Origin of the sequence: Paraburkholderia terricola, assembly GCF_900142195.1 — a bacterium.
Classification (GTDB): Bacteria; Pseudomonadota; Gammaproteobacteria; order Burkholderiales; family Burkholderiaceae; genus Paraburkholderia; species Paraburkholderia terricola.
This window is the reverse complement of record NZ_FRAB01000004.1, coordinates 173,015-230,048: the sequence shown is the minus strand read 5'-3', so window position 1 is coordinate 230,048 and position 57,034 is coordinate 173,015. Positions and strand designations below refer to the sequence as shown.

At 63.4% G+C, this 57,034-nt stretch carries 55 protein-coding genes and 2 tRNA genes (2 of these 57 cut by a window edge); 24 read left to right on the top strand and 33 right to left on the bottom strand.

What is annotated here, in order from left to right; translation table 11 throughout:
* From BUE39_RS05635 to BUE39_RS05620, 4 genes are all read left to right on the top strand, one after another.
* Positions 1-665 carry the 3' portion of a LysR substrate-binding domain-containing protein gene (locus tag BUE39_RS05635; protein WP_073427651.1) on the top strand. 295 nt of this gene lie to the left of the window's left edge, so the window shows 665 of its 960 coding nt (coding positions 296-960); its start codon lies beyond the left edge, outside the window; the stop codon is at positions 663-665.
* Positions 666-773: 108 nt separating this feature from the next.
* Entirely contained in the window at positions 774-2,030 is a 1,257-nt protein-coding gene (locus BUE39_RS05630) for an aromatic ring-hydroxylating oxygenase subunit alpha (RefSeq protein ID WP_073427650.1), read from the top strand.
* 14 nt (positions 2,031-2,044) lie between these two features.
* The gene (locus tag BUE39_RS05625) at positions 2,045-3,199 is read left to right on the top strand and encodes an FAD-binding oxidoreductase (protein WP_073427649.1); all 1,155 of its coding nucleotides are present in this window, start codon (positions 2,045-2,047) and stop codon (positions 3,197-3,199) included.
* A 95-nt stretch (positions 3,200-3,294) separates the two neighbouring features.
* Positions 3,295-4,509 carry a M24 family metallopeptidase gene (locus BUE39_RS05620; RefSeq protein ID WP_374710265.1) on the top strand — a complete coding sequence of 405 codons (1,215 nt, stop codon included), beginning with the start codon at positions 3,295-3,297 and terminating at the stop codon, positions 4,507-4,509.
* Between the two features lie 303 nt (positions 4,510-4,812).
* Here the strand turns inward: BUE39_RS05620 and BUE39_RS05615 are convergent.
* Positions 4,813-4,888, bottom strand: a tRNA-Ala gene (locus BUE39_RS05615).
* A 123-nt stretch (positions 4,889-5,011) separates the two neighbouring features.
* Entirely contained in the window at positions 5,012-6,421 is a 1,410-nt protein-coding gene (gene gltX, locus BUE39_RS05610) for a glutamate--tRNA ligase (protein WP_073427647.1), read from the bottom strand.
* 427 nt (positions 6,422-6,848) lie between these two features.
* On the opposite strand from gltX, the gene BUE39_RS05605 reads away from it, so the two are divergent.
* Positions 6,849-7,796 carry a patatin-like phospholipase family protein gene (locus BUE39_RS05605; RefSeq protein WP_073427713.1) on the top strand — a complete coding sequence of 316 codons (948 nt, stop codon included), beginning with the start codon at positions 6,849-6,851 and terminating at the stop codon, positions 7,794-7,796.
* A gap of 185 nt (positions 7,797-7,981) precedes the next feature.
* Here BUE39_RS05605 and BUE39_RS05600 read toward each other — a convergent pair whose 3' ends face one another.
* From BUE39_RS05600 to BUE39_RS05580, 5 genes are all read right to left on the bottom strand, one after another.
* A complete protein-coding gene (locus BUE39_RS05600) occupies positions 7,982-8,647 on the bottom strand; it encodes a C40 family peptidase (protein WP_073427646.1) in 666 nt (221 codons plus the stop codon).
* A gap of 136 nt (positions 8,648-8,783) precedes the next feature.
* A complete protein-coding gene (locus tag BUE39_RS05595; protein WP_073427645.1) occupies positions 8,784-10,418 on the bottom strand; it encodes an ABC transporter ATP-binding protein in 1,635 nt (544 codons plus the stop codon).
* Complete coding sequence (locus tag BUE39_RS05590) at positions 10,415-11,521, bottom strand: ABC transporter permease (protein WP_073427644.1); 1,107 nt, start codon at positions 11,519-11,521, stop codon at positions 10,415-10,417. Before BUE39_RS05590 ends, BUE39_RS05595 begins: the two co-directional genes overlap by 4 nt.
* Positions 11,521-12,558, bottom strand: coding sequence for a microcin C ABC transporter permease YejB (locus tag BUE39_RS05585; RefSeq protein ID WP_073427643.1), 1,038 nt, complete (start codon positions 12,556-12,558; stop codon positions 11,521-11,523). The genes BUE39_RS05590 and BUE39_RS05585 overlap by 1 nt, the downstream gene beginning before the upstream one ends.
* Before the next feature lie 56 nt (positions 12,559-12,614).
* Positions 12,615-14,579, bottom strand: a complete 1,965-nt coding sequence (locus tag BUE39_RS05580) for an extracellular solute-binding protein (RefSeq protein WP_084561359.1) — start codon at positions 14,577-14,579, stop codon at positions 12,615-12,617.
* A gap of 126 nt (positions 14,580-14,705) precedes the next feature.
* Here BUE39_RS05580 and fabI point away from each other — a divergent pair, with 126 nt between their 5' ends.
* A complete protein-coding gene (gene fabI / locus BUE39_RS05575; protein WP_073427642.1) occupies positions 14,706-15,497 on the top strand; it encodes an enoyl-ACP reductase FabI in 792 nt (263 codons plus the stop codon).
* 124 nt (positions 15,498-15,621) lie between these two features.
* On the opposite strand, the gene BUE39_RS05570 is transcribed toward fabI, so the two are convergent.
* The 7 genes from BUE39_RS05570 to BUE39_RS05540 form a co-directional block, all read right to left on the bottom strand.
* Entirely contained in the window at positions 15,622-15,966 is a 345-nt protein-coding gene (locus BUE39_RS05570) for a hypothetical protein (protein WP_073427641.1), read from the bottom strand.
* Between the two features lie 183 nt (positions 15,967-16,149).
* A complete protein-coding gene (locus BUE39_RS05565) occupies positions 16,150-16,347 on the bottom strand; it encodes a ribbon-helix-helix protein, CopG family (RefSeq protein ID WP_073427640.1) in 198 nt (65 codons plus the stop codon).
* A 177-nt stretch (positions 16,348-16,524) separates the two neighbouring features.
* Entirely contained in the window at positions 16,525-16,752 is a 228-nt protein-coding gene (locus BUE39_RS05560) for a hypothetical protein (protein ID WP_073427639.1), read from the bottom strand.
* 82 nt (positions 16,753-16,834) lie between these two features.
* Positions 16,835-17,602, bottom strand: coding sequence for a fused MFS/spermidine synthase (locus BUE39_RS05555; protein ID WP_090518702.1), 768 nt, complete (start codon positions 17,600-17,602; stop codon positions 16,835-16,837).
* A 66-nt stretch (positions 17,603-17,668) separates the two neighbouring features.
* Entirely contained in the window at positions 17,669-17,932 is a 264-nt protein-coding gene (locus tag BUE39_RS05550; protein WP_073427637.1) for an HPr family phosphocarrier protein, read from the bottom strand.
* 73 nt (positions 17,933-18,005) lie between these two features.
* Positions 18,006-18,452 (bottom strand): hypothetical protein, encoded by a 447-nt coding sequence (locus tag BUE39_RS05545; RefSeq protein ID WP_073427711.1) that lies wholly within the window; start codon positions 18,450-18,452, stop codon positions 18,006-18,008.
* A gap of 216 nt (positions 18,453-18,668) precedes the next feature.
* Positions 18,669-19,430, bottom strand: a complete 762-nt coding sequence (locus BUE39_RS05540; RefSeq protein ID WP_073427636.1) for a YoaK family protein — start codon at positions 19,428-19,430, stop codon at positions 18,669-18,671.
* Positions 19,431-19,848: 418 nt separating this feature from the next.
* On the opposite strand from BUE39_RS05540, the gene hyfB reads away from it, so the two are divergent.
* The 7 genes from hyfB to BUE39_RS05505 are packed head-to-tail and all read left to right on the top strand — an operon-like array spanning position 19,849 to position 27,411.
* On the top strand, positions 19,849-21,870 hold the full coding sequence (hyfB, locus tag BUE39_RS05535) for a hydrogenase 4 subunit B (RefSeq protein WP_073427635.1): 2,022 nt from the start codon (positions 19,849-19,851) through the stop codon (positions 21,868-21,870).
* The gene (locus tag BUE39_RS05530) at positions 21,867-22,817 is read left to right on the top strand and encodes a respiratory chain complex I subunit 1 family protein (protein WP_073427634.1); all 951 of its coding nucleotides are present in this window, start codon (positions 21,867-21,869) and stop codon (positions 22,815-22,817) included. The genes hyfB and BUE39_RS05530 overlap by 4 nt, the downstream gene beginning before the upstream one ends.
* Positions 22,817-23,476 carry a formate hydrogenlyase gene (locus tag BUE39_RS05525; protein WP_073427633.1) on the top strand — a complete coding sequence of 220 codons (660 nt, stop codon included), beginning with the start codon at positions 22,817-22,819 and terminating at the stop codon, positions 23,474-23,476. Before BUE39_RS05530 ends, BUE39_RS05525 begins: the two co-directional genes overlap by 1 nt.
* Positions 23,469-24,929: a hydrogenase 4 subunit F gene (locus BUE39_RS05520; protein WP_073427632.1), complete on the top strand. Its 1,461-nt coding sequence runs from the start codon at positions 23,469-23,471 to the stop codon at positions 24,927-24,929. The genes BUE39_RS05525 and BUE39_RS05520 overlap by 8 nt, the downstream gene beginning before the upstream one ends.
* A 4-nt stretch (positions 24,930-24,933) precedes the next feature.
* Complete coding sequence (locus BUE39_RS05515) at positions 24,934-26,496, top strand: hydrogenase large subunit (protein ID WP_073427631.1); 1,563 nt, start codon at positions 24,934-24,936, stop codon at positions 26,494-26,496.
* Positions 26,496-27,023 (top strand): NADH-quinone oxidoreductase subunit B family protein, encoded by a 528-nt coding sequence (locus tag BUE39_RS05510; protein WP_073427630.1) that lies wholly within the window; start codon positions 26,496-26,498, stop codon positions 27,021-27,023. The genes BUE39_RS05515 and BUE39_RS05510 overlap by 1 nt, the downstream gene beginning before the upstream one ends.
* A 55-nt stretch (positions 27,024-27,078) precedes the next feature.
* A complete protein-coding gene (locus tag BUE39_RS05505; protein WP_073427629.1) occupies positions 27,079-27,411 on the top strand; it encodes a hypothetical protein in 333 nt (110 codons plus the stop codon).
* A gap of 84 nt (positions 27,412-27,495) precedes the next feature.
* Here the strand turns inward: BUE39_RS05505 and BUE39_RS05500 are convergent, their stop codons facing one another.
* The 11 genes from BUE39_RS05500 to BUE39_RS05450 all read right to left on the bottom strand — a co-directional run bounded on the left by BUE39_RS05500 (position 27,496) and on the right by BUE39_RS05450 (position 35,842).
* A complete protein-coding gene (locus BUE39_RS05500) occupies positions 27,496-27,993 on the bottom strand; it encodes a TPM domain-containing protein (protein WP_073427710.1) in 498 nt (165 codons plus the stop codon).
* A gap of 1 nt (position 27,994) precedes the next feature.
* Positions 27,995-28,855 carry a TPM domain-containing protein gene (locus tag BUE39_RS05495; RefSeq protein WP_073427628.1) on the bottom strand — a complete coding sequence of 287 codons (861 nt, stop codon included), beginning with the start codon at positions 28,853-28,855 and terminating at the stop codon, positions 27,995-27,997.
* Complete coding sequence (locus BUE39_RS05490; protein ID WP_073427627.1) at positions 28,852-29,481, bottom strand: LemA family protein; 630 nt, start codon at positions 29,479-29,481, stop codon at positions 28,852-28,854. The genes BUE39_RS05495 and BUE39_RS05490 overlap by 4 nt, the downstream gene beginning before the upstream one ends.
* Positions 29,482-29,686: 205 nt before the next feature.
* Complete coding sequence (locus BUE39_RS05485; RefSeq protein WP_073427626.1) at positions 29,687-30,034, bottom strand: DUF4148 domain-containing protein; 348 nt, start codon at positions 30,032-30,034, stop codon at positions 29,687-29,689.
* Positions 30,035-30,369: 335 nt separating this feature from the next.
* Entirely contained in the window at positions 30,370-31,311 is a 942-nt protein-coding gene (locus tag BUE39_RS05480) for a copper resistance D family protein (RefSeq protein ID WP_073427625.1), read from the bottom strand.
* Positions 31,311-31,685 (bottom strand): copper homeostasis periplasmic binding protein CopC, encoded by a 375-nt coding sequence (copC, locus tag BUE39_RS05475; protein WP_073427709.1) that lies wholly within the window; start codon positions 31,683-31,685, stop codon positions 31,311-31,313. Before copC ends, BUE39_RS05480 begins: the two co-directional genes overlap by 1 nt.
* A 63-nt stretch (positions 31,686-31,748) precedes the next feature.
* Positions 31,749-32,099, bottom strand: a complete 351-nt coding sequence (locus BUE39_RS05470) for a copper-binding protein (RefSeq protein WP_073427624.1) — start codon at positions 32,097-32,099, stop codon at positions 31,749-31,751.
* A 64-nt stretch (positions 32,100-32,163) separates the two neighbouring features.
* A complete protein-coding gene (locus BUE39_RS05465; protein WP_073427623.1) occupies positions 32,164-33,459 on the bottom strand; it encodes a copper oxidase in 1,296 nt (431 codons plus the stop codon).
* 1 nt (position 33,460) lies between these two features.
* Positions 33,461-34,912 (bottom strand): TolC family protein, encoded by a 1,452-nt coding sequence (locus BUE39_RS05460; protein WP_073427622.1) that lies wholly within the window; start codon positions 34,910-34,912, stop codon positions 33,461-33,463.
* On the bottom strand, positions 34,909-35,253 hold the full coding sequence (locus BUE39_RS05455) for a hypothetical protein (RefSeq protein WP_310129111.1): 345 nt from the start codon (positions 35,251-35,253) through the stop codon (positions 34,909-34,911). The genes BUE39_RS05460 and BUE39_RS05455 overlap by 4 nt, the downstream gene beginning before the upstream one ends.
* Before the next feature lie 94 nt (positions 35,254-35,347).
* The gene (locus tag BUE39_RS05450; protein WP_318268085.1) at positions 35,348-35,842 is read right to left on the bottom strand and encodes a hypothetical protein; all 495 of its coding nucleotides are present in this window, start codon (positions 35,840-35,842) and stop codon (positions 35,348-35,350) included.
* A gap of 218 nt (positions 35,843-36,060) precedes the next feature.
* On the opposite strand from BUE39_RS05450, the gene BUE39_RS05445 reads away from it, so the two are divergent.
* From BUE39_RS05445 to copM, 4 genes are all read left to right on the top strand, one after another.
* The gene (locus BUE39_RS05445; protein WP_073427619.1) at positions 36,061-36,732 is read left to right on the top strand and encodes a heavy metal response regulator transcription factor; all 672 of its coding nucleotides are present in this window, start codon (positions 36,061-36,063) and stop codon (positions 36,730-36,732) included.
* Positions 36,729-38,141: a heavy metal sensor histidine kinase gene (locus BUE39_RS05440; protein ID WP_374710262.1), complete on the top strand. Its 1,413-nt coding sequence runs from the start codon at positions 36,729-36,731 to the stop codon at positions 38,139-38,141. Before BUE39_RS05445 ends, BUE39_RS05440 begins: the two co-directional genes overlap by 4 nt.
* 81 nt (positions 38,142-38,222) lie before the next feature.
* Entirely contained in the window at positions 38,223-38,420 is a 198-nt protein-coding gene (locus BUE39_RS05435; RefSeq protein ID WP_073427706.1) for a heavy-metal-associated domain-containing protein, read from the top strand.
* A 53-nt stretch (positions 38,421-38,473) separates the two neighbouring features.
* Positions 38,474-38,872, top strand: coding sequence for a CopM family metallochaperone (gene copM / locus BUE39_RS05430; RefSeq protein ID WP_327083062.1), 399 nt, complete (start codon positions 38,474-38,476; stop codon positions 38,870-38,872).
* Positions 38,873-39,219: 347 nt separating this feature from the next.
* Here copM and BUE39_RS05425 read toward each other — a convergent pair.
* From BUE39_RS05425 to cysS, 6 genes are all read right to left on the bottom strand, one after another.
* Positions 39,220-39,313 (bottom strand) — tRNA-Ser (locus BUE39_RS05425).
* Positions 39,314-39,505: 192 nt separating this feature from the next.
* Positions 39,506-40,756, bottom strand: coding sequence for an aspartate kinase (locus BUE39_RS05420; protein WP_073427618.1), 1,251 nt, complete (start codon positions 40,754-40,756; stop codon positions 39,506-39,508).
* A 376-nt stretch (positions 40,757-41,132) separates the two neighbouring features.
* A complete protein-coding gene (gene tilS / locus BUE39_RS05415; protein ID WP_073427617.1) occupies positions 41,133-42,587 on the bottom strand; it encodes a tRNA lysidine(34) synthetase TilS in 1,455 nt (484 codons plus the stop codon).
* 41 nt (positions 42,588-42,628) lie between these two features.
* Complete coding sequence (locus BUE39_RS05410) at positions 42,629-43,600, bottom strand: acetyl-CoA carboxylase carboxyltransferase subunit alpha (protein ID WP_007181378.1); 972 nt, start codon at positions 43,598-43,600, stop codon at positions 42,629-42,631.
* Between the two features lie 123 nt (positions 43,601-43,723).
* Positions 43,724-44,794, bottom strand: coding sequence for an endonuclease III domain-containing protein (locus tag BUE39_RS05405; protein ID WP_073427616.1), 1,071 nt, complete (start codon positions 44,792-44,794; stop codon positions 43,724-43,726).
* 47 nt (positions 44,795-44,841) lie between these two features.
* Complete coding sequence (gene cysS, locus BUE39_RS05400) at positions 44,842-46,239, bottom strand: cysteine--tRNA ligase (RefSeq protein ID WP_073427615.1); 1,398 nt, start codon at positions 46,237-46,239, stop codon at positions 44,842-44,844.
* A gap of 281 nt (positions 46,240-46,520) precedes the next feature.
* Here cysS and BUE39_RS05395 point away from each other — a divergent pair, with 281 nt between their 5' ends.
* From BUE39_RS05395 to BUE39_RS05380, 4 genes are all read left to right on the top strand, one after another.
* Positions 46,521-47,252 (top strand): tetratricopeptide repeat protein, encoded by a 732-nt coding sequence (locus BUE39_RS05395; RefSeq protein ID WP_073427614.1) that lies wholly within the window; start codon positions 46,521-46,523, stop codon positions 47,250-47,252.
* A gap of 48 nt (positions 47,253-47,300) precedes the next feature.
* Complete coding sequence (locus tag BUE39_RS05390; protein ID WP_073427613.1) at positions 47,301-47,882, top strand: peptidylprolyl isomerase; 582 nt, start codon at positions 47,301-47,303, stop codon at positions 47,880-47,882.
* Positions 47,883-48,079: 197 nt separating this feature from the next.
* Positions 48,080-48,574, top strand: coding sequence for a peptidylprolyl isomerase (locus tag BUE39_RS05385; RefSeq protein ID WP_020065568.1), 495 nt, complete (start codon positions 48,080-48,082; stop codon positions 48,572-48,574).
* 57 nt (positions 48,575-48,631) lie between these two features.
* Complete coding sequence (locus BUE39_RS05380) at positions 48,632-49,429, top strand: UDP-2,3-diacylglucosamine diphosphatase (protein WP_073427612.1); 798 nt, start codon at positions 48,632-48,634, stop codon at positions 49,427-49,429.
* Between the two features lie 110 nt (positions 49,430-49,539).
* Here BUE39_RS05380 and cysE read toward each other — a convergent pair whose 3' ends face one another.
* Positions 49,540-50,385 carry a serine O-acetyltransferase gene (gene cysE, locus BUE39_RS05375; protein WP_073427611.1) on the bottom strand — a complete coding sequence of 282 codons (846 nt, stop codon included), beginning with the start codon at positions 50,383-50,385 and terminating at the stop codon, positions 49,540-49,542.
* 277 nt (positions 50,386-50,662) lie between these two features.
* Positions 50,663-51,499: an RNA methyltransferase gene (locus BUE39_RS05370; protein WP_073427705.1), complete on the bottom strand. Its 837-nt coding sequence runs from the start codon at positions 51,497-51,499 to the stop codon at positions 50,663-50,665.
* Between the two features lie 398 nt (positions 51,500-51,897).
* On the opposite strand from BUE39_RS05370, the gene BUE39_RS05365 reads away from it, so the two are divergent.
* The 3 genes from BUE39_RS05365 to mutS form a co-directional block, all read left to right on the top strand.
* The gene (locus BUE39_RS05365) at positions 51,898-52,701 is read left to right on the top strand and encodes an inositol monophosphatase family protein (RefSeq protein WP_073427610.1); all 804 of its coding nucleotides are present in this window, start codon (positions 51,898-51,900) and stop codon (positions 52,699-52,701) included.
* A gap of 241 nt (positions 52,702-52,942) precedes the next feature.
* Positions 52,943-54,241 carry a lysophospholipid transporter LplT gene (lplT, locus tag BUE39_RS05360; RefSeq protein ID WP_073427704.1) on the top strand — a complete coding sequence of 433 codons (1,299 nt, stop codon included), beginning with the start codon at positions 52,943-52,945 and terminating at the stop codon, positions 54,239-54,241.
* Between the two features lie 165 nt (positions 54,242-54,406).
* Positions 54,407-57,034 carry the 5' portion of a DNA mismatch repair protein MutS gene (gene mutS / locus BUE39_RS05355; RefSeq protein WP_073427609.1) on the top strand. Its footprint extends 60 nt past the window's final position, so 2,628 of the gene's 2,688 nt are visible here — the first part of the coding sequence; its start codon is at positions 54,407-54,409; its stop codon lies off the right edge, out of view.

Sequence of the window (57,034 nt, the reverse complement as noted above, 5' to 3'; positions counted from 1 at the left end):
GCGGACCGGTCCAGCAGGAACTGGTGCTTGCGGCAACGTCAGCGTTTTCACACTTTCGCCTCTTGCCGCGGCTGGCTTCGCTCAAGAAGACTCAACCGGATATTCAACTCCGCATTTCAACGCAGATGTTCAACGCTGACCTCCGCCCCAGGGAGATCGATGTCGCGGTTCGGTTCGGAAACGGACGTTGGGGCGACGGCTCCGCAACCCTGCTTTTTGACGAGGAAGTCTTCCCCGTCTGTTCGCGCGAGTGGGTGGAATCGCGGGGCGCGCCAGCGTCGCTGCAAGAACTCGCCAACGCCGCTCTCATCGAGTCGGATTCCACCTCGGAAGGCTGGATGGGATGGGAAGCGTGGTTTCACGCTCTGGGCTTCGGGCCGGTGCGATTGAACTTTGCCCTACGCTGCAGCCTTTATACGGACGCCATCGAGGCCGCGCGCTACGGACAGGGCATCGCCCTTGGCTGGGGAAGATTGGTCCACGATCTTATCGAGGCAGGTGAGCTGATCCGATTGCCGGTCGCCTCGTTCAAGGTGAGCGATTCATATTACGTCGTGGTGCCGCATGGGCGCACCCTCACCCCTGCAATCGAAGGTCTCGTCGACTGGCTTCGGCAGGATTCCATCCAGCGCGAAGCGGCCGGGCTTTCGCATAATCCAAAGTAATGCCAGGCCGAAAATAAAGCGCATTGACGCTGTTTTTCGGCAATCCAATACTCAAGTCATAGCGGGAACAATCGAAGTCCCGACATACCTGAACGTTGGAGAAAGGCGATGTCCGAAGTGCGATTCAAAACCCATGGTGAGTTGATCCGGAGCCGTCAGCCCGGTCACGGCATGCCCGGCGAACTCTTTGGCCGCCACGACGTTTTCGAAACGGACGTCGAGATCTTTTTCCACAAGCACTGGATTCTGGTCGGCGTCACGGCGGATGTGCCGGAGCCGGGCGATGTGTCGGCCGTGGATATTGGCAAGGCCTCGATCATCATCGTGCGCGACGACGACGAAAACGTCCGAACCTATCGCAACGTCTGCCGCCATCGCGGCGCACGTCTGAAAGAGGCCGGGAAGTCGACGGTCGGCATGCTGGTGTGCCCGTATCATCAGTGGACGTACGATCTCGACGGAAGCCTGCGCCACGCAACGCACATGGGAAAGGACTTCGACCCGAGCTGCCGTGGCCTGATGCCGGTTCATACGAGGATTGTCGGCACGCACATCTTCGTTTGTCTCGACGAGCATGCGCCCGAGGACATCTCGAAGCTCGAAGAGACCATGACACCGCGTTTCGCACCGTATGACCTGCAAAACACCAGGATTGCCTTCGAGCAGGAAATCATCGAAAACGGCAACTGGAAACTCGTGATGGAAAACAATCGCGAGTGCTACCACTGCCAGGCCACTCATCCGGAATTGACGGCATCGTTCCTGCCGGAAGACTTCGGCTTCTGTCCCGAGAATCTCAGCGAAGAATCGCTTCGCGCGCTGGAAGCGTACAAGGCACGCAACGCGGCATGTCAGGCAAGCTGGGAGCGAGACGGATTCACCAGCGCCAGTGTCGAGCGGCTGGACGAAGATGCGGTCACCCAGTTCAGAACGCAGCAACTCGTCATCGCCGGTAACGGCGAATCACAGACCATCAGCACGAAGGTCGCCAGCACCAGGCTGTTGGGATATCTCGAGCGGCGCGATCTCGGCGATACGCACCTCTGGACACACAATTCGTGGACGCATGTCATGAGCGATCATGCGGTGATCAGCTACATCATTCCTCTCGCGCCGGACAAGACGCTGGTGCGCTCGAAGTGGCTGGTTCACGCGGATGCCGTCGAGGGCGTGGACTACAAGGTCCCGGATCTCACCGAAGTATGGGTTGCAACAAACATGCAGGATAAACACCTCGTCGAAATCACGCACGAAGGCACTCAGGATCCCGCCTACTCGCCGGGCTTGTTCTCGCCTTTCACGGAAACCTACGTGGAGCAGTTCTCGCGCTGGTATGCAGCCCGATTGAGCGCACACGGCATCTGAGCAGAATGAGCGCTATGAACTCCGTTGAAAGCATTCTTGACGCCGAACCCGCGGCCGCCGACCGACTGTCCGATCCCGACACGTGGGAGAGTGGCGGCAGGCTCTGGCCCAGTAGCGAGCAGCAGACCCTGACGTGCTGCCGCGTCGTCGACGAGACGCACGACGTCAAGAGCTTCGAGTTTCGCGCGAGCGATGGTTTGCCCGTGCGTTTCGAGCCCGGTCAGTTCATGACGGTCGCGGCGAATGTGCAAGGACGATCGGTCGAACGTTGCTACACGATTTCCTCGCCGCCCACGCGTCCCTATCTGCTTTCCATTACGGTAAAGCGGGTTCCGGGGGGAATCATGTCCAACTGGCTTCATGACAATATGAAGCCGGGAAGTCAGTTGAAAGCGTATGGTCCGTCCGGCACTTTCACGCCTACCGCGTCGCGTGCCTCGAAGTCGTTGTACCTGTCGGCGGGTTCCGGCGTGACGCCGCTGATGTCGATGACGCGCGCGAGCATCGACCTCGGGCTCGACCGCGATATCGCGTTCGTGCACAGCGCAAGAACGCCTGCCGATATCGTGTTTCGCGAGGAACTGCAAAGACTCGCGAAACTCTCCCCTCGGCTTCGCCTCTTCTTCGTATGCGAAGGAATCGGCAACGACGAGGCTTGGGCCGGCGCGACGGGCCGATTGAGCCTTCAGCTCCTCGCGGAATGGCTTCCTGATTACGCGGAGCGCGAGGTGTTCACTTGCGGTCCGGCGGGCTACATGGGTGCGGTAAGGAATCTGCTGCGCGAAGGCGGTCACGACCCGGCGCGTTATCACCAGGAAAGTTTCGATATCTCAGCAGGTGCCGCACCGGTGTCCGCCGCTGCGTCCGCCCCTGCGTCTGCCCTGCAAGAGAGCGATGCGATTCGGGAAACCGTCACGGTCAAGCTGGCCCGCTCCTCCAGAACGTTCACGATGAGCCCGTCGGAAACCGTGCTTGCCGCTGCAAAAAAAGCAGGCGTTGCAATCGCATCCTCTTGCAGCCAGGGTATGTGCGGTACCTGCAAAACCAGGGTACTCGAAGGCACGGTGGATATGCGTCACAACGGCGGGATTCGCGACAGGGAAGTCCAGAAAGGTTTCCGCCTTCTGTGTTGCAGCCGTCCGACCTCCGATCTGGTGCTGGAACTCTGATTGGCCCCTCCCATGAAACGCGCAACGTCGCATGCTGAATGTTCCGCGGCGACCGTTGCACTCCGATAAAGCGAGTCCCCATGCCTTGCAGCGAGATGATCGATGCGAGTACGCCCGCCGATCTGAAACGAACGAGCAATACTTTGATCGACGTCAGGGCCTACAGGCTGGCCCGGGTGCGGGAACAACTGCATAAGAACAACTGCCCCGCGATATTGTTGTACGACCCGGTGAATATCCGCTACGCAACGGACACGTCGAACATGCAAATCTGGACGGGGCGCAACCCGTCGCGATACGTGATGGTATTCGCCGACGGTCGTGTCATCGCCTGGGAGTTTCACAGTTGCGAGCATGTGTGGGATGGCCTGAGTCTGGACCTCGAAATGCGCAGCGCGGTCGGTTGGACCTTCTTCAGCGCGGGCCCGGAAGCCGAGCGCCGCGCTAACGCGTGGGGCGCCGAGATTGTCGATGCGCTCGGCAGACGTGCGCCGAACGAGCGCCGACTGGCCGTCGACCGGCTCGACCCCATCGGCGCTGCCTGCCTGACGAAGCACGGGCTGACTCTTCTGGACGGACAGGCCATGATGGAGATGGCCCGGACGGTTAAGTCGTCGGGCGAACTCGTGCTCATGAACGAGTCCCTGCGCGCGTGCGAGAAAGGGATCGAGCGCATGCATCGCGAGCTTCGGCCCGGCATGAGCGAACAGGATCTCTGGGCAAACCTTCACCACGAGAACATCCGGCATGGCGGCGAATGGATCGAAACGCGTCTTCTCGCATCCGGAGACCGGACCAATCCGTGGATGCACGAATGCTCCTCGAGGATCCTTGTACACGGTGAGTTGTTGGCGTTCGATACCGACATGGTCGGACCGAATGGCTACTGCTCGGATATCTCCCGGACATGGACGGTAGGTCATACCCGGCCGTCCGACGAACAGCGCAAGCTTTATGAGGCTGCCTATTCACAAGTTCATTTCAACATGGACCTGTTGCGCCCAGGCATGACATTCCGGGAGTTCTCGGAACGGGCCTGGAAGATACCGGCGCTATATCTGAAGAACAGATATAGCTGCGTGGCGCACGGCATCGGCATGGTCGACGAGTATCCGTCCATCGCGCATCAGGTCGATTGGGAAAGCGCTGGCTACGACGGTCAGTTCGAAACCGGCATGACGCTTTGCGTCGAAAGCTATATCGGCGCGGAAGGAGGAAATCAAGGCGTGAAGCTCGAGCAGCAGGTGGTCGTCACTGACAGCGGTTGTGTGCCGCTCACCTCGTGCAGCTTTGAAACCGGCTGGCTTTGAGGTCGGCGGGAGCGGCGCTGGTTCGGACACGGATGTCGTGGCACCAGAAAACACGGGCTCGCATGGCGATTCATGAGCCGTGCCGGCGGCATCTTTTCGTCTGCTTGCTGATCGGTCGGGGGCTGGCGCAACGGTGAATTTTCGGCGCTCTCAGCGAATGCTGGCGCGGCAGGAGTCTTGGCGGGAACCCGTGCCCTTTTGCGGCCTGTTATATGTTCCTACCGACCTCAGAAAAAAATAAAGCCCCGATTTCTCAGGGCTTTCGGACTTCTGATGCTGTACAGCATGTTGGCAATGTTCTGATGGTGGAGGTAAGCGGGATCGAACCGCTGACCTCTTGCATGCCATGCAAGCGCTCTCCCAGCTGAGCTATACCCCCCTTGCAGAACAGAAACGAAATTCTAGAGGCCAATCTTCGCTTTGTAAATACCCTTTGAGCAATTGCATGCGTTTTTTTCAGGAGCCGCATGCAAGGTCTTTCGATGCACGGCCCGAACGCGCTTCAGGCCAGCGCGCTTTCGATACGGCCCACGACGACATCGCGCCCGAACAGCAGCAGCACGCTGTCGATCGACGGCGTATGCGTGGTGCCCGCCACCAGCAAACGAACCGGCATCGCCAGTTGCGGCATCTTCAGCTTGTGCGCGCCTAGCGTCGCCTTCAATGCAGCGGCGATCGCTTCCTTCGTCCACTCCACCGTCTTGAGCGCGGCCGCCAGATCGGCGAGCGCCGGACGCACCGCATCGGTTACGTGCTGCGCCAATGCGTCGGCCTCCGGCGCCGGCGCGCGATAAAACATGGCGGCGTTCTCTGCGATTTCTTTCACCGTGGACGCGCGATCCTTCAGCAAGCCCACCACCGCGGTCAGATCCGCGCCTTGCGCGACGGCGGCTTCATCGATGCCCAACTGCGCGAAGAATGGCTTGGCAAGCCCGGCGAGGCGTGCGTTGTCCGCTTCCTTGATGTAGTGCGCGTTCAGCCAGTTCAGCTTGTCGTGGTCGTACTGAGCCGGCGACTTGCCGAGGTGCTCGAGATCGAACCATTCGACGAACTGCTCGCGCGAGAAAATTTCCGCGTCGCCATGCGACCAGCCCAGACGCGCCAGATAATTGACGACCGCTTCCGGCAGATAGCCTGCGTCGCGATAACCCATCACGCTCATCGCACCGTGGCGCTTGCTCATCTTCTCGCCCTGCTCGTTCAGCACGGTCGGAAGATGCGCGTACACCGGCGGCTCGGCGCCCAGCGCGCGCAGGATGTTGATCTGACGCGGCGTGTTGTTCACGTGATCGTCGCCCCGAATCACGTGCGTGATGCGCATGTCCAGATCGTCCACCACCACGCAGAAGTTGTAGGTGGGCGTGCCGTCCGGGCGAGCGATCACGAGGTCGTCGAGTTCTTCGTTCGAGATCTCGATGCGGCCCTTCACCGCGTCGTCCCACGCCACCACGCCGGTAAGCGGGTTACGGAAGCGCAGCACGGGCTCCACGCCCGCCGGCGGCTGCGGCAGGACCTTGCCCGGCTCGGGGCGCCACGTGCCGTCGTAGCGCGGCTTTTCGCCGGCTTCGCGTTGACGCTCGCGCAGCGCGTCCAGTTCTTCCGTCGACATGTAGCACGGGTACACGAGCCCCGCGTCCTGCATCTGCTTGAGCACTTCGCGATAGCGGTCCATGCGCTGCATCTGGTAGAACGGGCCTTCGTCGAAATCGAGGCCGAGCCATTCCATGCCCTGGAGAATGGCGTCGACGGATTCGGAGGTGGAGCGCTCGACGTCGGTATCCTCGATCCGCAGCACGAAGGTCCCTTTCATCTTGCGCGCGAACGCCCACGGATAGAGCGCGGAGCGAATGTTGCCGAGGTGGATGAAGCCGGTGGGACTCGGTGCGAAACGGGTACGAACGGAGGTGGTCATTAGCGGTTACTCGGAAGACGGGCGCCGGCGCCTCGGCAAACATCGCCAGCCAGGCGCGGCAGCGGACCGCGCCCATGCGGCAGAAAAACGCCGCGCACGGACACGAAGGAAATAAATGCGAGAGGCGAATTATACCTGCGGCTAGCGAGTTGCCCGCCCTCGTCCGAATGGCCAACGAGGCGGTGGAACCAGCGTGCAAGCGGCGTGCGCGACGCAATTCACGGCACCCGAGCGCTTCCTCTGCAACGTTTCATTACCGGGTCGCCGCGCATCGGGCGCTTTGATTTATGATGTGCGCGCGCCGCGGCCGGGGATAGAACCGCCGCGCATGGCATCGCCGCCCGCGATCCTCGTATGTTGACTACCCGCCTGATCGCGGCACGGGTTCACGCTGATCGCGCCGCCCGTGCCGTTGCTGGAGAACTCGTTGAAACCGTCATCCCCTCGCCTCGCCCGTCGCCATTTCACATTGGCGGCGGCCGCCACGGTGCTGGCCGCGTGCGGTACAACCGGCAGCAAGACCGACCGCACGCCGGTCGCCGGCACGCCCGCGGCGACCACGCCGCCGCTCGACAAACCGCAGCGGCCGATTCGCGTCGGGCTCGCGCTAGGCGGTGGCGCCGCGCGCGGCTTCGCGCACATCGGCGTGATCAAGGCGCTCGAGGCGCGCAACATCCAGGTCGATCTGGTGGCCGGCACGAGCGCGGGCTCGGTGGTCGGCGCACTGTACGCGTCGGGCATGAACGGCTTCGCGCTGAACAAGCTGGCGCTGACCATGGACGAAGCGTCGATCAGCGACTGGGCCATGCCGTTTCGCACGCGAGGTTTCCTGCAAGGCATTGCGCTGCAGAACTACCTGAACACGACGCTCAACAACCGTCCGATTGAAAAGATGGTGAAGCCGCTCGGCGTGGTCGCCACCGATCTGAGAACCGGCCAGCCGATCCTGTTCCAGCGGGGCAATACCGGCATCGCCGTGCGCGCGTCGTGCAGCGTGCCGTCGATTTTCGAGCCGGTGAAGATCGGCGGCCACGAATACGTCGACGGCGGCCTGGTGAGCCCGGTGCCCGCCTCGTTCGCGCGCAAGATGGGCGCGGACTTCGTGATCGCCGTGGACATCTCGCAGCGTCCGGAAAGCGGCCTGACCGCGAGTTCCTTCGACGTGCTGATGCAGACCTTCACGATCATGGGACAGACGATCAAGGCCTACGAACTGGACAAGTACGCCGACGTCGTGATCCGGCCGAATCTGGCCGCCATGAGCGGCAGCGATTTCTCGCAACGCAACGCCGCGATTCTGGCCGGCGAGGAAGCCGTGGCGAAGATGATGCCGGAGTTGCAGCGCAAGCTGGCGGTGAGCCGCGCGGCGGTGTAGGCAGGCGGTGCCTGGGTCAGGCAACACCGGCGGCGCGCGGCGGCTACGGCTGGACTGCGCGGCACGCAAGGCCCGCGCCGACGCGATACGGACACACCCCCGCCCTCCAGACGTAAAAAAAGCCTGCTTCAAACGAAGCAGGCTTTTTGTTGTCGCGCCACAACCGCCGGCGCAACAGATCAAAATCAGTTATTGCCGCCAATCGCCGCATTCACGCGTGTGCGCAGATCCTGACCGTCCTGATAGGACGTCTCGATCCTGCGTGCACCGGTGAAGCGCTTTTCCCAGTAGCCGCTATCCATGTCGTCGACGCGGATCGTGCTGCCCGTGGAAGGCGAATGCACGAACTTGTTGTCGCCGATGTAGATGCCCACGTGTGAGAACGTGCGGCGCATCGTGTTGAAGAACACGAGATCGCCCGGCTTCAGGTCGCTCACGCGCACCTTCTCGCCGACCCGGCTCATTTCCTCGGCGCGGCGCGGCAGCGCCATGCCAAGCGTGTCCTGGAACACGTAGCGGACGAAACCGCTGCAATCGAGTCCCGAATCCGGAGTATTGCCACCCCAGCGGTAGCGCACGCCGATCATGTTCAGCGCGCCGACGACCACGTCGCCCGCCTTGCCGGCCATGCCGGAAAGGAACGACTTGGCGCCGCTGTCGCTCCCGGGAGCGGCCGCACGCGAATTCGGGGAGGACAACGAATTCGACCCGTTGAGGGTCGAATATGAGGCATTCTGATTGAAACTGCTTACTTCGTCGGCGAAAGCGCCGGGAGCTGCTGCCATCAAGACGCCAATGAACATCCCGGCGACGACGCGCGTGCAAGCCTGGGTCAGGTTTCTGTGCTGCATTGGTCGGTATTTATTGCCTAAAAAACAAGGGTCTACGGAAAAAGTTTGGTCGATACTAGCCAGTAAGTATTCACGTGTCAAAACAAATAGAAAAATACAATCGAGACACGCACCCAATTGGTGAAAGAGTGCAAAATCAATGGTCAAGCGCCGCTTTCAGCAGCTTTCGAGTGTAAGGATGCGCGGGCGTCGCAAAAATCTGCTCAACGGCGCCGCTTTCGACGATCGAACCGTTTTGCATCACCGCGACGCGGTGCGCCATCGCTCCAATCACGGCCAGATCGTGGCTGATGAATACGAAGCCGAGGTTGTACTTCTGTTGCAATCCGGCGAGTAGTTTCAGCACTTGCTGCTGGATGGAAACGTCGAGCGCGCTGGTGGGTTCGTCGAGAACCAGGATGCGCGGCTCCAGCACCAGAGCGCGGGCAATCGCAATCCGTTGACGCTGGCCGCCGGAGAATTCATGCGGATAGCGCCACAGCACCGTCCGGTCGAGGCCGACTTCGCGCAGCACCGAAACCACCTTGTCGCGGCGCGCCTGCGGCGTCATTTGCGGGCGGTGCAGCGCGAGCCCCTCGCCGACGATCCGCTCGATGGTGTGGCGCGGCGAAAGCGAACTGAACGGGTCCTGGAAAACGACTTGCATGTTCGAGCGCAAGGCGGTCTGCTCGGCGCCGCGATAGCTGCCGAGCGCCCTGCCCTGAAATTCGATCTCGCCGTGCGCGGTGCGTTGCAAGCCGAGCAAGGCCATCGCGAGCGTCGATTTGCCGGAACCCGATTCGCCGACGATCCCCAAGGTCTCGCCCTGGCGCACGGACACAGTCGCATCCGCCACCGCGCGAAAACTCCCCGAACGGAACCAGCCGCTCAAACCCGGCAGCTTCGTTTTGAAATCGACCGACACCTCGCGCGCTTCGAGCAGCACCGGCGAAATCGGCAGCACCGGCACCACCGTGCGCTGCGGCCGACTGGCCAGCAGACGCTGCGTGTACGGATGCTGCGGCGACTCGAACACGCGCTCGACCGGCCCGCTTTCCACCAGCACGCCCCGCTCCATCACCGCGATGCGGTGCGCGAAGTGGCGCACGAGGTTCAGATCGTGCGTGATCAGCAGCACGGCCATGCCGCGTTTTTCGGCTTCGTCACGTTGCAATTCGAGCAGCAGGTCGACAATCTGCGCGCGGATCGTCACGTCGAGCGCGGTGGTCGGTTCGTCGGCCAGCAGCAGGCGCGGCCGGCAGGCGAGCGCCATCGCGATCATCGCGCGCTGCCGCTGGCCGCCCGAGAGTTGATGCGGATAGCTGTTCACGCGCTTGCCCGGCTCCGCGATGCCGGTGCGCCCCAGCAGCGCGACCGCGCGTTTGCGCGCCTCGCCCGCCGCCACGCCGTCGTGCACGACGACGGTCTCCGCAATCTGATCGCCGACCGTGTAAAGCGGGTTGAGCGCCGTCATCGGCTCCTGGAAGATCATTGCGATGTCCGAGCCGCGCATGCCGCGCATCTCGCGCTCGCTTTTGGCGAGCAGGTCCTCGCCGTCGAAACGGATCGACCCGCTCACTTGCGCGTCGTTCAGCAGGCGCAGGATCGACAGCGCGGTCACGCTCTTGCCCGAGCCCGATTCGCCGACCAGCGCCACGCGCTCGCCGCGCTGGATCGCGAGCGTCACGTCGTTCACCGCGACCGTGTCGCCGAACGTCACGTGCAGATGCTCGAGTTCGAGCAGCGGCCGCGTGACGGCCTCTTTTGCGCTGTTATCGACCGTGGCGCTCACTGGTTGCCTCCGGCGCGCATCGCATCGGAGATGCGGGTGTCGAGCGCGTTGCGCAGCGCGTCGCCCATGAAGGTCAGCAGCAACAGCATCGCGACCAGCACGCCGAAGGTGGACAAGGAAATCCACCACGCGTCGAGATTCGCCTTGCCTTGCGCGAGCAGTTCACCGAGGCTCGGGGTCGGCGACGGCACGCCGAGGCCGAGAAAGTCGAGGCTCGTGAGCGCCAGAATGGCGCCGCTCATGCGAAACGGCAGGAACGTGATGACCGGCGTCAGGCTGTTGGGCAATACGTGCCGCCACATGATCTGCCAGTTCGACAGCCCCATTGCTCGCGCGGCACGCACATAGTCCTGGTTGCGGTTACGCAGAAACTCCGCGCGCACGTAATCGGACAAACCGATCCAGCCGAACAGCGACAGCAGCACGATCAGCAAAATGAATCCGGGCTCGAAGATCGACGAAAAAATAATCAACAGATAAAGCTCCGGCAATGCGCTCCAGATTTCGATCAGCCTCTGCCCAACGATATCGACACGCCCTCCAAAGAAACCCTGCACCGCGCCGGCCGCGATACCGATGACCGTGCCGATCAGCGTGAGCACCAGCGCGAATTCCACCGACACGCGAAAGCCGTACAGCAAGCGCGCGAACAGATCGCGGCCGCGGTCGTCGGTGCCGAGCCAGTTTTCACGCGAGGGCGGCGCGGGGTTCGGCGCCTTCGAAAAGTAGTTCAGCGTGTCGTAGTAGTAGCGGTTCGGCGGATACAACGCGAAGTTGCCGGGCGTGTCGAAGCGCTGCTTGATATACGGATCGAGATAATCGGCGGGCGTGGGGAAATCGCCGCCGAAGGTGGTCTCGGCATAGGTCTTGAACATCGGGAAATACAGATGGCCGTCGTAGCGCACCACCAGCGGCTTGTCGTTCGACCACAGCGGACCGGCGAGGCTCGCCGCGAACGCGACGACGAACACGATCAGGCTCCAGTAGCCAAGCCGCTGCTGGCGAAAACGTTGCCACACGCGGCGCGCGGGCGAAGGCGATACGAACGCGCGAGCCGGTTCGGTGCGCGCCGCCGCATCGGCGGAAAGGCGGGCTCGATTCATCAGCGCTCCAGTTGTTCGAATTGGATGCGGGGATCGACCCACACATAGCACAGGTCGGAGATCAGTTTGGTCGCGAGACCGATCAGCGTGAATAGATACAGCGTGCCGAGCACCACCGGATAGTCGCGCCGCACCACCGATTCATAGGACAGCAGGCCCAGGCCGTCGAGCGAAAACAGCGTCTCGATCAGCAGACTGCCGGTGAAGAACGCGCCGATGAACGCCGCCGGAAAACCGACGATCAGCGGCAGCAACGCATTGCGAAACACGTGCTTCCACAGCACGCGTTTTTCCGACAAGCCCTTGGCGCGCGCCGTCAGCACATACTGCTTGCGGATCTCGTCGAGGAACGCGTTTTTGGTGAGCATGGTGACGACCGCGAAACTGCCCACCACCGAGGCGGTGATCGGCAACGTGATATGCCACAGGTAGTCGACGATCTTGCCGCCGAGGCTCAGTTGCGCCCAGTTGTCCGAGGTGAGGTTACGCAGCGGAAACAGTTGCAGGAACGTGCCGCCGCCGAACAGCACGAGCAGCAGCACGCCCAGCACGAAACCTGGAATCGCGTAGCCGATCAACACGACGAGACTGGTCGAGATGTCGAAGCGCGAGCCGTTGCGCACCGCCTTCGCAATGCCCAGCGGCACCGATATCAGATATGTCAGAAAGAACGTCCATAAGCCGATGCTGATCGACACCGGCAGCTTCGAGACGATCAGCGACCAGACGCTTTGATGGCGGAAATAGCTCTGCCCGAGGTCGAACGTCGCGAAGCGCTTGAGCATCAGCACGTAGCGTTCGAGCGGCGGCTTGTCGAAGCCATACAGCGCCTTCAATTGCGCGACCTGCTGCGCGTCGACGCCGTTATGCGCACGCAGACCGAACGGCGAGCCGCCCTCCGCGCCCTTGCGCAACTCGTGCTGCATCTGCTCGACCGGGCCGCCCGGAACGAACTGGATCACGGCGAAGGTCAGCGTCAGCACGCCGAGCAGGGTCGGGATCATCAGCAGCAGGCGTTTGAGGATGTAGCTCCACATAGTCGACGTTTCCGGTGCGAGGCGGTAAGTGGATGGGCGCTTCCGCGCGGCTGCGGTTACGGTTGCGACGACGATGGCGGCTGAGGCTGCGCGAACCACCACGTCGACGTGATCCAGCCTTCCGCGCCATAGTACAGAGGCAAGGTTTTCGGCCACGCGAGGCCGCGCTTGAACGCGACACGATGCGTCGCGCTATACCAGTGCGGCACCACATAGTAGCCATGCATCAGCACGCGGTCGAGTGCGTGCGTCGCGTCGACCAGTTGCTCGCGCGTCTGCGCATGCACGAGCGCGTTGAGAATCGCATCGACCGCCGGCGACTTCAGCCCGATCATGTTGTCCGAACCGTGGGTATCCGCGGCCTTGCTGCCGAAACGGTCGATCTGCTCGGAACCCGGCACCTGCACATCCGGCATGCGGATGGTGGTGGTGTCGAAATCGAATGCGTCCAGACGCTTCTGATAGACGGCGAAATCGGATACGCGAAACGTGGCGGTGATGCCCAGCTTCCGCAGATTGCGGATGAAAGTGGCGATGATCGGCTCCATTTGCGCGGACGAACCGGAGTCGTCGAGAATCTCGAAGCGGAACGGCTCGCCCTTCTCGTTGCGCAATGCGCCGTCGCGATAGGTCCACCCCGCCTGTTGCAACAGCGCCCGCGCCTGCAGCAGATTGGCGCGCAGCGAGCCTGGCGGATCGGTGTCCGGCTGCTTCGGCGGCGGGCCGAACACGGACGGATCGAGCTTCGCGCGCCACGGTTCGAGCAGCGCCAGTTCGCCCGGCGAAGGCAGGCCCTTGGCCTGCAAATCCGTGTTGGCAAAGAAACTGTCGATGCGCGTGTACTGGTTGTAGAACAGTTGACGGTTCAGCCACTGAAAGTCGAGCGCGAGGTCGAGCGCCTTGCGCACGCGCACATCCTGAAACAAAGGGCGCCGCGTGTTCAGCATGAAGCCTTGCATGCCCGTGCCGTTATGTTGCGGAAATTCGCGCTTGATCAGTTCACCGCTATCGAATTTCTTGCCGACGTCGCGCCGCACCCAATTGCGCGCGATGTACTCGACCATCGCGTCGTACTCGCCCGCCTTGAACGCCTCGAGCCGCACGGTGCTATCCGAATACAGCTTGTAGACGATGCGATCGAAGTTGTTCGTGCCGACCCGCACCGGCAGCGCCGCGCCCCAGTAGTTCGGGTCGCGCCGGTACGTGATCGTGCGCCCGTTGTCGTACCGTTCGATCAGATAAGGGCCGCTGCCGATCGGCTTTTCGAACGCCAGTTGATCGAATGGAGTACGGCTGCCGTCGGGCTTCATGCCCCACTTGCGCGAGAACACCGGCACGCCGCCGGCGAGCAACGGCAACTCGCGATTGCGCTGATGGAACTCGAAGCGGATCGTATGCGGATCGACCACCACCGCGCGCGTGATCTCGCCGAAGATCGACGCGAATTGCGGCGCGGCTTGCGGGCTTTTCAGCGTGTCGAGCGAGAATTTGACGTCCTCGGCGGTCACCGGATCGCCGTTCGAAAAGCGCGCTTTCGGGTTGATGTGAAAGGTGGCGGACAGGCCGTCCGGCGCAACGTTGATGTCGTCTGCAAGCAGCCCGTACGCGGACGCCACTTCGTCGCTGCTGCCGGTGGTCAGGCTTTCGAACATCGCGTTCACGCCAGGCGCGGTGTTGCCGCGCAACGTGAACGGATTGAATTTATCGAAGCTCGTGAGCCGGCTCGGATTGGCGAGCACGAGCGTGCCGCCCTTGGGCGCATCGGGATTGACGTAGTCGAAGTGCTTGAAGTTCGCCGGATATTTCGGCTCGCCGTATTGCGCGATCGCATGAACGGCCTGCGCCCGCGGCGCCACCAGCAGCCCAGCTACCGCCAACGCGCCGGATAGCGCAACGGCACATGCCGCGCGCCATGAATTCCGCAAACGCGGCACAACCGGTAGACCGACACGCGAGAGTCTGTGAATCACGCTGCGCCGAAGCGCGTGAGGCGTTTGAACCCGTCGCGAGCCAGTTGTCATAGGGGCCTTGTTGGTCAGTGGGCAAGAGCAATGTGAGAGAATTCTACCTAATAAACCCGCGCTATCCGCACGTTCCGAACGCATCACGTTCGCGTGCGCGAAGCGCAGACCTTATCAGGAGAATTCATGGGCTTCCTCGCTGGCAAACGTATCCTGCTGACCGGCCTGCTGTCGAACCGTTCGATCGCGTACGGCATCGCGCAAGCCTGCAAGCGCGAAGGCGCCGAACTGGCGTTCACCTATGTCGGCGAGCGCTTCAAGGACCGCATCACCGAGTTCGCCACCGAATTCGGCAGCGACCTGGTGTTCCCCTGCGACGTCGCCGACGACGCGCAGATCGACGCCCTCTTCGCCTCGCTGAAAGAGCGCTGGGACGGCCTCGACGGCCTCGTCCATTCGATCGGCTTTGCACCGCGCGAAGCGATCGCGGGCGACTTTCTCGACGGCATGACGCGCGAGAACTTCCGCATCGCGCACGACATCTCCGCATACAGCTTCCCGGCGCTCGCCAAGGCCGCGCAATCCATGTTCACGCCCGACGCGTCGCTGCTCACACTGAGCTACCTCGGCGCCGAACGCGCGATTCCGAACTACAACACCATGGGTCTCGCCAAGGCGTCGCTCGAAGCGAGTGTGCGTTATCTGGCGGTGTCGCTCGGCGCGAAGGGCGTGCGCGTGAACGGGATTTCAGCGGGCCCGATCAAGACGCTGGCCGCGAGCGGCATCAAGGGCTTCGGCAAGATTCTCGAATTCGTCGAGCAGAACGCGCCGCTCAAGCGCAACGTGACGATCGAACAGGTCGGCAATACCGCGGCCTTCCTGCTGTCGGATCTCGCGGCGGGCGTGACGGCGGAGATCGTTCACGTGGACAGCGGCTTTAGCGCGGTGGTGGGCGGAATGGCCGCCGTGGCCGAATAACCGTTGCTTGTGCCGCATGGGCGCATGGCCGAAGGTATTGCACGCGCAAAAAAAACCGCCCGGTGCGAGATTCGCTCCGGGCGGTTTTCTGATTCCGCGGCGACATCGACCGCGGTCTGAACGCTTAATGCCAGCCGCGCCGATTGTCGTAGTGGTTGCGGCCATAATCGTAACGGCCCGGAGGATGATGGCGATACCAGTCGTTCCGTGCCCAGTAGCGGCGGCCGTCCCAGTAGCGGTCGCCATGCCAGCCGATCACGACCGCCGGAGCGCCGTAATACACTGGCGCCGGCTGATACACGACGGGCGGCGGCGGCGGCGGCGGTGCGTAGACGGGAGCCGGCGCGACATAAACCGGAGCGGGAATGCCGATATTGACGCCGATGTTGACCCTACCAGCCATTGCCGCACCCGATGCGCCCAATGCGAAAACCCCGATCAGAAGCGGAACAAGACGAACGGACTTCATCGATCACCCTTTTGACGAATGTGTTGTTGGGCGAAATATAGCGCAAGGCGGCAGTCCGCGTATTTCAAGTTTGTAATAACTGATGCACGAGATCGCGGTGCCGCCTGCTGGGTTACGTCTGGTTACAAGCGGGGGAATTTCGATGAAGAACAGGGCGCGTATTACGCAATGAGACCTTCCGGTTCATTCGCTCTTTCGCCGTGGGCGAGCGCCGATGACACTCTTCGTCTTGTAGGTCACGCCATGCTGTTCGAGGTATTCGCGAATCAATTGCCGCACCACTTGCGAGGGCGTGAGGTCCTGCGCGGCACACAATTTCTCGAACGCTTCCTTCTTCACCGGGTCGATCAGAATCGTGAGTCGAGCGCTTTTCGTTTCCATGATGAGAGCGGCGTCCAGTTCAGATATGTTAATTTGATTATAATACACGGCGCGATGCGAGTCACCACCATCGAAGCCTCATCAACGCCACACGCGCCGCCGGCTTCTCAGGCCACTCGCTCATACGCCGTCATCATGCGGCCGTGAAGCACTTCGAGAAAAACAAACTGCGCGCTGCTAGCGCACGGCCCTGGCGCGCAGGTAGTTCTGGCCGGCCTCGGTAATCGACACAGCGCCCCGCCCGTTCGCCGGCACCGACACATATCCCGCGTTACGCAATTCCTGTGCAACCGACCAGTTCAGCGCCGGCGCGTCGCGGCCATATCGCTGCCGCGCAAGCCGCTCGAGCGCCCAACTGGCGGCATGAGTCAGGGTACTGCTTTGATTATCGCTTTCTGCTGTCATCTGCTTTCCTTGAGAATGCGCCCGTTCGATAAGGCGGGCATTGAAGCGGGGCCGATCGTTGAAGCCTCGCGGACGAACACGCTCAACGCGGCTGCCCGTATCGATTCCAGTCAAATCTTTTGCCGTATTCGATGCGCGTGGCCGTGGCATGCAGATTGACCGCATGTCGCGGCTCGAGTACGCGTGCCCGTTCGAGCATCGCGGCAAGAGATGGAACCTGCCCGGCTCCTTTCCATGCAAACACGGTGACGTTATGTTGGCTGCCCTCCGACGGCGCGAGAGCCACCGCGTTCGCGAAGACTTCCCTCAGAGCGCGCAGATAGCGCTGGAAGTCCGGCTCGTCCGTCACGAGATTCGCCACCATCATGCCGTCATCGCTCAAACGGCGACGGCAGGCCTCGTAGAACGTCGTACTGCCCAGTTCGGCGGGCAACCCGTCGGCGTTGAAAGCGTCGACCAGCAGAACGTCCGGCCGGTGATCCGTTCCGGTGACGAACCGCGCGCCATCCGCACATACCACGCGAAACCGTTCGTCATCGGGCGGCAGATGAAACTGGTCGCGCAGCGCGATCACCTCCGGATTGATTTCGACGGCAGTGATGGCCGTCTCCGGCAAATGACGGTAGCAATATTTCGCCAGCGATCCGCCACCCAGACCGATCATCGAAATGCGGCGCGGGGCCGGCCGCAACAGGAGAAAACCCATCATGGTGCGCGTGTAGCCGAGCGCGAGCGCATAGGGGTCATGCCGAAACATCGTGCTCTGCACGCCGCGCGCATCGAAGTACAGTGAAACGATCCGATCGTTCTGTATGACCAGCGGCTTGCTGGCCTTTCTCTTTCTGTTCATGGCTGTGGCCGGAATTCGCCGCGGCGGCATTCGGCGGGGATGCGTGCGCTCTTTCGCATTGGCCGCTCAGCAGGATTGCTGCGACTGCACGATGGCCGACAGCGTCTCGAGCGCGACGATCTCATCGGGCCCCGTCGCCAGAATGCGCACATGCGCGCCCCGTTTGACCCGCAGCGACATGACCGACATGACGTCCTTGGCATTGACGGACCGGCCGTTCGCCATGCAGACGATATCGCAGGCGAATCGTGCGGCATTGACGGCAAGCCGCGCCGACTGGTGCGCGTTCAAACCCCAGCGCCCATCCACCTGAACCGATGCTTCGACCACTCCGCCCCCCTCGTATGTGATTCCAACCCGCGTCGTGTCGTGCCGCCAGGGCGCGCTCCCCGCGCGCCCTGGCTCAATGCATCGACCCTGCCGCCGCCTGCGCGAAGAACGCCTGCAGTAGCGCGTCCCACGTTTCGTCCCGCAGCGCGAACTCGGCCGCGCCGAGCCGCTTCATTTCGCGATCCAGATAGATCGCGCGAAGCGATTTTGGACGCGGCGGGCCGACAAAAAACTTGCCGTCGTCGTCCAGAAACAGACACGGTCTTTGCCGGTAGCGGGCGCCGAACAGCGAGGTCGTGTCCTGCACGTGACGGGCCGACTCCTTCTGATAAACGAAGATCACATTGATCCCGCATTGCTCGAGACGGTCGCAGATATTGGAGAAGCGGTACAGCATCTGGAATCCACGTTCGCCGGCCTTGCCCACGCCGACGACGATCAGCCCGCGCTGCCCCATGACGTCCCGCAGATAGAGATGCGTGTAGTCGTGCGACAGCAGCGGAACACCTGCATTAATCACGTTCACCCCCATGCCGTACGCAGGCATTTTCCTCGTCTCACCTGAACCCGAAACGGGACCGACAAGGCTCTCGCCCGAGAGTCGCATTATTGTTACCATACCAGGATAAGTCAATGATAACGACATTATCATAGAACAGTGGCTTGTCCGCCGGTGCCGGCTGGCGGTTCCGAGGGCGTTTGCGCACGAAAAGCGCCGCTTCCCCCGGCGCCCCGCCTATCGGTCGAGGCGATAAACGCGCTCGCGCAGGTCGTCGATGAAAGGAACGATGGCGAGCACGATCAGCATGCCCGCGAGCGGCACGGTGGAGGCGTATCCAATGTGCTTGAAGCCCATCGCCCCGGTCACGCCGCCGGCAAAGAACATCGCAAGCATCGTCAGATGCACCTTCAGCCTGGCGCGATTGGCGAGCACGACCGGCTCCGCCGGCCCTGCCTTCGACGAATTCCAGTAGAACAGCTTGCCGAGCTCGATACCGATATCCGTCACGATGCCCGTCATGTGAGTGGTGCGGATTTCCGCGCCGGAGAGCTTGGTGATCATCGCGTTCTGCAGCCCCATGATGAAGCACAGCAGCACGACGGCCGCGGGCACGAACAGGGTTTCCCATACGGCCAGATGGCTGCCGAGCAGCCCGAAGCACAGCAGTAGAACGGCTTCGATCAGCAAGGGCGACGCGTACTGGCTGTTCAGCCGCCTGCGCCGCCCCCAATTGACGAGCACGGACGACGAGGCAGCGCCCAGCAGGAACGAGATCAGCGATCCGACGCCCGCCAGCGCCAGCGACAGGTCGCCCAACGCGGCCTGGTCGGCGATCGCGGATATCACGCCGCTCATATGCGACGTGTACTGCTTCACCGCGAGAAAACCACCGGCATTGGTCGCGCCAGCCACGAACGCAAGCGAGAAGCCGAGCTGCCTGTTGGCCTCGGCGCTGCGGTCCTTTCCCGTCAGAGCGCGGAAATAGTGTGCTGGCATTGGGTATCGATTCGAAGATTCGCCTGTCCGAACCGCGCGTTGGGCGTGAGAGGGACCGGCGCGGCAAGCTGGAGCTTCTGACATTCCACGCGCGCGGCAAGGTCGCATTGCCAATGCGCGGAACCGACGCGGCGCACTCGCGGCGCACTTTATGCGCACACCGACGGGTCATCGCGCGTGGAACTGGAACGATAAAACTGCTAGGATGATAACGCAATTATCATCAACTGCTAACCTGATGTCCTCCAGCGAAACAGCGCCACTGACGGTGAACAGCGCGCCGCATCACGAGCCGCTCGCCATGCCGCCATGTCAACGAAATGGAAGATCGTCACCGGCTGGAGGCGGTTTCGGGATACTCTTCATCAGACACGCTGCCCGCTGAACAGAACCTTTGACGGTATTGGAGACAACGTCGATGGAACACGCGCAGTTCACCCCGCTGGTCATCCACTACGTGCTGCTCGTGATCGCGGGCTGGCTCGTCATCGGGGTCGCGGGGCTGGCAAGCCTGCGCCGCACCCGCGTGGTGGCGCACGGGCTGTTTCCAGCCGGCGCGGTGTTCGGGCTGCTGCTGTGCGGGCTCGGCCTCGCGGGCGTCTTTGCCGGTCCCCGGCAGATCGTCCTGCCGCTCGGGCTGCCGGACCTGCCCTTCCATCTTCGGCTCGACGGCCTGTCCGCCTATTTCCTGTGCGTGCTCGGCGTGGTGAGCACGGGCGTGAGCGCCTTCTCCGCCGGCTACTTCCGCAAGGGCGAGGGCACGCCGCCGGGCCTGCTGTGCTTCGAATATCACGTGTGCCTCGCGAGCATGGCGCTCCTCCTGCTCGCCGACGATGCCTATTGCTTCATGGTGGCATGGGAAACCATGACGGTATCGGCCACCTTCCTCGTCATGACCAACCACCGCTTCGCCGACATCCGCCGGGCGGCCTGGCTCTACTTCCTGATCTCGCACGTCGGCGCGCTCGCGCTGCTGCTGTGCTTCGGCCTGTTGCAAGCCAATACCGGCGACTACACGTTCGCCAACATGCGCGCGCAGCATCTGGACGTGTTCTGGGCGTCGGTCGCGTTTGTGCTGGCGCTGTTCGGCTTCGGCACGAAGGCGGGCATTGTCCCGCTGCACGTCTGGCTGCCCGAGGCGCATCCGGCGGCGCCCTCGCCGGTCTCGGCGCTGCTCAGCGGGTTCGTCCTCAAGGCGGGGCTGTACGGCGTGCTGCGCACGGTGTTCGATCTGCTGCACGTGCAGATTGCCTGGTGGGGCGTGCTCATGCTGATACTCGGGCTCTTCTCCGCGCTCTTCGGCGTCGTGTTCAGCGCGATTCAGACGGACATGAAGCGCCTGCTGGCGTACTCGTCGATCGACAACATCGGGTTGATGTTCGTCAGCATGGGGCTCGCGATCCTGTTTCGCGCGTACGGAATGACGGCGCTCGCCGCCTTATCGTTGACAGCCCTGCTCTATCAGATCGCGAGCCACGCCGCCTTCAAGAGTCTGCTGTTTCTCGGCACCGGTTCCGTGCTTCATGCCACGGGCGAGCGCAATCTCGGGCGCCTCGGCGGCCTGATCCGTTTCATGCCCTGGACCGCATGGGCCGCGCTCGTCGGCGCGCTTTCCAGCGCGGGGCTGCCGCCGTTGAGCGGCTTCGTCTCCGAATGGCTGTTGCTGCAAAGCTTCCTGTTCACGCCGGGTTTGCCGGACCCGTTCCTGAACATGGTGGTGCCGCTCGTCGCCGCGCTGATCGCGCTCGTGGCCGCGCTCGCGGGCTACACCATGGTCAAGTTCTTCGGCATCGTCTTTCTCGGCCAGCCGCGCGAGGCGAAGCTGAGCGAGGCCCGCGACGCCACGCCGTGGGAGCGGGTCGGCTTCGCATGGCTGGCCGCGATATGCGTGCTGCTCGGACTGCTGCCGGTGCAATTCGTGGCCGTTCTGGACCGCGTCACGCGGATGCTGGTGGACGCCGGCATCGGGCCGGCCGTCGCACGCAATGGCTGGCTGCTGCTCGCGCCCACTAGCGTGGACCGGGCCAGCTACATGCCGGCGGTGTTCCTGCTGTTCTTCCTTGCCTGTTGCGCGCTCGCGTGGCTGCTGGTGCGGCGTCTCTACCATGGGCGCCTGCGGCGGGCCGCGCCCTGGGCCTGCGGCTATCCGTTCGGGACCGCGCGCATGCAGGACACGGCGGAAGGCTTCGGGCAGCCGATCCGGGAAATCTTCGCGCCGCTCTTCAGGATCGAACGGCGGCTGCCTTCGCCATTCGACAGCCAGCCGATATACAGCGTGAGCGTGACCGATCGCGCGTGGGCGCTGATTTACGAGCCGCTCGAACGGCTGATCAAGCGCATCGCGGCGCTGGCCGGCTTGCTTCAGACGGGCCGCATCGCCGTCTATCTGATGCACAGCTTTCTCGTGCTGATCGTCCTGCTGATGCTGGTGAGACGATGATCACGCTCTCCGGATTGCTCTCCCAGGGCCTCGAAATCCTGCTCGCGCTCGCGGCAGCGCCGCTGTTGACCGGGTGGATCAACATCTGCCGCGCGCGCTTGCAGAACCGCCGTGCGCCGAGCATCTGGCAGCCTTACCGGATGCTTCACAAGCTGTTCAACAAGGAGTCGGTCGTCGCCGAACATGCGAGCCCGATTTTCCGCGGCGCGCCGTATGTCGTCTGGGCCTGCATGACGCTCGCCTGCGCGATCGTGCCGACGCTTTCCACCGATCTGCCCCTCTCGCCCGCCGCGGATGCGATCGCCCTGGTGGGCCTGTTCGCGCTGGCGCGCGTCGCGATCTCGCTCGCGGCGATGGACATCGGCACCGCGTTCGGCACGCTCGGCGCGCGCCGCGAGATGCTGGTCGGCTTTCTGGCCGAGCCGGCCCTGCTGATGGTGCTGTTCTCGGCGTCGCTGATCACGCAGTCGACCTTGCTGACCCGCATCGTCGCCACGCTCAGCCATCGCGAACTGGCGATCTATCCGAGCCTCGCGTTCGCGGGCATCGCGTTCACGATGGTGTCGCTCGCGGAGAACGCGCGCCTGCCGGTCGACAATCCGACCACCCACCTCGAACTCACGATGATCCACGAGGCGCTGATCCTCGAATATTCCGGCCGGCATCTCGCGCTGATGGAATGGGCCGCGAGCCTCAAGCTGTTCGCGTACTCGTGCATCGGCCTCGCGTTGTTCGTTCCCTGGGGCATCGCGGAGGCCGGCAGTCCGCTGGCGCTGCTGCTCGCGATACCGACGCTCTTCGTCAAGCTGTCGATAGGCGGCGCGGCACTCGCGATCGTGGAGACGACCAACGCCAAGATGCGCATTTTCCGCGTGCCGGAGTTTCTCGCCACGGCGTTCCTGCTGGCCGTCATCGGCATGCTGGTTCACTTTCTGCTGGGGGCGTGATGCACGGATTCGCCACGCAGATCATCAATTTCCTGGCCGCGATCCTGTTGCTGCTGTCGTTCGCGATGCTCAGCCAACGCCGCATCCTGTCGCTGATTCACCTCTATACGCTGCAGGGCGTGACGCTCGTGTCGGCGAACATGATCCTCGGATACGTGACCGCCGACGTGCACCTCTACATCTCCGCGGCGCTCACGCTCGTGCTCAAGGTCGGCCTGATCCCCTGGATACTCTATCGGCTCGTGCAGCGCCTGAACGTCAGGACGGACGTGGAGTCGCTCCTCAACATTCCCGCCACGCTGCTGATCGGCATCGTGCTCGTGATCGTCGCGTTCAACGTCGCCTCGCCGGTCAGCCAGCTCGCCTCGTCGGTGGCGCGCGGCACGCTCGGCATCGCGCTCGCCTGCGTGCTGCTGTCGTTCATGATGATGATCACGCGGGCGAAGGCGATTCCTCAGGTGATCGGCTTTCTATCGATGGAGAACGGCCTGTTCTTTGCCGCCGCCGCGGCGACCAACGGCATGCCGATGATCGTCGAACTCGGCATCGGACTCGACGTGCTGGTGGGCATCCTGATCCTCGGCGTGTTCATGTTCCAGATTCGCGAGCAGTTCGACAGCCTGGACATTCACCACCTCGAAAAACTAAAAGATGACTGAAGCCTGGGTCCTGCTGCTGGTTTTCGCCATCCCGCTTCTGGCGGGCGTCTGTCTTGCGCTCGTGGGCCAGCATCATGTCGCGGCGGAACTCAACGTCGGCTTCAGTTTCCTCACGTTCGCGGCGGCCGCGCTGCTCGCCGCGAAAACCGTGGCGCACGGGCCGGCGTTCGCGCTGGGCAAGCTGTTCTTCGTCGATCCGCTCAACGTGTTCCTCGTCGCGCTGACGGCCTTCGTCGGCTGGACCACGTCGATCTTTTCACGGCCGTACATGCGCATCGAGCGCGACCGCGGCAAGATGACGGCCCCGCGCATGCGTCTTTACCACAGCATGTATCAGCTGTTCATCTTCGCGATGCTGCTCGCGCTGCTCACCAACAACATGGGCATTCTGTGGGTCGCGATGGAAGCGGCCACGCTCGCGACGGTCCTGCTGGTGAGCGTCTATCGCACCGCGGCAAGCCTCGAAGCCGCGTGGAAGTACTTCATTCTGTGCGGCGTCGGCATCGCGCAGGCGCTGTTCGGCACGATCCTGCTCTACCTCGCCGCGAGCCGGCAACTGGGCGGCGGCGACGCGCTGCTCTGGACCAGTCTGAACGCGGTCAAGAGCAGTCTCGACCCGACCATCATTTCGCTCGCGTTCGTGTTCCTGCTGATCGGCTACGGCACCAAGGTCGGCCTCGTGCCCATGCACAACTGGCTGCCCGACGCGCACGCCGAAGGACCCACGCCGATTTCGGCCGTGCTGTCGGGGCTGCTGCTCAACGTCGCGCTGTATGCGGTGCTGCGCTGCAAGGTGCTGGCCGATGGCGCATTGCAGAACGGCCTGCCGGGACATCTGCTGGTCGGCTTCGGGTTGGTCTCGGTGCTGATCGCCGCTTTTTCGCTGTTCCGGCAGAAAGACGTCAAGCGGCTCTTTTCGTATTCGTCGATCGAGCACATGGGCTTGATGGCGTTCGCGTTCGGGCTCGGCGGTCCTATCGCAACGTTCGCGGGACTGCTGCACATGACGGTGCATTCGCTCGTGAAGTCCGCGATCTTCTTTACCGTCGGACACGCGGCGCAAAAGGCCGGCACCCAGGCGATCGACGACATCCGCGGCTTGTTGCGCGTGAGCCCGACTGTCGGCTGGGGCATGATGCTCGGCACGCTCGCGATTCTCGGCATGCCGCCGTTCGGCGTGTTCGCGAGCGAGTTCCTGATTCTCACCACGGCGATGCGCACGCTGCCGTGGGCCACGCCCTTCCTGCTGCTCGGACTGGCCGTGGCGTTCGCGGCCATCTTCGTGCGCGTGCAGGGCATGGTGTTCGGCGACACCACGGCCAAGGTGCTTGAACATCCGCCGGCGCTGCTGCCGGTGTTCGTCCATCTCGGCATGAGCTTGATGCTGGGACTCTACATTCCGCCTTATCTTGCGACGTGGTATCGGCAGGCGGCGGCCATGATCGCGGGGTGAACACATGCGCATCGAGGCATTCGGTCTTGCCAATCTCGTCCGCCTGGCCGGGTTCGCGGGCAAGTCGTCGGCGTTTCTCGCGCGCGTCGACGCCGACACGTGGACCCGCACCGCCACGACGGCGCGCGCAACAGGCGGCCGTCTGATTTCGTTGTGGGGCGCCGAGGAGGCGGCGGGCTCGTTCGCGATCTCCGCGGCCTATGCAGTGGAAGACGGCCTCCTGTGGGTTCAACTGCCGCTTCCATCGACGCCCGGCATCGAGGGCGGCTACCCGGACCTTTCGCCGATCTTTCCGTGCGCGGTGCGCATGCAACGCGCCGTGCACGATCTGCTGGGACTGCGTGCGATAAACGCCGGGGACGCGAGGCCGTGGCTCAATCATGGCAACTGGCCCGCCGATTATCATCCGCTGCGGAAGCTGCATTCCGGGACCGAACGGTTCGAGTCGCGCGAAGCGGACTATCCGTTCGTGGCGGTCGCGGGCGACGGCGTGCATGAGATCGCCGTGGGTCCGATCCACGCGGGTGTGATCGAGCCGGGGCACTTCCGTTTTTCAGTGGTCGGCGAGAAAGTGCTGCGACTGGAGGAGCGCCTGGGTTACGCGCACCGAGGCATCGAACGTTTATTCCAGCAAACGCCTCTGCTGCTCGGGCATCGTCTCGCGGGCCGGATCGCCGGCGACTCGACCGTCGCGTTCTCATGGGCGTATTGCATGGCGGTAGAACGGGCGCTCGGCGTGCTGATTCCGCCGCGCGCGCAATGGCTGCGTGCGCTGCTGCTCGAACGCGAGCGCATCGCCAATCATCTGGGCGATCTCGGCGCGCTCGGCAACGACGCCGGATTCGCATACGGCCTCGCGCAGTTCTCCCGTTTGAAGGAAGACTGGCTGCGGCTGAACCACCGCGTCTTCGGGCACCGCTATCTGATGGACCAGATCGTCCCCGGCGGCATCGCGGCGCAAATCGATGCACGCGCCGTCGCGGCGCTGCAAACGCAGTGCGATCAGATCGACGCGCAGGTCCGCGTGATGCAGCGTATCTACGACGATCAATCGGGACTGCAGGATCGCTTCGCGGGCGCGGGAATCCTTGCCGCGAAAGTGGTGGAGCACTTCAGCGTCTGCGGACTCGCCGCGCGTGCCAGCGGTCGGAAGATCGACGTTCGGGCCGATCATCCCTATGCGCCCTATCATGAAGTTCAGGTGCGCGTGATCAGCGACGAACGGGGTGACGTGGCCGCCCGCGTCATGGTCCGCTTCGGCGAGATCCATGAGTCGATCCGGCTCATCCACGCGCTGCTCGCCGATCTGCCGGACGGAGAGATTTCAGCGGCAATCGAACCGGAGGCCACGCCGGCGCGTGGCGTGGGCTGGATAGAAGGCTGGCGCGGCGACGTGTTCGTCGCACTCGAAACCGCCGGCGACGGCACCATCGCGCGCTGCCACTGCCATGACCCGTCGTGGCAGAACTGGCCCGCGCTGGAGCATGCGATCATCGGCAACATCGTTCCCGATTTCCCGTTGATCAACAAGTCGTTCAATCTGAACTACGCGGGGCACGACCTGTAATGTGGCAACTCATCAAACAGATGGCGAGAACCGACACGCCAACGCTGCGCGTGCCCGAAGGCGACGACGCGTGGCGCACGGAAAGCCGGCGGCTTCAGCAGGACATCCTCGACGTGCTCGGCCGGGCGCTGTGCATCCGCGAGATCGATGCGGGTTCCTGCAACGGGTGCGAGCTCGAAATCCACGCGCTCAACAATCCCTATTACAACATCGAGGGCCTGGGCATTCGCTTCGTCGCAAGCCCGCGTCATGCGGACATGCTGCTCGTCACCGGTCCGCTCACGCTCAACATGAAGGAAGCGGTATGGCAGGCCTACGAGGCGACGCCTCATCCGAAACTGGTCGTTGCCGTCGGCGAATGCGCGTGCACGGGCGGCATGTTCAAGGACAGCTACGCGGTGTGCGGGCCGCTCTCGAAGCTTCTTCCCGTCGACGTGACGATCCCCGGCTGTCCGCCGCCGCCCATCGACATTCTGAGGGGCATCCTCACCGCGCTTCGTGCCCAACGCGCGCCTGTTCCGCCGTGATCGAGGCGCACGTCGGACATCGTCATTTCCCAGTAGCTTCGCAACACATCACCGCATGACACCTATCAAATTCATCCTGCGTTACACCGTAGTGCCGTTGATGGCGATCATCGCCGTCGTGAGCTGGGCCTTGTTTCATTCATCCGCCGAAATCGACGCGCGTCAGTACGCGGCGCTCTCGGCGGCCTACGCGAGCTTCCCTGTGCCACTCAGGCATGACGTCGCCGATGCAATGAAATCCGGGAAGCTGCACAAATGGGATTATTCGTCGCTGGTGCGCGAATCGCTCGACGACGGCGTGGTGCTCGACTGGCCGCAACAGCAGACGGCCGACGTGGCGCAGGAACGAGCGAGGCTCGCTGCGCTCGTGCGCGCCGACCGGTTCTGATTTTCTGATTCGGGCTGCCCGCGCCGGCGGCCGACCGTTACCGCGCGAGGGACAGCGACAGCGGCAGCGGCAGCGGCAGCGCGATCACAATATCGCGGGCGTGTCCGGCAATTCGTTTATGAAGTCGCGCTGCGCGGGAAAGTGCTGCTTCAGAAGCTGCGCGATCGCCTGAATCCCGCCGATCGCTCCGTCGCGGTAGGCTCCCTGGCGGAAAGCCTCTTCCATCGTGTGGCAAACCGCCTGCCATTGCACTTCACCGACCTTCGCATGCACGCCGCGATCGGCGACGATCTCGACGTCGCGGTCGGCAAGCAGCACGTAAATCAACACGCCGTTGTTGTGCTCGGTATCCCAGACGCGCAATTGCGAGAACACTTCCACGGCACGGTCCCGCGCCGATTGCCCGTTGAAGAGCGCGAGGCTCGGCAGCGCGCCTTCGATGGCGAAGCAGACCTCGCCGGCGTGTTGCGCATCGCATGCCTTGATCGCCTCTTCGATCGCGGCCAGCGTGTCACGAGAAAACGCCGCGTTGACCTTCGCATGGGTGGTCAAGAGATGCTTGAGGATTCGCTGGATGTTCATCTCACCACCTGCCCGACGCGCCACCGCCGCCAAAACCGCCGCCGCCGCCGCCGAATCCGCCGCCGCGGCCGCCGCGCCCCGACCCGCCGCCACGACGCCCGAGACCGTATGCGCCGACGTAGCTTCCGATCCCGCCGCTGGTGAGCGTCAACACGAAGGCGATCACGCCGGCCGCGATCGTCGCGAGAAGGCCGGCCGCCAACAGCCAGGTGATCACCGCCACGCCGACGCCCGCGACCGCGGCGCCGGGCAAGCGTCCGAACATGGCGCGCAGCACGCCGCCGAACACGATCGCCACCATGAAGATAACCGGCGCATAGCGCCAGATGTTGGGCGGCTCACCCGCGTTGCGGGATTGCGGGGGCGGCAACGACTCGCCGTCGGCCACCCGGATCATCTGATCGACTCCCGCGTTGATGCCGCCATAGAAGTCGCCCTGGCGGAATCGCGGCACGATGATTTCATTGATGATCCGATTGCTGACCGCGTCGTTGAGCGCGCCTTCGAGGCCATAACCCACCTCGATGCGCAGCGCGCGGTCATTCTTCGCGACGATCAGCAACGCGCCGTCGTCCACCTTCTTGCGCCCGAGCTTCCATTGCTCGACCACGCGCATCGAATATTGCTCGATGGTCTCCGGTTCGGTGGTGGGCACGATCAGCACCGCGATCTGCGTGCCCTTCCTGCTTTCGAAGGCCTGCAGTGTCTGTTCGAGCGCGCCTGCCTGCTCGCGGGTGAGCGTGCCGGTCTGGTCGGTGACGCGTGCCGTCAAGGGCGGCACCGCGACCTCGGCCATCGCCCCCGAGGCGCCCCACAGCGCGACGCCGATCAGCAACGCCATGAGGGCTTTGAGCGCATTCAATTGGCGGCTCCCGACGCCGGCTGAGCCTTACCCGGCGCGGCGCTGAAGTCGACCCGCGGCGGCCTGGCGATTTCCTGCTCGTTGGCGACCGAAAAGTTCGGCTTCTCCTGATAGCCGAACGCCTTCGCCGTGAGATTGGAGGGGAACGACCGAATGGTGACGTTATAGGCCTGGACCGCCTGGATGTACCGGTTGCGGGCGACGGTGATGCGGTTCTCCGTGCCCTCCAGTTGCGCTTGCAGATCGCGGAAATTCGCGTCCGATTTCAATTGGGGATAGTTCTCCGAGACAACCAGTAGCCGCGAGAGCGATGAAGTGAGTTGGCCCTGGGCGGCCTGGAACTTCGCGAATTCCTCGGGATTGTTGAGCACCTCGGCGGTAGCCTGAACCGAGCCGACGCGAGCCCGTGCTTCAGTCACCTGGATGAGCACGTCCCGTTCCTGGGCCGCGTAGCCCTTGACCGTGTTCACCAGATTCGGCACCAGGTCCGCACGCCGTTGGTACTGATTGACGACTTCCGACCAGCTCGCCTTGATCTGTTCATCCTGAACTTGCAGCGTGTTGTAGCCGCAACCCGCGAGGCTTAGCGCAAGCAGCGCAGCCAGGACCCGCCATACCTTGCGCATTCTGTTTCTCCAGTGTTCTGTCGGCATTTCGATGATAGACCAAACAGTGGGGCATGCGGTTTGGATATGCCGTGCGTTGGCCGATGCTTGCACCCTCCATGCTGCGATCGCCCCCGCCTGCGCAATTTGACCTGGCTCAACGAATTGTCAGTGCCGCGCCGCCGGGATCATCCCGTTGCGCGGCGACTGTATCGCGCGAATGGCCTTACGGCTGAGTGGCCCACTTCTGAGGCGCCGCTTCCAGTCGCGCCAGATTGCGCGCAATCGTTGCTTCGCTCGGCGGATAGTCGGCGCCACCGGACGGGATCAACCCCGCGCGCCGCGCTTGAATCAGTTCCTGCAAGACCTCATCCCGGGTCTTTCCTCGCGGCGCCTGGGCAACCGGAGTGATCGCGGTCGTCACATTCGATGACGACGGGCTCGCGCTGCTCGCCGGCGGCAACGCGGTCGAAACCGAGGCTTTAGGGTAGTCGTGGTCGGCATCAGCGAACGCGGACGTGGCGAGCGTTGCGGCAATCAGCGCGGCAACGATAGAGATGGATTTGGACGACATGGTTACTTTTCTCCTGAACGACGCGGAACCGGTAAGAGTTGATTCCGAACAGGTTCCATTCTGGAGTGCGGCGTCTGAACGACCGGTGACGGCGAAATGACTATTTGGTCATCCGAACAACAAGGCGTTCGCCGCGCCAACGTCAGTCGATGTCGATCGGCCGATAGCACCGAGCCCGTCGTGCGCGGCGCAAAAAAAAGGACCCGAGATCATGCCCTCGGGTCCCGTAAAAGATGGCCGTACCTCGGGCCGATCAAGGAATACATGCGGCCTTCATCGACCCGGCGGCGATGACCATCTGCGTGGACGTGAAACAAAAAACGCGTTGAAACGAACTACGACGCGCCGGGCAGCGGACTCGAAACCAGCACCGCAGCCACGACCAGCACACCGGCCAACACCACCGACTCGACATGCAGCACCGCGGCGAAGCGTTTCAAAGGCTTCACCGGCAAGGCGGACGAGACATTCTTCAGCGACGCGAGCAGTGTCGGCATCTCGAAGAAACGATTGTGCCCGCCGAGGGCGGCCGCCACGAACACCAGCGCGAGTTTCAGCATGAGCATCTGCCCATAGCCGGACTCGAGCAGTCCCTCCGGCGACCGGACGCCGCGCCAGCCGTTATAGGCGCCCGTGATAAACAGAACAACCAGCGCAAGCGTCGCGGCATCCGACAGGGACTGGATATACGCGGCGCTATTCACGCGCTCGCTGCCCGGCGCGTTAAAGAAACGTGGCGCGACGATATACGTGGTCACCAGCACGAGCCCGACCCACGCACTGATCGCAAGCAGGTGGATCCAGTCCGCCCATACCGGCAGACTGAAGGCGCCGGCATCCACAGGATGTCCGCCGTTGCTGCGGGCCAGCGCGACGCCCGCCAGCGCCAGCCAGATTGCCGGCACGAAGCGGATCGACTTGCCGGTCTGCATAAACGAAAGAACCACCACGCATGACATGAGCACGGCCCCGGCGAACCATGCGTGACCGAACCCGGTCTCGACGAGCATCGAGCGCACCGCGGGCCAGGCTTCGACAAGCGTGGACTCGCTCATCAACGCGCAATGAATCCAGAAGGCAAACGTACTGGACAGCAGTGTGCTGACAGACGCGATACGCAATGCGCCGACGAGCCGCCGGCTCACGCCCACCTGCCACGTGGACGTGCTGCGCGCGAGCCATCGGTCGCTGAGCATCACGCCGACGACAACCGCAAAGCCGAGGTTTTGCAACGCAACGAACGCGAGCCGCAGGACGCCGAGGAGACCGTCGTTCATCACTTCACCTGAAACGCGTACGTGCCCTTGGTCTTGTGGGCGTCTTGCGTCATGACCGCCCACTGCACGGAGTAAGTGCCGGACGCGAGCTTCGGCAGCGCAACGGTCAGCATCCGCGGATTCGCCGCGTCGACCTTGGCCTTCTCCTTGCTCACGGTCGCGCCCTTCGCGTCCGACACCTTCACCGTGCTGAAGGTGGCCTCCAGGTCTTCGTTGAAGGTGAGCCGCAGCGCGTCGGGCGCCGCATCGACGGTGCTGCCGGACGCGGGCACGGCGCTCTCCAGCTTGCCGTGCGCGAACGCCGCCGTGGGCACGAACGCGACGGCGGTCGCCGTGGCCAGTCCGAGTAGTTGTTTGCGAGTGAATATGTTCATGTTCTTGTGCATCCTGATGATCGAAATAGGCGTAGCCCCTGTGACGGGGCACCCTGCGAATCCTTACTTCTTTTGCAGCTTCGCCACCGTCAGCGCGCCGTCGACTTCCTCAGCCACGAAGTCGATTTTGTCGCCGGGCTTGACCTGCGAAATCATGGCGGGGTCCTTGACCTTGAACACCATCGTCATCGCGTCCATGCCCAGATTGTCCAGCGGGCCATGTTTGATGGTCAGCTTGCCGGCCGACGTGTCGACCTTCTTGACCTCTCCGTGCGACATCCCCGCTTTCGCGTCGCCGCCCTGCTTCGCGGCGCTGCCGCCCATGTCCATGTTGCCCATGTCGCCGGCCGCATAGGCCGATGCGGAAACGGCCAATGCGCAGCCAAGCGCAATCGATGCCAATACGTTCTTCATCACTCTTTCTCCTGCGTTGAAATGAAAAGTTGAGCCGGACCGCCCGGTCCGGCGACACAAAAAATCAGCTATCCGGCAACTCGCCGGTGTATTCGTAAGCAACCGTTCCCTTCGGGTGCCGATACCAGCCGGGGTCGCGATAATCCTTGCGCCCCAGTCCCTCGCGAACCTTCACGACCGTGAACATGCCGCCCATTTCCAGCGGACCGAACGGGCCGGTGCCGGTCATCATCGGCAGCGTGTTGTCGGGCAGCGGCATTTCCATCTCGCCCATCGCGCCGCCCGTGCTGCCCATTGCCATGTAGTCCGGCACGAGCTTGTTGATGCGTTTGGCGAGATCCTTTTGCGGCACGCCGATCAGGTTCGGCACCTGATGGCCCATCGCATTCATCGTGTGATGCGACTTGTGGCAGTGAAACGCCCAGTCGCCGGGACGGTTGGCCGTGAATTCGATGGCGCGCATCTGGCCGACCGCGACGTCGGCCGTGACCTCCGGCCAGCGCGCGGCAGGCGGAATCCAGCCGCCGTCCGTGCCCGCGACCTCGAAGTGATAGCCGTGCAGGTGGATCGGGTGATTGGTCATCGTCAGATTGCCGAAGCGGATGCGCACGCGGTCTCCCGCACGCACCGGCAACGGGTCGATGCCCGGAAAGACCCGCGAATTCCAGGTCCACATGTTGAAGTCGGTCATCTCGTTCACGCGCGGCGTGAAGCTGCCCGGATCGATGTCGTACGCGGACATGATGAACACGAAGTCGCGGTCCACCTGCATGACGCCGGGGTCTTTCGGATGGACGATGAAGGTGCCCATCATCCCCATCGCCATCTGCACCATCTCGTCGGCATGCGGGTGGTACATGAAGGTGCCGTGCTTCTCCAGCTGGAACTCGTAGACGAACGTCTTGCCCGGCGGAATATGCGGCTGCGTGAGGCCGCCGACGCCATCCATGCCCGAGGGCAGCAGCATCCCGTGCCAGTGAACCGTGGTGTGCTCCGGCAGCTTGTTGGTCACGAAGATGCGAACCTTGTCGCCTTCCACCGCCTCGATGGTGGGGCCCGGCGCCTGGCCGTTGTAGCCCCAGAGGTTCGCCTTCATGCCCGGCGCCATTTCGCGCACCACCGGCTCCGCGATCAGATGGAACTCCTTCCAGCCGTTCTTCATGCGCCACGGCAACGACCAGCCGTTCAGCGTGGCCACCGGCGTGTACGGACGGCCATTCGGCGGCGCGAGCGGCGGCTGCGTGGTGGCTTTGCTCATGATGGGCGCTTCGGGCAGCGAGGCCGCGCCGGCCTTGCTGACGAGCGCCGCGCCCAACAGCGCGGCCCCCGAGCCGCCAAGAAAATTTCGACGTGACAGCATGTCATTTACCTTCGGAATGTGTGGACGACGCGGGTTGCGCCGCCGGCGCCGCTGGCGCGGCTTGTTCTGATTGCGCCGAAGCCACCGCGAGCGGCGGCAAACGGCCGCCGACCGCCTGCTGCAAGTCGGTTTCCGCGAGCCAGTAGTCCTTCAGCGCATCGATATAGCTGTTCACCGCGCCGACCTGGTCACGCGAATCGGCGAGCAGTTCGAACACGCTCGCGAGCATGCCGTTGTAGCGAAGCATCAGTTCATCGGAAATGGTTTTGCGGATCGGCACGACCTCGTCGCGATAGTGCTTGGCCACGTCGTAATCGGTCACGTAGGCCGAATACGATTCGCGGACCTCCGAGCGTGCGTTGATCGCAGTTTCGGCGACGCGATTGGCCGACTGCATGTAAATCGCCTCGGCCCGCGCCACCTTGGAGCTGCCCCAGTCGAAAAGAGGAATCTCGACGCTGATCTCGTAGCCTTGCTCGCGGCCGTCGGAAGTCGTGAAGTTGTTCTGATACCCGACGTCCAGCGCATTGATGAAGCGCGTCGCCTTGCTCAAGCCCAGCGAGGACGCGACGCTCTGCGTTTGCAGCTTCGCCGCCTGGATGTCCAGCCGGTTTTGCATCGCAAAGCTTTCCAGGTCGTTCAACTCGGGGCGCGCTTTCGGCAGATCGGGCAGGCGCTCGGGCAGCGCGTACTGCGTGCCGGGACCCCACAGACCCATCGTGCGCGTGAGCTTTTCGCGCGCGGACACCGACTGCTGCCGCGTTTTCGCCAGTTGCGCGACGGCGTCCGCATAGAAGGCCTGCTCGCGAGCGTAGTCGAGCCTGCTGAAGTTGCCCGCCTGTTGCATCCGCAACGCCAGCTCGGCGCCGGCCTCCGCCGAATCCTTCACCTGCGCGGCATAGGCCGCGGCCTGCTCGGCGGCCACCGCGCCGATGTAGGCTCGTCGCGCGTCGGCGGCCACCTTGAGCATCGCGTCCGCGGCGAGCAGCTTCGTCTGTTCGAAGCGGCGGCTCTCGATCTTCGTCGCGAGCGGCAGCGTCAGGACGCCCAGCACGCCGAGCGTGAACGTGCGGCTGATGCTCAGTTCGTTGCCGCCGTGCGTGCGGCTGAAGCTGAAACCGGGATTCGGCAGACGTCCGGCCTGCACGAGATCAGCCTCCGAAATGCCGAGCTCCGCGTAGGAGGCTTGCAAGCCGCGGTTGTTCAGCAACGCGATCTGGACCGCGTCGTCCATGCTCAAGGGCTTGGCCAGCAGTTCCTGGGTTCGCTTCGCGACGGCGTCCCGGTCCTCGTCGGTTTTCACCAGCACCGCGTCTTTCGCAAGACGTTCGGAGGCGGTCGTCGATACGGTATTGAAGCCGCCGTCTTTCGAAAATGTCGTGCAGCCGGCAAGCAAGGTCAGCGCAACGGCGAGCGCCGCGATGCGGCCGCCCGAAAAAAGTGGCGAGCTCATTTGGCCGGTCCCTCGTGGGTGCTGTGTTCGTGTTCGCTGGGTGGTTTGTGTTCTTTGTGTTCGCCGTCGTTGCCGCGTTCGTTGGAACTGGCCCCGGCGCCGGCGGCCGGCTTCGCGCCGTGGTTCATCCCTTTCATCGCCGATGAATTCATCACCGCGCGATTGAGTTCCTGCCAGCTGGGCGCAGGTTCGTCCCGGTAGGCCCGATAGTCCGCAAAGACGGACGGCGTGCTGAGCGCCGGCACCGACGCGAAGGCGTCGGACGGGTCAGGATGTGGGGTGTCGGCTTGCACGAGCGCCGGCAACAATGCCGCCGCGCCGAGCAGCGCCGCGATAAACATTCGCATGATTTTTTCTCGTCGTCAGTCACCTGGATGGCCGAAGCACGGCCTTCAGGACGAAATTGCGCATCGCAGCCGAGGCCGCGACGAAGGGCTAGACGAGGGAGATGCGGGGAGGTCGTTCGATGCCGCTCGTCAGAAACGACGCGACGTGGACCGAGGGAGGAAGAGGAACCGCGAAGTGAGCGATGCCGGCGGGCGCCGCCACGGCGGGAAGCGCAAGCAAGCCGACGCCCAGACAGCAGGACGCGCAGGTCCCGCAACTGTGCGCATGAGGCGCGCCGCGGTGTTGGTGGCCGTGATCGTCGTGATCGCCGCCGTCGGCCATCGTCAGCTCATGCATATGATGATCGTGAGCGGGGGCGTCCATCTCGGCATGCTGCATGGGCGCAACTTCGCTCCTGATATGCGATGACTCGCATTTCAGGGAGACGGCCGCGAACGCCTGAACCGGAAGGCTTAGCATGAGCAGCACGATGACGAAGAGTTTGCGCCAATACGACATGGAAATGGAGTCTAGCACGCAGTTTGGGAGGGCCGTAAGGCTGGAATCGGTGCTGATACGGCCGTCGCGCAGGAAAAGCGGCAACGGCTCAACGCAGATACGCCTCGAAGCTTAATTGCGTCAGCGTGACGACGGCATGGCTGCAACATGACCAAATTTTCAGACTCGATCGAAGATGAACAAACTGTCATTTTGCCGCCATGTTCGATCCACCTTTCGCCCACTACGCTGCGTGCACTAGACTCGTCGTGTCGGAACCGGCGACCGGCGACCGGCACATACCTACTACACCACCACCTGCCATGCGGATACTCATAGTCGAAGACGAACCGAAAATGGCGTCCTATCTCCGCAAGGGGCTGACGGAGGCAAGCTACACGGTCGACCTCGCCGACAATGGCAAGGACGGCCTCTTTCTCGCCTTGCACGAAGACTTCGATCTGATCGTGCTCGACGTGATGCTGCCTGAGCTGAATGGTTTCCAGGTGCTCAAGCGGCTGCGGGAACAGAAGCAAACGCCCGTTCTGCTCCTGACGGCGCGAGACACGGTGGAAGACAAGGTCGAAGGCCTCGAACTCGGCGCCGACGACTACCTCTCGAAGCCCTTCGCCTATGCGGAGTTTCTCGCTCGCATCCGCTCGCTGTTGCGACGCGCACCGCGTGGCGCGCGCGACGTGCTGCTCATTGCCGACCTGGAAGTGGATCTGATCAAGCGCCGGGTCCATCGGGGAGGCACTCGCATCGACCTCACCGCCCAGGAGTTCGCGCTGCTTCAGTTGCTGGCCGAACGCCAGGGCGAGGTGCTCACGCGCACGTTCATCACGTCGCAGATCTGGGACATGAACTTCGACAGCGACACCAACGTGGTGGACGTAGCCGTGAAACGCGTGCGCGCCAAGATCGACAACTCGTTCGACAAGAAACTGCTGCACACCGTGCGGGGCATGGGTTATGTGCTCGAGGACCGCTCGTGACGACGGTGGCCGGCCGTCGTTCGCCCCGTTCCTATTCGTTGCTGAAACGGTTGACGCTCGCTTTCTCCGCCGCCGCGATCGTGGTGTTCGCGCTGACGGGTGCATTCCTGTACAACGCGCTGTCGACCGAGTTGCAACGACGCGATGACATCGAAATCACCGGCAAGCTCAGCCAGTTTCTACAGTTGGCGCGAGACGCCGGTTCAACTCGGGCCTTGCGGGGTAACCCGTCCGTGTTCCACGAGGTGTTGCTGTCTCATCCGGGCGTCTATCTCGCCATTTTCGACCGGCGAGGCACGCTCCTCCTTCAGCATTCCGACGAGCCGTCGGCGAACCTCTGGCTTGCGCCCGCCGCGCATCGTGCGAACGAACCGTACACCTGCGGGCCGGCCGGCATCGGTCCGGCGCGCTGCGTATTCGCCGACGAAACGCTGCCGTCCGGCGAATCGGTTCACGTGCTGCTGGTTCGCGCGGCCGCCGAACGGCAATCGCTCCTGGAAAGCTATCGGATCGACATCTGGCTGGCGGTCGCGGTCGGGGCGGCGCTGGTCGGCGCGTTGGGTTATGCGGTCGCGCGGCGCGGCTTTTCACCGGTCAAAAGCATCGGGAGGCAAACCTCGCGCATCGAGGCTCACAATCTGAGCGAGCGGCTGGATATTCAGGGAGGACCGATCGAGCTTCAGGACATCGCGTTCTCCGTCAATCGCATGCTCGACCGTCTCGAACGCGCGTTCGTGCGTCTCTCGCAGTTTTCGTCCGACCTCGCGCACGACATGCGCACACCGCTCGCCAACGTGATCAGTTCGTCGCAAATCACGTTGTCGCGCCCCCGAACCACCGACGAATACGAAGCGCTCATCGACTCGAATATCGAGGAATGCGAGCGGCTTCAACGGATGATCGAGAGCATGCTGTTTCTCGCGCGCACGGACAACGCGCAGCAGCACATCAAGATGGTGGAACTCGACGCCGAAAGCGAATTGCGCCGGCTCGCGTCTTATTTCCAGGGACTCGCCGAGGAAGCGGGTGTGCATTTCGTCGTGCAAGGGAACGCTCGGCTGTTCGCGGACGCGACGCTCTTGCGCCGCGCAGTGAGCAACCTGATATCGAACGCGCTCGACCATGCGTTTGCCGGGACCGCGGTTGAACTCAGCTTGTACGATTCGCCGAAATATGTCGCGATCGAAGTCGCCAATCATGGGCCGGCGATTCCTCAGGAACATGCCGACCGGATTTTCGAGCGCTTCTATCGGGTCGATGCCGCGCGGCACGGTTCGGCGCGCAATGCGGGCTTGGGTCTTGCCATCGTCAAGTCGATCATGGAATTGCATCGCGGCAAGGTCGACGTCGCGAGTTCAGTTGATCGCACGACCTTCACGCTGTATTTTCGGCGGGAGATTGCGGTCTGAATGCGACGCGCGCGGCTGCTTGACTTTACCGTCGTGGGAAGGTTCAAACTGAGTGTTCTGTTTGATTACCGGAGCAAAAAAATGGAATTCCAGGTGAAGGACATGTCATGCGGCGGATGCGCCAATTCGATCACCCGCGCGGTCACTCATGCCGATCCCGCAGCGAAGCTCGAGATCGATGTCGCCGCCAAAGTCGTGAAAATCGATTCGGCGTTGCCACCCGAGCGTCTGCTCGCCGTGATCGAAGAGGCGGGATTTCATCCGACGCTCGGCGCGTAGCATCGGCATCAGCGCCACGCGTGCTGAAAATGACTCATCCAAGGAGTTTGAAGATGAAAAAGCTTTACGTCCTTCGCACCGTATCTCTTTGCATGGGCCTGGCATTCGGCGTCGCGACATTTTCCGTCTCCGCGCAACAAGGCGCATCGATGCACGGGATGGATATGTCCGCCTCCGCGGATGCAGGCTCGAATTCCTCGACCTCGGCCTTCGAGAAAGCGGACAAGGAGATGATGGCGAAGATGAGCTCGCCGCCCTATACCGGAGATGCCGATAAGGACTTCGTGTCGCATATGATTCCGCACCACGAAGGCGCCATCGAGATGGCCAAGGTGCAGTTGAAATATGGCAAGGATCCCGAGCTGAGGCGCCTGGCAAAGAACATCATCAAGGCGCAGCATGATGAAATCGCGTTCATGCAACGGTGGCAGGCGAAGCACGGCGGGAAGTGACGAAACCGCGTCATCCTCCAACGCTGTCCACGCGCTATTTTCCCGCTCAGGCTGTCGTCAGTTGCTGACGCAGCAAATGCCGACCGAATATCCGCCAATGGTCGGTTGCTTGCTCCAGCTAGCGCAACCGCTCAAACACAAGGCGAGACAGATAATCGCGATTTTCATTTTGTGCCCCCGGGTTAATGGAACGGGATTGTAATGTCTGTTACCGGGCAGCGCTGAGTCGGCAACGAAGGGACGCTTTATTTTTTACAGCACCAGCCGAACTGATGGAACCCATCGGCGGACCACAAAAGGAAAAAGCCCCGTAAGCGGTTAGACTTACGGGGCTTTTTGTTCCGCTTTGGCGGAGACGGAGGGATTCGAACCCTCGATCCAGGTTTTGGCCCAGATGCTCCCTTAGCAGGGGAGTGCCTTCGACCTCTCGGCCACGTCTCCCAAACTTTCGGTCGCGCAGGGAGTCAGCGCGACGAAGCCAAGATAATAGCGGGCCGAACCGCGAAGGTCAATGTCTACCGCACAGTTTTCGTGCCAGATTCGTCACCGCCAACGCAATTCGTTCACATTGGCCGCGCGCACCGCAGAAACCACCAAAGCGGCGTGTTCGTGCGCCTCGCGGTTGCCGGCAAATTACGCCTGATCCAGTTCGAATGCCTTATGCAGCGCGCGCACGGCGAGTTCCATGTACTTCTCGTCGATCAGCACCGAAATCTTGATTTCGGAGGTCGAAATCATCTGGATGTTGATGCCCTCTTCCGACAGCGTGCGGAACATCGTGCTAGCGATACCCACGTGCGAACGCATGCCGACGCCGACCACCGAAACCTTCGACACTTTCGGGTCGCCCAGCACCTGCTCGGCCTGCACATGACCCTTCACCTGGCCGGTGAGGATATCCATCGCGCGCTGATAGTCGCCGCGGCCGACCGTGAACGTGAAAGCCGTTTTGCCTTCGACGCTCTGGTTCTGGATGATCATGTCGACGTCGATATTCGCGTCCGCCACCGGACCGAGAATCTGATACGCGATGCCCGGCTTGTCGGGCACACCCATCACGGCGATGCGAGCTTCGTCGCGCTGAAACGCGATGCCCGAGATGACTGCTTTTTCCATGGTCTCGTCTTCTTCAAAAGTAATCAGGGTGCCCGACTTCATTTCAGCGTCGAGCGGTATCAGCGGATCGGTCAGGCTCGACAGCACGCGCGTCTTAACCTTGTATTTGCCGGCGAATTCCACCGAGCGGATCTGCAGCACCTTTGAACCCAAACTGGCCATTTCCAGCATTTCTTCGAACGTCACGCGATTGAGGCGACGCGCTTCTTCCACCACCCGCGGGTCGGTCGTGTAGACCCCGTCGACGTCCGTATAAATCAGGCACTCATCGGCTTTCAACGCAGCCGCGACCGCGACCGCCGACGTGTCCGAACCGCCGCGGCCGAGCGTGGTGATATGACCGTCGGGGTCGATGCCCTGAAAGCCCGTGATCACCACCACCTTGCCCGCGTCGAGATCGCGCAGCACGCGCTCGCCGTCGATTTCGCTGATGCGCGCTTTAGTGAACGCGCTATCCGTCTTGACCGGCACTTGCCAGCCGGCGTAGCTGACCGCCTCGACGCCGGCTTCCTGCAGCGCGATGGCGAGCAGACCGGAGCTGACCTGCTCGCCGGTGGCGGCGATCATGTCGAGTTCGCGCGGGCTCGGCTGGCCGGTGATTTCTTTCGCGAGACCGAGCAAGCGGTTCGTTTCGCCGGACATTGCCGACGGCACGACGACCATCTTGTGGCCGGCCTTGTGCCATTTCGCTACGCGCCTGGCGACGTTCTTGATGCGCTCGACCGAGCCCATCGAGGTGCCGCCGTATTTATGTACGATGAGTGCCATTGTCGTTCTGAACTGGAGGAGAAACCGCGCTGGCGCGCTGGAGACGACCGCACACAAGCACGACAGCGCAACGTTTCTGGAACGACGGCAAAGTGTGTGGCGGCGTAGATGCAGCGCGCGTGCAGCACGCGCGGATTTGCCCGTGAATGATCGCTAATGGCTTACCGGAAACTACGCAACACGATCGGCAAAACGACAAAAGCGACGGCAAAAGCGGGCCGGGCAAACAAGCTAAAGTACCCGATCGGGCGTAAAAAGACAAGCCGAAACGGCCGTCGCGAGACTCGGAATACGGGCTGCAAAGGCTTATTTCATGCGGTTTTGCGCCCTGTTTCGGGATCCGTCGCAGCGACAACCGGGATGTCCGACCGGCCGGTCAGGCAAGCAGCAGGTCTTCGCGCCACATGATCGTGACGCGCGGTTCAGCCACGTTCGCGTCTTCAGGCAAGGCCGCGCGGTTGACTCCGAGCAAGGGCACGAACAGCAATTCGTCGCCGACGTAAAGCAGTGGCACGTCGCGTTTCCACGCGGGAATGCCGCGCTCCTGGAACAGGTTCTTCAAGGTCCGGCTCGGCGCGTCCGGTAAAGCGCCTTTGCGCATGCGCTCACCGCCACTGCGCGGGCGCACGCTCAACACAGCGCGGCGCAAAACGCTTGTGGGAATCGTGTCGGTGTCGTCCTGAGTTGCCGCGGCATCGGTAGGAGCAGCGGCATCGGCGAACACGAACGTGCCACGCCATTGCGGCAAGCGCCAGGCCGCCTCCCCTTGCCACGCTAGTTCGCTCACGGCACGCGCGGCGAGCGCGGTTTCGTCGGCGGGTTCGCTGCTATCGCCCGCTTCCCAATAGACGAGGCCGCGATAACTGCGCAACGCATGACCCGCGTGATCGATCCGCAGACTATGCCCTTCGCCCGCTTCACCCACTTCGCGCAGTTGACGCAGCGCGTCGGCAACTCGCGCGCTCGACGCGGCCACGAGTCCTAGCGTGCGCATCCAGTAACGCATCAGGTTGAGCGCGCGATCGTCGTCGAGCGCGAGCAGCACGTCGTGCGCGAGCGCGCGGCCTTCGTCGCGTGACGCCGTCTCCATGTCGATGCGCGCGAGCGCGTCGAGCAGACGCTGCGCCGACGCGGCATGCGCCGCCGTGCGTGCAAGCGCATCGCGAAAACCAGGAAAGTGGACGGCCAGCGTCGGCGTCACTTCATGGCGCAATGCATTGCGAGCGTAGCGTGTATCCGCGTTCGATTCGTCGTCGATCCAGCGCAGCGCGCGAGCGTTCGCATACTGCTCGAGTTGCGCGCGCAGCAGATGAAGCAAAGGCCGCACGCGCAGTGCCGACGCACCCGCCGGCAAGTACTCCGGCGCCATCGCCGCGAGACCCGCGAGGCCCGCTCCCCGCAGCAGTTGCAGCAAGACGGTCTCAGCCTGATCGTCCGCGTGCTGCGCGAGCCATAGCGAGTGAATACCGCGTGCCGCGCACATGGCGTCCAGCGCACGATAACGCGCATCGCGCGCCGCGGCCTCGACGCTCACGCCCGAATCGTGCGCGACCTGGACGCGCTGAGCCTCGAATTCGACGCCGCGCTCGCGCGCGAACGCCTCGCAATGCGCGAGCCATTCGTCGGCGCGCGCGCTCAAGCCGTGATGCACGTGCAGCGCCACACAACGCGACGCGCCGGCCACGCGCACAACCGCATCGAGCAGCACGCTCGAATCGACGCCTCCGCTCAACGCCACCGCGATGCGCGCGCTTGCAGGCAACGCGGACAGCGCAACGCCGACCGCATCGAGAACGAGGCGGTCGGCGGGAGAGTCGGCGGTGGAGGTCACGTCGTTAGCGCGCGAAGCGCCGAAAGTGAACGCGCGCGGGCTTAGGCACCCGGCGTCGTTTCCTTGAACTTGCCGTACGACATCAGCCGTTCGAAACGGCGTTGACGCAGGTCGTTGATGCTCATGCCCTGGAACTGGCGCAGCGAGTCGGCGAGTGCGCGGCGCAGCATGGCGGCCATGCCCTTCGGATCGCGATGCGCGCCGCCGAGCGGCTCGTTGACGATCTTGTCGATCAGGCCGAGCGCCTTCAGACGATGCGCGGTCAGGCCGAGCGCTTCCGCCGCCTCGGGCGCCTTGGCGGCGCTCTTCCACAGAATCGACGCGCAGCCTTCCGGCGAGATCACAGAATATGTTGAAAATTGCAGCATCAGCACACTGTCGCCAACGGCGATCGCGAGCGCGCCGCCCGAACCGCCCTCACCGATGATCGTGGCGATCAGCGGCGTTTTCAGCTCAGCCATCACGTACAGATTGCGGCCGATCGCTTCGGACTGGCCGCGCTCTTCCGCGCCGATGCCGGGATACGCGCCCGGCGTGTCGATGAACGTGAAGATCGGCAAGCCGAACTTCTCGGCAAGACGCATCAGACGCTCCGCCTTGCGATAGCCCTCGGGACGCGGCATGCCGAAATTGCGCAGCGCGCGCTCCTTGGTGTCGCGCCCCTTCTGGTGGCCGATCACCATGCAGGCCTGCCCGTTGAAACGCGCGAGGCCGCCGACGATCGACAGGTCGTCCGCATAATTGCGGTCGCCGTGCAACTCATGGAAGTCGGTGAACAGCTCGTTCACGTAGTCGAACGTGTACGGGCGTTGCGGATGGCGGGCGATTTGCGAAACCTGCCAGGGTGTGAGGTTCGCGTACAGATCCTTGGTGAGCTGTTGACTCTTCTTGGACAGCCGCTCGATCTCTTCCGAAATATCGACGGCCGAATCGTCCTGCACGAAGCGCAATTCTTCGATCTTCGCTTCGAGTTCAGCGATCGGCTGTTCGAAATCCAGAAAGGTGGTCTTCATTGTTTGTAATCCTTGGACTTACCGGCAGCGCGTATTCTAACCGCGCCCGCCGATATCAAAACCATCTCGCAACTATCAATTTTTTACAATTGATAGTTTCTGAAAGGCGTCACTTCCTGTTTTTCAGTAATCGACCGGCAATGGATCAAGACTACGCCACATATACCAGGTGGCAACGGTGCGCCACGGCTCCCAGTTTGCCGCGACCTCGCGCGCCTCGCTACGCGTAACCGGTTCACCGCTGAAGTAGTTGACGCTGATCGCGCGGATCAGGCCCAGGTCGTCGAGCGGCAGGACGTCCGGGCGCGACAGGTTGAAGATCAGGAACATCTCCGCGGTCCACCGGCCGATGCCGCGAATCTGCGTGAGCTCGGCGATCACCGCCTCGTCTTCCATCGAGGTCCACTTGCCGACGTGCAATGCCCCGGAGACGAAATGCTGCGCGAGATCGAGCACATACTCCGCCTTGCGCTTGGACAACCCGCACGCGGTGAGCTTTTCCTGACCGAGCTTGATGAACTGCTGCGGCACGAGCTTCGAACACGCCGCCTCGACTCTTGCCCAGACCGCTTGTGCGGACGCCACCGAAATCTGCTGCCCGACCACCGAACGCGCAAGCGTGACGAACGGATCGCCACGGCTCAGCAAATGCACCGGGCCAAATTTCGGAATCAGTTTCTTCAGAATACGATCGCGCTTGACGAGGTCCGCACACGCCTTGTCCCAATACGCCGGACGCGTGACTTCAGGCGTGAGGCCGCCGATCTGCACCGGCACCGCCACTTCGGTTGCGCTGGCGGCTGGCCCGCCCGCATTCGAGGACACGCGCGTCTTGCGCACGACTTCGCCTTCGTGCGTGTCGCGCGCGAGTTCCTGCACGTCGCCCGCGAGTTCGGGCGGCAAGGCACCATTGCTTTTTGCCCGCACTGTACGCGACGGCGTTTTGGCGCGCTTCGCCACAGGCGCATGGGCATGCGCCGATGCGCCGTTGAGCGCGCGTTTGACGGCGGCCTTTTTCGTTGCGCCCGCCGCTGCGCTCGCGCCGGTCTTCGCCGGCGCTCCAGCGGCTTTCGACGATACTTTCTTCACCGCGCTGCTGCCCGCGCGAGCCGACGTTCGTGTCGACTTTGCCGCGGCTGCCGCGTTTGTTTGAGACGTGGCTCGTTTAGCCGGCGTCTTCGTGGCCGTTGCCATCCTGCCTCCTGCCTGGCGAGTCGATCAAAGGGAAGCTCGAGGTGCGCTCACACGCGCCGCCACTCGGTCAATCCGCCGGGTTTGTCTTCAAGTGCAACGCCGGCCTCGAGCAATTCCGCCCGGAGCCGGTCTGCTGCCGCATAGTCCTTCGCCTGCTTGGCGGCCACGCGCGCGGCGATCTTCGCTTCGATCGCGGCGGCGTCGAGCGCGCCTTCGGCTGCTGCCCCCGCTGCCTGCTGCAGGTATGCACGCGGCTCGCGGCCGAGCAGTCCGATCACCCGCCCGAGCGAGCGCAACTGACGGGCCAGCGCGGGGTCGCGCGTGCGGTTTACTTCAGTTGCCAACTCAAACAGCACCGATACCGCAACCGGCGTGTTGAAGTCGTCGTTCATTGCTGCCTGGAAACGCTGCGCATGCGCTTCGTTCCAGTCGAGCGCGGCGCCGTCCGGCGTGACGTCCTTCAGTGCGGTGTACAAACGCGTGAGGGCGTTGCGGGCGTCGTCGATATGCACGTCGCTGTAATTTAACGGCGAACGGTAGTGCGCGCGTGCGATAAAAAACCGCACGACCTCGGCATCGTACTGCGCCAAAACTTCTCGAATCGTAAAGAAGTTATTCAACGACTTCGACATCTTCTCATTGTCGATCTGCACGTAGCCGTTGTGCATCCAGTAATTGACGAAGGTTTGGCCGGTAGCGGCTTCACTTTGCGCGATTTCGTTTTCATGGTGCGGAAACTGCAGGTCCTGCCCGCCGCCATGAATGTCGAAACGCTCGCCGAGCAACGTGCAGCCCATCGCCGAGCATTCGATATGCCAGCCGGGACGGCCGCGCCCGTACTTCGAATCCCAGCCGGTGTCGGCGGGCTCGTCGGGCTTCGCCTGCTTCCACAGCACGAAGTCGAGCCGGTCTTGTTTCGCGTCGTTGGCCGCGACGCGCTCGCCGGCGCGCAGGTCTTCGAGCGACTTGCCCGAGAGCTTGCCGTAGCCCGCGAACTTGCGCACCGCGTAGTTCACGTCGCCGTCGCTCGCCTGGTACGCGTAGCCGTTCGCCTCGAGCGTCTCGATCATGCCGAGCATCTGCGGAATGAAATCGGTGGCGCGCGGTTCGAGGTCCGGCCGCTCGATGCCGAGCGCGTCCGCGTCTTCATGCAACGCGTTGATGAAGCGGTCGGTCAGTGATTTGATCGTCTCGCCGTTCTCGACCGCGCGCCGGATGATCTTGTCGTCGATATCCGTGATGTTGCGCACGTAGGTCACTTCGTAACCGAGCGTGCGCAACCACCGCTGCACGATATCGAACACGACCATCACCCGCGCATGACCGACGTGACAATAGTCGTACACGGTCATCCCGCAGACGTACATCCGCACGACGCCCTCTTGCAGCGGCACGAAAGTTTGCTTGTCACGCGCGAGCGTGTTGTAGATGCGCAGTGATTCCATAGAGAGCGGTGCGTGGGCCGAAAGAAATCCGCAATGTGTTTCGTGCCGCGGCTTGGTACATGACGTGCCCCGCGAAAAGACGACGGGTGCGCTCTGTACAGCAACACGCACAGCAGCAAACCGGTGCACCTGGTGCGGCGCTCGGGCTGCAAGTCAGGTTGCGCTCAGTCTACGATCAAGGCGGAGACGACCACGAGTGGCGAAAAGACAGCCGGCGGTTCGACGGAACGCGCAGACCTTTTGTTAGAATGGCTCGGAGTATAACATCCAGACCCGAGCCTATGAAACCTTCCAGCGGCCGCGCGCGCAGCGCTGCGACCCTCGCCGCGACGGCCTTTTGCGCCGTCGCTCTCACGGTTGCACCGGGCACCGCGGCATACGCGCAGCGAGCCGCGCCGATGCCGCAAGGCCCCGCCGTGCGCGACAACACGCCGGAGATCGACGCGTCGATTGCGCAGAAGAACTGGGAAGCTTCCCTCGCCCAGCTCGACGCGCGCATCGCGTCGCATCCGCAGGACGCGCAGGCAAAGTTCAAGCGCGGCACGGTGCTGGCCCACCTGAATCGCGACGACGAGGCGATCACCGCGTTCACTGAACTCACGCAAACCTACCCCGAGTTGCCCGAGCCGTATAACAACCTCGCCACGCTCTACGCGAAGCACGGCCGTTATACCGAGGCGCGCGCCGCGCTCGAAACGGCGACCAAGGTGAACCCCGGCTACGGTCTCGCGTACGAGAACCTCGGCGACCTGTATTTGCGCATGGCCAACGAAGCCTACCGTCGCGCGCAGAGTCTCGGCAAAGTAAGCGCCACGACCACGCAGCGCCTCACTGACATCCAGAATATCGTCTCGCCGCCCAAGACCGCAAAGCCGGCGAAGAAAGCCGCCGTCACGCCGCAAGAAGACTACACCGCGCGCGCCACGTCGAACATCACGGAAACGCCGAGCTTCCAGTACGGCGGCGCGAACGGCTCGCTCGCCATGCCGCCTTACATGGCGCCGTCGCGGTAAAGCCGTCCCTTATCCGGCACCACGTTTTTTCCAACCCCGAGGATTTTCATGAAATGGTTGATGTTGGCGCTCGGCAGCGCCGCCCTGATCGCAAACGCACCCGCATTTGCCCAGTCCGGTTCGCAAGCCGCGCATCCGTCCGTCCTCTTCAAGACATCGGAAGGCGACATCCGCGTCGAGTTGTATCCTGAGAAAGCGCCGAAGACAGTCGCCAATTTCCTCGACTACGTGAAGTCCGGCCAGTACAGCGGCACGATTTTCCATCGCGTGATTCGCGGCTTCATGATTCAGGGCGGCGGTTACACGCAGAGCTTTGCCGAGAAGCCCACGCGCGCGCCGATTCCGCTCGAAAGCCGTAACGGTCTGAAGAACATGGCCGGCACGCTAGCCATGGCGCGCACCAGCGACCCGAATTCGGCCACCGCGCAGTTCTTCATCAACACGGTGGACAACGCCGGCCTCGATTATCCGAATCCCGACGGCAACGGCTACGCGGTGTTCGGCAAGGTCACGTCCGGCATGGAGGTCGTGAAGAAGATCGAAGGCACGCCCACCACCACGCGCGGCCCGATGAGCGACGTGCCGCAAAAGGCGGTCGTGATCGAGTCGGCCACGGTGGTCGGCAAGTAAGCGCACGAAAGTTCGCACAGGAGCTCGCACCAGGCTTTGCACTGAGGTTCGCACCGGAGTTGCCAGTCAGGCAGCCGCACGAAGCATCGCGTGCAAGCGCGTCAGCGCCGACCCTACGCCCCGGCGCGGCCCGTCGTCAACTTCCTATGACGACTCGCCGCGTCTTTTACCCACCCCGTTCATCAAAGGATTCCATCATGGTTGAACTGCATACGAACCACGGCGTCATCAAACTCGAACTGGACGCTGAAAAGGCGCCGAAGTCGGTTGAAAACTTCCTCAACTACGTGAAGGCCGGCCACTACGACAACACGGTGTTCCACCGCGTGATCGACGGCTTCATGATCCAGGGCGGCGGTTTCGAACCGGGCATGAAGCAGAAGCCGACGGCCGAGCCGATCAACAACGAAGCCAACAACGGTTTGAAGAACGTCAACGGCTCGGTCGCGATGGCCCGCACCAACGATCCGCACTCGGCAACCGCGCAATTCTTCATCAACGTGAACGACAACGACTTCCTGAACCACTCGTCGCCCACGCCGCAAGGCTGGGGCTACGCGGTGTTCGGCAAGGTGGTCGAAGGCATGGACATCGTCGAGAAGATCAAGAAGGTCAAGACGGGTTCGAAGGGCTTCCATCAGGACGTGCCGGTCGACGACGTCGTGATCGAAAAGGCCGTGATCGTCGACTAAGCGCCAACCCGGCACCTACTCGGCACCCACTCGTTGAACTGACATCAGGCACCTTCAATGCTGCAAGAAAAGCCGCTGCGAAGCGTCGCCGCGGGCGTGCCTGGCGAGGGCAAACGCCCGCACGCCGCACGCCCGTTTTTTTTCCTCTCCGACATTCATTTGAGCGAGGCGATTCCGCATACGGTTTCCGCCTTCGAACGCTTTATCCACGTCACCGCCGAACAGGCCGATTCGGTTTTCATTCTCGGCGACCTGTTCGAATACTGGATCGGCGACGACATGCTCGCGGAGCCATTCGCGGCGCGCATGGCGGCGCTGCTGCACACGTTGTCCGAGCGCGGCATCGGGCTCTACATCATGCACGGCAATCGCGATTTTCTGCTTGGCAAGCGCTTCATGAAAGCGGCCGGCGCGATCTGGCTGCCCGATCCGTTCGTGATCACCGCATTCGGCACGCGCATCGCGCTCGCGCACGGCGACCGCTTATGCACCGCGGACCGCGGCTATCAGATGTTCCGGCGCTTTGCGCGCAGCGGTTTCGCGCAGATGCTGTTTCTCGCATGGCCGTTTCGCTGGCGCCAGGCGCTCGCCGAAAACATGCGCCTGAAAAGCGAGCAAGGCCGCTCGCGGCCGGTCTCGCCGAAGTACGACGTGACGCCGAAGGGCGTCGCGGCGCTGTTCAAGTCGTCGAGGGCGGCGACGATCATCCACGGACACACGCACCGGCCGGCGCGGCATCGCGAGCCGGGCGGCATGCGCTGGGTGCTGCCGGATTGGGATCTCGACCACGGCGAGCGCCGTGGCGGGTATTTGCGCGTCGACGCCGAAGGAATTCGGGCGCTGCCGCTGGATTGAACGAGGCGCCCTCCTCGTCATCGAGCGCGCTCGCGTGCGCTCACCGGCGGCTACGGCAACGCTCCCGTGCGCACGTGCGGTTCGTTGATTCGCACCGCGGGCGCCCACCCTCAGCGCTCCGCTGCCACCCCTTCCTCCTTTCCTGCAATCGCGGCCGACAGGCGCCGCAGATCGAGCAGCGCCGCATCGGCGCCTTGCAGTCCTTCGAGACTCGTGCCCAGCCGCTCCAGCGCGTCGACGATTTCATCGATGCGCTTCGCCTGCGTCGCGGCGTGATCGATCAGGCCGTGAATCGCGAGCGACACCGGGTCGTCGGCATTCGGCGTGATGCCGTACGCGCAGAACGCGCTGCTTTGCGTCGCGTGTTTTGCGTTGCGGGCCGCACCGTTGGATCCAGTATCGGACGCGGCGCAATCCGCCGCCGAAGCGACGGCTGCCGCCGCCGGAACGATGATCCGCGCGGGATTGCCCACCGCCGTGCCGCGCGCCGGCACGGGCTTCGTGACCACCGCGTTCGAACCGATCTTGGCCTCCTCACCGATCGTGAAGCCGCCCAGCACCTTCGCCCCCGCCCCGACGATCACGCCGCGCTCGAGCGTGGGATGCCGTTTCGCGCCGCGCGTGAGCGACGTGCCGCCGAGCGTGACGCCCTGGTAGATCGTGCAGTCGTCGCCGATCTGGGCGGTCTCGCCGATCACCACGCCCATGCCGTGATCGATGAACACGCGCCGGCCAACGGTCGCGCCCGGATGAATTTCGATGCCCGTCATGAAGCGCGCCATCTGCGAGACGAAGCGCGCGAGCCAGCGCCGCCGCGCCCGCCAGCATGCATGCGCGAGCCGGTGCAATACGAGTGCGTGCAGGCCCGGATAACACGTCAGGACTTCCCAGGCGCTGCGGGCGGCGGGATCGCGCTCGCGGATCGTGGCGATGTCTTCGCGAAGTCTCTTGAACATGGCAGGGACGGTATTGGGGGGGACCATAAACCTCCGGCGCGGCGAAGCCACGCGCGGCGGGGCGGTGCTGCATAGCAGATCCGCAGCTTTGCTTAGAACGTTTCGAGCGATTGTAGGGCGATTGCGCGAAACCTGCCGGAAGTCCACGCTGCCGGCAAGGTCGGCGTTTGGAGAACGGCCAAGGTGGCGGGACGAGTCGACGTCGAATTCGCGGCACGCGATTCGCGCTTCACGTTGCGTTATCGGGAAGCCGTCCGCGCCTCGCGCTTATGCGTCCTTACGCGCCGTCGCCGCCGGGACGTTTGGTCTTCAACAGAATGTGCTTGGCGATGCCGCGCACGATATTGACTTCCTCACGCTCCAACCCGGAACGCGCGAAGAGGCGGCGCAAGCGCGACATCAGTTTCTTCGGATTGGCGGGATCGAGAAAGTCGAGCGCAACCAGCGCGCTTTCCAGATGCGCGAACATGCTTTCGATTTCGTCGCTCGCCGCCCGCGGGCCGACCGGCTCGCCCTGCCCCGCAGCCGTTAGTGCCACTGCGGACGCCGCGCTCGATGCTTCATCCGCGGACAGATAGGCCGTGCGCAATTCATACGCCAGCACCTGCACGGCTTGCGCGAGATTGAGCGAACTGTAGGCCGGATTGGCCGGGATATGCGCGAGCGCGCTGCAACGCTCCACGTCCTCGTTCGACAGACCCGTGCGCTCGTTGCCGAACACCAGCGCGATCTCGCCATGCCCCGCCTGTTCGCGCGCGACACCGGCCGCGGCGCGCGGCGTCCATTGGGGCGGTCCGTATTCGCGCAGCCGCGCGGTCAGCGCGACCGACCAATGCACGCCGCTCAAGGCTTCGGCGAGCGTCGGCACGACATGCGCGGACGCCAGCACGTCGTCGGCGCCGCTCGCCATCGCGATGGCTTCCGGATCGCTTTGCACGTGCGCAACGCGCGGCGACACCAGCACGAGACGCGAGAACCCCATGGTTTTCAGCGCGCGCGCCGCCGCGCCGACATTGCCCGGATGGCTCGGCTCGACGAGCACGAAGCGCGTCGAGGTGAAGCCGCCGCGCAACTCGGCCACGGCGGGATCGGAAGAATAGTGGGTGTGGTCCACGGTGGCGTTCTGCAAGCTAAAGAACGCGTATGGTAGCGCCAACCCCGCTGCGGCTCCGAATTGCGCGTGGATGCGGATGAATCGAAGGCACGGCTTGCGCAAGGACGCCGCGCGAATTTGCGCGTTCCGGGCCGCGCGGCGCATTTCCGACGACACCCCATGCAAAGCGCACCGCCTCGACGCCCGGACTCAGGTAAAATAGCGCGATTCGCGTCCGGCCATGCATGGGCGCCTCGTTCTTATTCAATTCGTCTCCGTCGGCGGAATGCGCACCGGGTCCTGTATCGGGCGGGCGTTCCGTGTTGTTTCAGCGCCTCTCGGTGGCGCCCAATCAGCGCACGCTTAGCGCTCAATTTCCGGCAAGCAGCCGCGCTGCCCCGGCACAAGGATCCAGTCTCATGCATCCCATGCTCAATATCGCTGTGAAGGCCGCGCGCCGCGCAGCCCAGATCATCAACCGCGCATCGCTCGATCTCGATCTCATCCAGGTCAGCAAGAAACAGCACAACGATTTCGTCACGGAGATCGACAAAGCGTCCGAAGCGGCGATCATCGACACGCTCAAGACCGCCTACCCCGAGCACGCGATCCTCGCGGAAGAATCCGGCAAGTCGGACAACGAATCCGAATTTCAGTGGATCATCGATCCGCTCGACGGCACCACCAATTTCATCCACGGTTTTCCGTATTACTGCGTGTCGATCGCGCTCGCCCACAAGGGCATCGTGACCCAGGCGGTGATCTACGATCCGACCCGCAACGATCTGTTCACCGCCTCGCGCGGCCGCGGCGCGTTCCTGAACGACCGCCGCATCCGCGTGGGCAAGCGCGACCGGCTGGCCGACGGCCTGATCGGCACGGGCTTCCCGTTCCGCGAAACGGATGGCCTTGAAGCGTATGGCCGCCAGTTCGCCGAAATGACCACGGCTTGCGCCGGCCTGCGCCGTCCGGGCGCCGCCGCGCTCGATCTCGCCAATGTCGCGGCCGGCCGCATGGACGGCTTCTTCGAGCAAGGCCTGAATGCGTGGGACGTCGCCGCGGGCAGCCTGCTGATCACGGAAGCCGGCGGTCTGGTCGGCAACTACACGGGCGATTCGAACTTCCTGCACGTCGGCGAAATCGTCGCGGGCAACCCGAAGATCTATGCGCAGATGGTCCCGATCCTGTCGCGCTACAGCCGCACGCGCCAACAACCGGCTTAAGGCGTCCTGCCGAGCCGGCTGTCAAGGCCGGCTCGTGCCGTTCAGTCAAGGTTTCTGGAACGCGACGCACCTGAACACACAAGCGGCTTCGGCCGCTTTTGTGTTTGCGAGCCTGCATGCCGCACGCGTTCGTGCTACAAAGCGGGAAGCCGCGCCGGCCCGTCCGCTTGCCGGCTGCGTTTCGCGCATCCTCACCGACCCCGCTTTGCGCCAGATTTGCGCGCAGCTTCCCATCCGCTTCATGAAAAAAGGCTTCTACACGATCATCGCGGCGCAGTTCATTTCGTCGCTCGCGGACAATGCCCTGTTGATCGCCGCCATCGCGTTGCTATCGGTGATTCGTTCGGCCGCCTGGGTCACGCCGCTGCTGCAGATATTCTTCACCGTCTCCTACGTGTTGCTCGCACCGTTCGTGGGCGCATTCGCCGACGCATTGCAAAAGCGGCACGTGATGTTCATCTCCAATGCGTTGAAAGCGAGCGGCTGCCTGATGATGATCGCGGGCGTCCACCCGATGATCGCGTACGGCGTGGTCGGCTTCGGCGCGGCCGCGTATTCGCCGGCCAAGTACGGCATTCTCACCGAACTGCTGCCCGCGGAAAAACTCGTCAAGGCGAACGCGTGGCTCGAATCGGCCACCGTGCTGTCGACCATCGTCGGCACGATGGTGGGCGGCGCACTGATTAGCAGCTTCGCCGATAAATTCGTCGCGCACGCGCATCTGCCGCTGATCCGCTCCTCCGCCGATCTGGCGATGTTCGCGGTGATGATCACCTATGCGATCGCGGCGGCCATCAACGTCTTCATTCCCGATACCGGCGCGCGCTATCCGAACCGCCTCGCCGAGCCGGGCAAGCTGGTCAGCGACTTCCATCACTGCTTTCACGTGCTGTGGGCCGACAAGCTCGCGCAGATCGCGCTGTGGGTCACGACGCTGATGTGGGGCGGCGCGGTGACGCTGCAGTTGCTGGTGCTCAAATGGGCCAACGTGAACCTGGGGCTGTCGCTGTCGAAGGCCGCGGTGATGCAGGGCGTCACGGGGCTCGGCATCGCGCTCGGCGCGGCCGCCGCGGCCGCCTTCATTCCGTTGCGCGGTTCGTTGCGCGTGCTGCCGGTCGGCATTCTGACCGGCGCGGTGGCGATCGCGATGGCGTTCTACAACAAGGACCTGTTTCCCGCCGGCGCGGGCATTCACATCGGCTCGTACGTCGCACCGGTCTATATCCTGCTTGCCTATCCGTTGATGATCCTGCTCGGCGCGCTATCCGGTTTTTTCATCGTGCCGATGAACGCGATTCTTCAGCATCGCGGCGCGACGTTGCTTTCCGCCGGACATTCGATCGCGGTGCAGAATTTCAACCAGAACCTGGCCGTGCTGCTGATGCTCGGCGTGTACGCGTTGCTGCTCACCGCGAAAATGCCGGCGCAATGGATCATTGTCGTGTTCGGCTGCTTCATCACGCTGATGATGTGGCTGGCCAAACGGCGCAGCGCGACGAACGAACGCACGGTGGATATGCGCGCGCTGGTGGAAGAGTGACAGAGTGACGGCGTCGCGGCGAGCGGCGACCACAGCCCGGTGCACGCGGCGATTGTCGCGTCGGCCTGCGGTCTGCCCAGCCGATCGGCCGTTCGGCCAGGGTCCGCTCGCGGCGTCGGCAGGTTAAACTCACGCCCTGAACAGCTAACGCAAAAGACACTTGGGATGGGTATTCAAACCGCAGCAGCCAACGACGTCGCCCAGCACACGCCGATGATGCAGCAGTACCTGCGCATCAAGGCGGAGCATCCGGGCACGCTGGTGTTCTACCGGATGGGCGACTTCTACGAACTCTTTTTCGAAGACGCGGAAAAAGCCGCGCGTCTGCTCGATCTCACGCTCACGCAGCGCGGCGCGTCGGCGGGCAATCCGATCAAGATGGCGGGCGTGCCGCATCACGCGGTCGAACAGTATCTGGCCAAGCTCGTGAAGCTCGGCGAATCCGTCGCCATTTGCGAACAGATCGGCGACCCGGCTACGTCGAAAGGTCCGGTCGAGCGCAAAGTGGTGCGCGTGGTCACGCCCGGCACGCTGACGGACGCCGCGCTGCTGTCCGATAAGAGCGATGTGTACCTGATGGCGCTGTGCGTCGCGCACAATCGCCGCGGCGTCGCCACAAGCGTCGGACTCGCGTGGCTGAATCTGGCGAGCGGCGCGTTGCGCCTCGCGGAAGTCGCGCCCGACCAGGTCGCGGCCGCGCTCGAGCGGATTCGTCCAGCGGAAATCCTGGTGGCCGACACGCCCTCCGATTCGGTTAGCTGGGCGCCGCCCGTCAATGCGGGCGCCCTCACCCGCGTACCGGCCTGGCACTTCGACATCGCGTCCGGCACGCAGCGTCTGTGCGACCAGTTGGAAGTGGCGGGCCTCGACGGTTTCGGCGCTCATTCGCTGACCTGCGCATGCGGCGCGGCGGGCGCGCTGCTGTTGTACGCGGCGGCCACCCAAGGCCAGCAATTGCGCCACGTGCGCAGCCTCAAGGTCGAATACGAATCCGAGTACATCGGCCTCGATCTCGCCACGCGCCGCAACCTGGAACTCACCGAAACACTGCGCGGCACGGAATCGCCCACGCTGTGTTCGCTTCTCGATACGTGCTGCACGACCATGGGCAGTCGCCTGCTGCGTCACTGGCTGCATCATCCGCCGCGCGAATCCGCCGTGGCGCAGGCGCGTCAGCAGGCAATCGGCGCATTGCTCGAGGCGCCGCCGGGTACGGACGTCGATTCGCTGCGCGGCGCGTTGCGGCAGATTTCCGACATCGAGCGGATTACCGGGCGTCTCGCGCTGCTGTCGGCGCGGCCGCGCGATCTGTCGAGTCTGCGCGACACGTTCATCGCGTTGCCCGAGTTGCGCACGCAACTCGCGGCCGTTTCGTCCAATGCGGATTCGCTCGCGCGCATCGACGCGTCGCTCGTGCCGCCACAAGCGTGCGTCGAACTGCTTCAGCGCGCGGTAGCGCAGGAGCCGTCCGCGATGGTGCGCGACGGCGGCGTGATCGCGCGCGGCTACGACGCGGAACTGGATGAACTCAGGGATATTTCAGAAAACTGCGGCCAATTCCTGATCGACCTGGAAACGCGCGAGCGGGCGCGCACCGGTATCGGCAATTTGCGCGTCGAGTACAACAAGGTGCACGGCTTCTATATCGAAGTCACGCGCGGCCAGACCGACAAGGTGCCCGACGATTATCGCCGCCGTCAGACGCTGAAGAACGCCGAGCGCTACATCACGCCGGAGCTGAAAACCTTCGAGGACAAAGCGCTGTCCGCGCAGGAACGGGCGCTGGCCCGCGAGCGTTCGCTTTACGACGCGTTGCTGCAAGCGCTGCTGCCCTTCATCCCCGACTGTCAGCGCGTCGCCGCGGCGCTCGCCGAACTCGATCTGCTGGCGGCGTTCGCCGAACGCGCTCGCGCGCTCGACTGGGTCGCGCCGACGTTCTCGCGGGACGCCGGCATCGACATCGAACAGGGCCGCCATCCGGTAGTCGAAGCGCAGGTCGAGCAGTTCATCGCCAACGACTGCACCCTCACGCCCGAACGCAAGTTACTGCTGATCACTGGCCCGAACATGGGCGGTAAATCAACCTTCATGCGGCAGACCGCGCTGATCGCCCTGCTCGCGTACGTCGGCAGCTACGTGCCGGCGCGGCGCGCGGCATTCGGACCGATCGACCGCATCTTCACGCGAATCGGCGCGGCCGACGATCTGGCCGGCGGCCGCTCGACCTTCATGGTCGAGATGACGGAAGCCGCCGCGATCCTGAACGACGCGACACCGCAAAGCCTCGTGCTGATGGACGAAATCGGCCGCGGCACGTCGACGTTCGACGGCCTCGCGCTCGCCTGGGCCATCGCCCGGCATCTGCTCGCGCACAACAATTGCCATACGCTGTTCGCCACGCATTACTTCGAATTGACCCAGTTGCCCGCCGAGTTTCCGAGTGCGGCCAACGTCCACTTGTCGGCGGTCGAGCATGGCGCGCACGGCATCGTGTTCCTGCATGCGGTCAACGAAGGCCCGGCGAATCAGAGCTACGGTTTGCAGGTCGCGCAACTCGCCGGTGTGCCGAACGCGGTGATTCGCGCGGCGCGCAAGCACCTCGCGCATCTCGAACAGCAATCGGCGGCGCAACCCGCGCCGCAACTCGACCTGTTCGCCGCGCCGCCGATGCTGCTCGAAGATGCCGACGACGAACGCGATGCCAGGCCCGACGCGGCGAGCGCATCGCCTGCCGTACAAGCGCTTGTCGAGCGTTTGCGCGCAATCGATCCGAACGACCTGCGCCCGCGCGAA

Bases quoted from the DNA above. Each gene is read 5' to 3' on its own strand.
- copC (WP_073427709.1), bottom strand. From the start codon at position 31,685: ATGAACATATTCACTCGCAAACAACTACTCGGACTGGCCACGGCGACC.
- BUE39_RS05530 (WP_073427634.1), top strand. From the start codon at position 21,867: ATGATCACGCTCTCCGGATTGCTCTCCCAGGGCCTCGAAATCCTGCTC.
- copM (WP_327083062.1), top strand. From the start codon at position 38,474: ATGAAAAAGCTTTACGTCCTTCGCACCGTATCTCTTTGCATGGGCCTG.
- BUE39_RS05395 (WP_073427614.1), top strand. From the start codon at position 46,521: ATGAAACCTTCCAGCGGCCGCGCGCGCAGCGCTGCGACCCTCGCCGCG.
- BUE39_RS05505 (WP_073427629.1), top strand. From the start codon at position 27,079: ATGACACCTATCAAATTCATCCTGCGTTACACCGTAGTGCCGTTGATG.
- BUE39_RS05510 (WP_073427630.1), top strand. From the start codon at position 26,496: ATGTGGCAACTCATCAAACAGATGGCGAGAACCGACACGCCAACGCTG.
- BUE39_RS05365 (WP_073427610.1), top strand. From the start codon at position 51,898: ATGCATCCCATGCTCAATATCGCTGTGAAGGCCGCGCGCCGCGCAGCC.
- BUE39_RS05625 (WP_073427649.1), top strand. From the start codon at position 2,045: ATGAACTCCGTTGAAAGCATTCTTGACGCCGAACCCGCGGCCGCCGAC.
- BUE39_RS05620 (WP_374710265.1), top strand. From the start codon at position 3,295: ATGATCGATGCGAGTACGCCCGCCGATCTGAAACGAACGAGCAATACT.
- BUE39_RS05630 (WP_073427650.1), top strand. From the start codon at position 774: ATGTCCGAAGTGCGATTCAAAACCCATGGTGAGTTGATCCGGAGCCGT.
- BUE39_RS05445 (WP_073427619.1), top strand. From the start codon at position 36,061: ATGCGGATACTCATAGTCGAAGACGAACCGAAAATGGCGTCCTATCTC.
- BUE39_RS05455 (WP_310129111.1), bottom strand. From the start codon at position 35,253: ATGTTTATCGCGGCGCTGCTCGGCGCGGCGGCATTGTTGCCGGCGCTC.
- BUE39_RS05540 (WP_073427636.1), bottom strand. From the start codon at position 19,430: ATGCCAGCACACTATTTCCGCGCTCTGACGGGAAAGGACCGCAGCGCC.
- fabI (WP_073427642.1), top strand. From the start codon at position 14,706: ATGGGCTTCCTCGCTGGCAAACGTATCCTGCTGACCGGCCTGCTGTCG.
- BUE39_RS05560 (WP_073427639.1), bottom strand. From the start codon at position 16,752: ATGACAGCAGAAAGCGATAATCAAAGCAGTACCCTGACTCATGCCGCC.
- BUE39_RS05580 (WP_084561359.1), bottom strand. From the start codon at position 14,579: ATGACAACTGGCTCGCGACGGGTTCAAACGCCTCACGCGCTTCGGCGC.
- cysS (WP_073427615.1), bottom strand. From the start codon at position 46,239: ATGGAATCACTGCGCATCTACAACACGCTCGCGCGTGACAAGCAAACT.
- BUE39_RS05405 (WP_073427616.1), bottom strand. From the start codon at position 44,794: ATGGCAACGGCCACGAAGACGCCGGCTAAACGAGCCACGTCTCAAACA.
- cysE (WP_073427611.1), bottom strand. From the start codon at position 50,385: ATGTTCAAGAGACTTCGCGAAGACATCGCCACGATCCGCGAGCGCGAT.
- BUE39_RS05525 (WP_073427633.1), top strand. From the start codon at position 22,817: ATGCACGGATTCGCCACGCAGATCATCAATTTCCTGGCCGCGATCCTG.
- BUE39_RS05390 (WP_073427613.1), top strand. From the start codon at position 47,301: ATGAAATGGTTGATGTTGGCGCTCGGCAGCGCCGCCCTGATCGCAAAC.
- BUE39_RS05435 (WP_073427706.1), top strand. From the start codon at position 38,223: ATGGAATTCCAGGTGAAGGACATGTCATGCGGCGGATGCGCCAATTCG.
- BUE39_RS05555 (WP_090518702.1), bottom strand. From the start codon at position 17,602: ATGAACAGAAAGAGAAAGGCCAGCAAGCCGCTGGTCATACAGAACGAT.
- BUE39_RS05410 (WP_007181378.1), bottom strand. From the start codon at position 43,600: ATGAAGACCACCTTTCTGGATTTCGAACAGCCGATCGCTGAACTCGAA.
- BUE39_RS05490 (WP_073427627.1), bottom strand. From the start codon at position 29,481: ATGCGCAAGGTATGGCGGGTCCTGGCTGCGCTGCTTGCGCTAAGCCTC.
- lplT (WP_073427704.1), top strand. From the start codon at position 52,943: ATGAAAAAAGGCTTCTACACGATCATCGCGGCGCAGTTCATTTCGTCG.
- hyfB (WP_073427635.1), top strand. From the start codon at position 19,849: ATGGAACACGCGCAGTTCACCCCGCTGGTCATCCACTACGTGCTGCTC.
- BUE39_RS05480 (WP_073427625.1), bottom strand. From the start codon at position 31,311: ATGAACGACGGTCTCCTCGGCGTCCTGCGGCTCGCGTTCGTTGCGTTG.
- BUE39_RS05470 (WP_073427624.1), bottom strand. From the start codon at position 32,099: ATGAAGAACGTATTGGCATCGATTGCGCTTGGCTGCGCATTGGCCGTT.
- BUE39_RS05385 (WP_020065568.1), top strand. From the start codon at position 48,080: ATGGTTGAACTGCATACGAACCACGGCGTCATCAAACTCGAACTGGAC.
- BUE39_RS05520 (WP_073427632.1), top strand. From the start codon at position 23,469: ATGACTGAAGCCTGGGTCCTGCTGCTGGTTTTCGCCATCCCGCTTCTG.
- BUE39_RS05565 (WP_073427640.1), bottom strand. From the start codon at position 16,347: ATGGAAACGAAAAGCGCTCGACTCACGATTCTGATCGACCCGGTGAAG.
- BUE39_RS05500 (WP_073427710.1), bottom strand. From the start codon at position 27,993: ATGAACATCCAGCGAATCCTCAAGCATCTCTTGACCACCCATGCGAAG.
- BUE39_RS05515 (WP_073427631.1), top strand. From the start codon at position 24,934: ATGCGCATCGAGGCATTCGGTCTTGCCAATCTCGTCCGCCTGGCCGGG.
- BUE39_RS05585 (WP_073427643.1), bottom strand. From the start codon at position 12,558: ATGTGGAGCTACATCCTCAAACGCCTGCTGCTGATGATCCCGACCCTG.
- BUE39_RS05460 (WP_073427622.1), bottom strand. From the start codon at position 34,912: ATGAGCTCGCCACTTTTTTCGGGCGGCCGCATCGCGGCGCTCGCCGTT.
- BUE39_RS05600 (WP_073427646.1), bottom strand. From the start codon at position 8,647: ATGCAGCACAGAAACCTGACCCAGGCTTGCACGCGCGTCGTCGCCGGG.
- BUE39_RS05465 (WP_073427623.1), bottom strand. From the start codon at position 33,459: ATGCTGTCACGTCGAAATTTTCTTGGCGGCTCGGGGGCCGCGCTGTTG.
- BUE39_RS05420 (WP_073427618.1), bottom strand. From the start codon at position 40,756: ATGGCACTCATCGTACATAAATACGGCGGCACCTCGATGGGCTCGGTC.
- BUE39_RS05380 (WP_073427612.1), top strand. From the start codon at position 48,632: ATGCTGCAAGAAAAGCCGCTGCGAAGCGTCGCCGCGGGCGTGCCTGGC.
- BUE39_RS05590 (WP_073427644.1), bottom strand. From the start codon at position 11,521: ATGAATCGAGCCCGCCTTTCCGCCGATGCGGCGGCGCGCACCGAACCG.
- BUE39_RS05570 (WP_073427641.1), bottom strand. From the start codon at position 15,966: ATGAAGTCCGTTCGTCTTGTTCCGCTTCTGATCGGGGTTTTCGCATTG.
- BUE39_RS05485 (WP_073427626.1), bottom strand. From the start codon at position 30,034: ATGTCGTCCAAATCCATCTCTATCGTTGCCGCGCTGATTGCCGCAACG.
- gltX (WP_073427647.1), bottom strand. From the start codon at position 6,421: ATGACCACCTCCGTTCGTACCCGTTTCGCACCGAGTCCCACCGGCTTC.